Raw genomic sequence first — 50,603 nt, forward strand, 5'->3', positions numbered from 1 at the left:
TGCACGTGATTCGCGAGCACGCGCAACTGCGCGATCGCGTGCGCGTAATGCAAACGCTTGATGCACGCATAGGCCTCGGTGATCGCCTCGCCCGACATGCGCGCGACGATCATCACGTCATGCGCCTGCCTGGCGAGCGGCGACAGATGCCCTTCGTCGTCGAGCTGCGCGTCGATCAGCACGATATCGGCCGAGCCGCCGAGCAGCACACCGAGTTCGGCCTCCGTATGCCCCTCGCGGTTGTTGCGCGAGGCGGACAGCACCGAAAAACCGAGCGCGTGACGCGCGGCGGCGAAATCGACCGGGCTCTCGCCGCGCATCACCGCCGCGAAGTTGCCCGCGCCGCGCAAGCCGCCAAGCATCGCGCTCACCGACTTCTCACCGACGCATTCGTCGATCACCAGCACGTCCTTGCCTTGCTGTGCGAGCGCCGCGGCGAGGTTGACCGCCACGGTCGTATTACCGACGCCCGACGACGCCCCCGCCAACGCGATCACGCGCGCGCCGCCGCGCCCGAGCAGCCGCCGCAACCCTTCGGCTTGATCCGAAACGAACTTATCCAAAGCGAACCTCGTGCAGCTCGGCCGTCGAACGTGCGGACAGCGAGGACAGCAAAGCGGGGATGTCGTCGTCGTGCGGCACGAACGGCGAGTTGTCGCGCGGAATGCAGAAGGTGCTCTTGATCAGGAATTTCTTCGTCGCGACGTAAAGGTTCTCCGGCACCTTCTGTCCGGTCGATACGTAATGCACCGGCAGCTTGTAGCGGATCACCGTATCGAGCACGCCGCCGAGGTTGGTCGCTTCGTCGAGCTTGGTCAGAATGCAGCCGGCGAGCGGCTGCTGGTCCGACGCGCGCTGATACGCCTGCACGACTTCGTTCAACGTGTCGCCGTGGCTCGTCGCGTTGAGCAGCAACAGACGCTGCACCGGCTGGCCGGCGCGGCTTAGCATCGCGATCTGGTCGGACACGAGCCGGTCGCGCTGGCTCATACCGATCGTATCGATCAGCACGATGTGCTTGTTGCGCAACTCCGAGAGCGCCAGCTGCAGATCGGCGCTGTCCTTCACCGCATGCACCGAAACGCCGAGAATCTTGCCGAAGATGCGCAGCTGTTCATGACCGCCGATGCGGTAGCTGTCGGTCGTCAGCAGCGCCACCTTGCTCGCGCCGAAGCGCATTACGCAGCGCGCTGCGAGCTTCGCGGTGGTCGTCGTCTTGCCGACGCCGGTCGGCCCCATCAGCGCGAATACGCCGCCGCGCTCCATCAGCGCGTCTTCGTCCTCCATCACCGGCAGGTTCGACTCGAGCACCGAGCGCACCCAGTCCATGCCGCCGTCCATCGTGTCGACATCTTCGGGCAGGTTGTCGACCAGCATCTGCACGAGCTGCGCGGAAAAGCCGGCGGCGAACAGGTGCTTGGTGAGCGCGGCGCGTGCGGGACTGCGGCGCTGTCGATCGCCCCACAGCAGACCCGCGAAGTGCTCTTCCATCATGTCGCGCATCGACGACAGCTCGTTCATCACGGTGTCCTTGACGACCTGCTCCATGCGCCCCTTGATCGCTTCGGCGACGGCGGACGGCGTGCGGCTTTCGTCAGTAGCGGACGGCACGGGCGCGATCTTCTGAGCGGCGCGGCGCGCAGCGGCTTCGGCGGCTTCGCGCGCCCAGTCGGGCGTGTCGATCACCGGCGGCACGGCGGCCGGCCGCGCGTCGACTGCGCTGCCGAGGCCTTTGGCGGTCGCGACGGCGGGCGTCATCGCGGCGGGACGCGCGCTGTATTGGCCGCTCTGTTGCTGCTGCTCGGCCGCGAGGCGGCGCGCGTGATCGATGAGCCACGGATTCGACTCGGCCATCGTGCGCGGCGCGGCGGCTTCGCTCGATGCGTTAGCCGGCGGTACCGGCACGCCGGCAGCTTTCAGCAAATCCGCGCGGATGTCTTTCGACAGGCGCGCGGCCGCGGCGCGGGCGCTCGCGCCGGAAGGCGCGGCGGCAGCGGCGGGCGTGGCCGGTGCGTTGAACGATGTGGCCGCGCTGGACGCCGACTGGCTCACGGCGGGCGCTGCTTGATTCGCGGACATGCTGAGCGCCTGGCTGAGCGCCGAATTGAGCGCCGTCCTGTTCACCGAGCCGGCCATGAAATCCGCAGCCGCATTCGCCGGCTCGATCGCCGGCGTCGCTTCACCACCCGCTTCCGGGCTCGCGCCGAACACCGACGAAAACACGTCCGGCATTGCGCTCGCGTATGGATTCGTCGGCGCCGCGAACAAGCCGCGCGGGGCCAGCGTCGATGCCGCACCGGAGCCCGTGCCGAGCGCCGCGGCCTGCGCGCCTTCGCGCGCTTTCGGCGTGATCGCGGCGAGATCGCTATCGGCGAGCGCGACGATTTCGACGCTGCCGTCGTCCATCGTGCGATTCGACAGCACGACCGCATCGGGGCCAAGTGCTTCGCGAACGAGACGCAGCGCGTCGCGACTGGTAGCACCGACAAATTTACGAATGTTCAAGCTGGACCCCCGATGAGGTATACGGACTGACGGACCGGCAATACACCGCTTCCCATTGCGATCAATTATTGCGAAAGGCGTCGGGCGACGATCGATGGATAAAGACCGTTAAAGGTGGGTAATTCGCGCGATGGACACACGGCAGACGCATCGTTCGACGAGCCTGGGAGAGCCGTGCAAACGCAAACCGGCGCCCCATTGGAGCGCCGGTTCGTTGTATCGACAGCCGCGAGCGAGCGACCTTCGTCAGCCGTGCGCGCCGATCAGATTGACCACCTTGACGTTGCGCGTATCGGGCACTTCCGCATACGAGAGCACCTTCAGCTGCGGCAGGCTGCGGCGCAGGAAGCGCGCGAGCATCGGCCGCAGTGCGTGCTGCACCAGCAGCACCGGAGCGAGGCCAAGGTTCTGCTGACGCGTCATCGCTTTCTGCGTTTCGGTGAGCAGCGTGTTCGCGAGACCCGGTTCGAGGCCCGGGTTCGGTCCGGTCGATAGCGCCTGCGACAGCACCCGTTCGAGGTTCGCGTCGAGGCCCATCACCTGCATGTCGGCGGTCCCGGGGAACCACTGCTGCGTGATCGCGCGGCCCAGCGCGAGCCGCACCGCGGCGGTGAGGTCGTGCGGGTCGGTGAGCTTGGTCGCGTGTTCGGCGAGCGCTTCGAGGATCGTGCGCATGTCGCGAATCGGCACGCCTTCTTCGAGCAGGTTCTGCAGCACCTTTTGCAGCGTGGTGAGCGGCAGCATCTTCGGCACCAGATCGTCGACGAGCGACGCCGTGTCCTTCTGCATCCGCTCGACAAGCGACTGCACCTCGCGGCGGCCGAGCAGCTCCGACGCGTGCGTGACGACGAGGTGATTCAGGTGCGTCGCGACCACCGTGCTCGAATCGACGACCGTGTAGCCGTATACCTGCGCCTGTTCGCGCAGATTCGTGTCGATCCAGATGGCGGGCAGGCCGAACGCCGGGTCCTGGGTCGGCGTGCCCGGCAGCGCGGCCGATACCTGGCCCGGGTTGATCGCGAGCCACTGGCCCGGATACGCCTCGCCCGAGCCGACCTCGACGCCCTTCAACGCGATCCGATAGCCGTTCGGCCGCAATTCGAGGTTGTCGCGGATATGAATGACCGGCGGCAAAAAGCCGATTTCCTGCGCGAACTTCTTGCGGATGCTCTTGATCCGCTTGAGCAGTTCGCCGTCCGAGTTCTTGTCGACGAGCGGAATCAGCCGGTAGCCGACTTCGAGGCCGAGCGTGTCGATCATCGTCACGTCGTCCCAGCTCGCCTCGGCGTTTTCGACCGGCGCCAGCGCGGCCGGCGCGACGTCGACGAGCGCCGGTGCGTTCTTGCGCTCCTCGGTGCGCTTCTTCATCGTGCGGCCGAGCTGGATCAGGCCGCCGCCGAGAATCAGGAACGCGAAGTGCGGCATGCCCGGGATCAGTCCCATCAGCACGAGAATGCAGCCGGTGATCATCAGCACGCGCGGGTTCGTGAACAGCTGGCCGGTCAGTTGCGTGCCGATGTCCTCGTTGGTCGCGACGCGCGAAACGATCACGCCGGCCGCCGTCGAAATCACCAGCGACGGAATCTGCGCGACGAGGCCGTCGCCGATCGTCAGCAGCGTGTAGTTCTTGCCCGCCGCGGCAAAACTCATGTCGTGCTGGACCATCCCGACGATCAGCCCGCCGATGATGTTGATCACCATGATCAGGAGGCCGGCGACCGCATCGCCTCGCACGAACTTGCTCGCGCCGTCCATCGAGCCGTAGAACTCGGCTTCCTGAGAGATCTCCTTGCGCCGCGTGCGAGCCTGCTCTTCGTTGATGAGGCCGGCGTTCAGATCGGCGTCGATCGCCATCTGCTTGCCGGGCATCGCGTCGAGCGTGAAGCGCGCGGACACTTCGGCGATCCGCCCCGCGCCCTTCGTGATCACCATGAAGTTGATCACCATCAGGATCACGAACACGACGATACCAACCGCGAAGTTGCCGCCCACGAGGAAGTGGCCGAACGACTCGATCACCTGACCGGCCGCATCGGGACCGGTATGGCCTTCGAGCAGCACGACCCGCGTCGAGGCGACGTTCAGCGACAGCCGCAGCAGCGTCGAGAACAGCAGCACGCTCGGGAACGCGGCGAAGTCGAGCGGCTTCATCGTGTACATGCTGACGAGCAGCACCATCACCGACAGCGCGATGTTGAACGTGAACAGCAGATCCAGCAGGAACGGCGGCAACGGCAGAATCATCATGCCGAGGATCATGCAGATCAGCACCGGCCCGGCGAGGGCGCGCAGGTTGGTGCTGCTCAGCGCATCCGGGCGTCGGGCGAGGAAACCGGCGCGAGCGTTCATGCGGAGGCTCCGTTGTTGTCGTCGCTAGTGGCGTCGTTGGCGTTGTCGTCGGCCGGGTTCAGCGTGTTGGCGGCTTCCTCGGCGGCGTCCTCGTCCGCTACGCCGCCCTTGTCGAGTTCGGGCGGCACGTCGAGTTCGGTCGGCGCGACCGGCACGTCGCCGCCTTCGGCCTTGAAGCGGCGCAACTGATAGACCCACGCGAGCACTTCCGCGACCGCGCCATAGAGCGGCCCCGGAATCTCGCGATTCAGATCGACGTTGTGATAGAGCGCACGCGCGAGCGGCGGCGCTTCGAGCAGCGGCACGTTGTTTTCGGTGGCGATCTCGCGAATCCGCGCGGCCACGAGGTTCACGCCCTTCGCGACCACCTTCGGCGCGCGCATCTCGCCGTCCGTATATTGCAGCGCGACCGCGAAGTGGGTCGGGTTGGTCACGACCACGTCGGCCTTCGGCACTTGCGCCATCATGCGGCGCCGCGCGATCGCGCGCTGCTGCTGGCGAATCTTGCCCTTGATGTGCGGATCGCCTTCGCTCTCGCGATGCTCACGCTTCACTTCTTCCTTCGTCATGCGCAGCTTCTTGTGGAACGACCACAGCTGGTACGGCACGTCGAGCGCGGCCACCGCGAACATGCCGGCCACCGTCATGCCGCAGCACACCGCGATCAGATGCACGGAGTTGGCGAGCGCGAGATTGAGCGGCTGCGTTGCGAGCGCGAGGAATTGCTCGTGGCGATTCCAGATCGCCGTGCCGCCGATCAACCCCACCACCAGCGTCTTCGCGAGCGACATGCCGAGCTGGATCGGTCCGTTGATCGAAAATATGCGGCCGAGGCCCTCGATCGGGTTCAGCCGGTTGAACTTGGGCTCGAACCCTTTCGCGGACAGTTGCCAGCCGCCCAGCGCCATCGGTGCGAGCAGCGCGGCAAGTCCGGTGACGCCGAGTATCGGCACGAGCGCGTAGAGTCCTTCGCGACCCGCTGAGCCCGCGCCGATCAGCATGCGGCTGGTGTCGAACGCGCTCGCGTGGTTGAAGGTGAGCGACGCACGCAGCATGTTCTGCAAATGCTCGCCGATGCTGCCCGACATGCCCCATACGCCGTAGAACCCGGCCGCGAGCAGCGCGAAGGTCGACAGCTCCCGCGAACGCACGATCTGCCCCTCCTCGCGCGCCTTCTGCAGGCGCCGAGGGGTGGCGGATTCGGTTTTTTCGAGGTCGCTGTCCTCTGCCACAAAGCTCTCCAGTCGGCCGAGGCACGGCGCCTCTTTCCAGTGAGAGCGATTATTCCTGCTCGACGCAAGCGCCGATCGGCGGATAAGGGCGGAGAAACGGGGGTATTTCGACGGATGAGCGGACGGCTCGCGCGTCTGTCACGCAAGCCGTCCGGCATTGGATCGACGTGTCGCGTCAGAAGGCGACGTAAGGGGGCGCGCCGCTCGCGGTCTGATCGAGGTGGTAGTACACGTAGCGGCCGAAGAAAAACGGCAGACCGAGGTCGAAGCTGGTGTTGCCGCCGATCTGGCCGGCGAGCGTGTTGAACGCGTAGTTGCCGCCGTTGGCGAACAGCGTCTGCGCGTTCACGATGCCGATGCTCGCGACCGCCGACACGTTGTTCTTCCCGACCAGCGTGACCGTGCGGGTCTGCGCCGACGACGGGCAATAGAAGCCCGCGAACTGGCTGCCGCACAGCGTGAGCGTGCTATCGCCGAAGAAATAGGCGTTCGAGCCGGAATCGAGGAACGCCTGGACGGTCGTGCCGTTGAAGGTGCTGTTGTTGAGGTCGCCGTATGGGTCGGTCGTGAACACCTGCGCAGCGGCAAGCGGGTTGTTCCCCTGCGTGCCGATGCCGAACACCAGCGTGCCGGTCGCCGATGCCTGCCCGGTGTTCGACACCGGTGCCATCTGTACGATCACGCCGTTGTTGTCGAGCGGGAAGTTCGCGACCGGATTGGCGATCTGTTGCGGAATCGGCACCGCGGTGCGCGTGCACGACGTGCCGTTCGGACAGGCGAAGTAGTTGCTGTAGGTCGCCGCGGTCGTCGTGTTCGCGCAGGTTGCGCCGCAATCGGTCAGCGCGGTGCCGATGCCGAGGATGCCGTTCGCGCCCAGATCGGCGGCCGTGTTTTCGGCCGGGCCGCTGCCGCAGCCGCTTGGTACCGTGCTCGCGGCCTTGTCGCCGATGATCTGCAGCGGGATGCTGCCGGTCGTCGTTTCGCCGCCGAGCGTCACGATCGCGGTGCGCACCGAGCCCCACGTGTAACCGTCCGCGAACGTCGCGCACTCGGCGAGCTGCGCGCCGTTGCTGCCGATCGTGCTGACCGGCAGCGCGCCGAGCAGCGTCGAATTGAGCACTGAACTGACCACGCGCAGGCCAAACGAGCCGGTGTCGACCTGGATATTGTCGATGGTCTGACAGTTGCTGGTCGAGCCCGGCGCGCAGATCCTCACGCTGACGGTCGGGATGTTGATGACACCCGAAACGCCCCGGCCGACCGTGATCGGCACCGTGTTCGACGCATTCGCGGAGATCGGCTGCTGGGTCGGGCTGGCCGGCAGCGAACCGCCGTTCAGTCCGTTCGAGGTGTTGCCGCCATTGTTGGAGCTGGAGTTGTTGTCGCTACCGCCGCCTCCGCCTCCGCAGGCGACGAGCGTCGCCGTGAGCAGCACGGCAAGCGCGGCCTGCATCCAGCTTTTGATGTTCGCTGTCGTGAGCATGGTTCGCATCGTGGTCCTCGCCGTTACTGGATGTCGGAACCGCTGACGCCGGCCGGCAGCGCGGAGGGCAGCCACGCGACGCCGCTGAACGCGCCCATGTGGCCGCCCGAACGCACCACCAGCCCGCTCTCGTCGACGGCGACCGGCCCCCGCGCATTGCCGCGCGCGGCCCGCACGGCCTTCACGCCGGCCACGTACTGCGGGAAATAACTGCCGAGCAGATCACTGAGATCGGGCATTTGCGGACCATGCCACGAAATCCCGAATACCGCGCCACTCGTGCTCAGGTATTCGCGCACCACGGTGCCGTTGCCGAACGTGGTCTCGCGTACCGTGTAGGAAGCGGGTGTGGAAGATGTGGAAGACGCCGCGCTCGATTCAGAACGCATGACACTTTGCGATGTGCCGCTGGCGGGCTGCACCACGCGGGAGGACACCGACGCGTCGGACGGCGGGGTAAGCGGCGCGCTGCCCAGCGCCGCATGGGCGGACTGCGCGGCCGTCAGGGCCAATAACGAACATGGCAATACGAGCGCCGTGACTCCGGCGCGACCAATACGACTCCACATGAGAAGCTCCTCCCGAGCCGCGGCACGCTTCGCCGACTGCGCGAAGCGGCCGCTTATAGGCAGATGATACGGCACCGCCGCGGCCGCAACGCTGAGGGATGGCCTCACCGGGCGACTGCCCGGCGTTGCGCGGGCCGGGTGCCGTACCGCTTTGACCTCGTAGTATGCCTGCGGATTCTTTCAGCCGGCGCAAGGCGCGCCCACGCGCGCGACTTGCCGACTATTACTAGCAGCAAAACGTACGGAAGATGGGTAGCCGGTACTCATTGAATGCGTGTTTGGCGCAAATCGCGGAGAAACCACCAGCCCGGCGCGCTTGCCGGGCCGAGACACTTGCTCAGAAACCGAGGCTCGCGAGCAGATCGTCGACCTGCGATTGATCCTGCACCACATCCGTCTTGCCTTCCGGATTGATCTGCGGACCGTTGAGCAGATGCTCCGGGCTGCCCGTCGACGACACCTCCGCCTTGAGAGCCGCGGCGTTCGCCGCGAACTGCTCGCGCCGCTCGAGCGCGATGTTCTCGACCAGCACGCCGAGCAACTGCTGCTCGATCAGATAGACGACGTCGGTGATCTTCTTGATCACCTGGCCGGTCAGATCCTGGAAGTCCTGCGCGAGCATGATCTCCATTAGCTGCGAGTTGGTCGCGCCGGTCGCCTCGGGCACGCCGCGCAGGAAGGTGCGCGTGTCGTTCATCAGCGCGCGCACTTCCTCGCGCTCGATCGGCGCGGCGTACCACTGCTCCCAGCGCGCGTCGAGCGCGCCGGCGTCCTGCTGCAACTGCTCCTGGATCGGCTTCGCGACGTCGATCGCCGACAGCACGCGCTCGGCGGCCTGCTCGGTCATATTGGCGATGTACTTCAGGCGATCGCGCGCGTCGGGCACGGCTTCGGCCGCGCGCTCGACGTGCTTGTCGAGCCCGAGTTCGCGCATCGAATCGCGCAGCGTGCGCGTCAGTTGTCCGATGCGGGCAAGGATGCGGTCCGACGCGAAGTCGCCGCTGTCGTTCCCAGCTTCGGCGCCAGGCGTTTGGGTCGGCGGCGTCACGTCAGCTCCCGGCTTTCGCCATTTTCTCGAGGATCTTGTTGAGCTTCTCGTCGAGCGTCGCGGCCGTGAACGGCTTGACGACGTAACCGCTCGCGCCGGCCTGCGCCGCCGCGATGATGTTTTCCTTCTTCGACTCGGCCGTCACCATCAACACCGGCAGGTGCGCGAGGCTCGCGTCGGCGCGGATTTCCTTCAGCATCGCGAGACCGTCGAGGTTCGGCATGTTCCAGTCGGAGATCACGAACTCGTAGCTGCCGCTGCGCAGACGCGCGAGACCGGCCGCGCCGTCTTCCGCCTCGTCGACGTTCGAGTAGCCCAGTTCCTTCAGCAGGTTGCGGACGATCCGGCGCATCGTCGGAAAATCGTCAACCACCAGAATCTTCATTCCCTTGTCCATTTCTTTCCCTTTGCTTGATCCATGTTGCGGCGCTCGGCCGCGTCATTCCATCCGGCACGCATCATACCCGCTGAACGCGGTCACCCATCGACGACAAACGCGCCATCACGCGCCGGCTCATGTCCGGCAGCGCGGCGATTTCGTCGGCCGCGCCGAGCGCGATCGCCTCGCGCGGCATGCCGAACACGATGCAACTCGCCTCGTCCTGCGCCAGCGTGTAGGCACCGGCCTTTTTCATCTCCAGCAGCCCGGCCGCGCCGTCGCGCCCCATGCCGGTCAGGATCACGCCAACGGCGTTCTTGCCCGCATGCTGCGCGGCCGAACGGAACAGTACATCGACCGACGGACGATGCCGGTTCACCGGCGGGTCGTCGGACAGATGCGCAATATAGTTCGCACCGCTCCTCGCGAGCAACAGATGCGCATGGCCCGGCGCGATGTACGCGTGCCCCGGCAGCACACGCTCGCCGTGCTCCGCTTCTTTAACGGTAATCCGGCACAAACCATTGAGGCGTTGCGCGAAAGATTTCGTAAAGCCCGGCGGCATGTGCTGCGCGATCAGCACCGCGGGCGCGTCGGGCGGCAGCGGCACCAGCACTTCGCGGATCGCTTCGGTGCCGCCCGTCGAGGCGCCGACGATAACCAGCTTCTCGGTACTCAGCAGCGGGTTGTTGAAGAGCGGCGCGGCGCCGGCCGGCGCCTGCGCGGTCTGGGTGGCCGCATGCTGCGCCGGCGCCGCCTGGCGTACGCGCGCGCGGGCTGCCGCGCGAACCTTGTCGGCGAGCTTTTCCGCGTAGTCGAGCATGCCGTCGCGAATGCCGACCTTCGGCTTGGTCACGAAATCGACCGCGCCGAGTTCGAGCGCGCGCAGCGTGATTTCGTTGCCGCGCTCGGTCAGCGACGACACCATCACGACCGGCATCGGCCGCAGACGCATCAGCTTCTCGAGAAAGTCGAGGCCGTCCATGCGCGGCATTTCGACGTCGAGCGTCAACACGTCCGGGTTGTGCTGCTTGATGAGCTCGCGCGCGACGAGCGGATCGGGTGCCGTCGCCACCACCGTCATGTCCGGCTGGCTATTGATGATTTCGGTCATCAGGCTGCGGATCAGCGCCGAATCGTCGACGCACAATACCTTGATCTTTTGCACAGCGCTCACGCCTCCTCTGTGGTTCTGGCGTTGTTGGAATGAGTCGGGCGCGGGCTCGCGCCGAACAATTCGATTCTCGGCCGCGCGGCGGCGGCGGCCGGCTTCGCGAACAGCTCGACCCGCTTGCGCGCGGCGGCGAGCCGCTCCGCGCGTGCTTCGGCGCTTTGCCGCACGAGCGCCTGCTCGCGCTCGGCGACGCCCGCTTCCTGTTGCAAGCGCAATTTCTTCACCATCACCTGACCGGTGCGCGGCATGAACGCGACCTTGCGCGGGTGCGAGCCCTGCAGGTCCTCGGCGACGATGCGGATCTTTTCGGTGGCCAGATAGCGGCGCACGAACTCGGAGTTGCGATCGCCGATGTTCATCGTCGTCATGCCCGCGAGCACCGCGCCGCCGCCAAACACCTTGGCCTCGAAGCGCTCGCGCCGCCCGCCCGCCTTGATCAGTTCGTTGATCAGCACTTCCATCGCGTACGCGCCGTAGCGCATCGAGTCCGACGCGGCCTGCGCGACGTCGGCGCCGTCGTCGGGCAGCATGAAGTGATTCATGCCGCCGATGCCCGCGGTGCGGTCCTGGATGCAGGCCGCGACGCACGAGCCGAGCACGGTCACGAGCACCATGTCTTCGCTAGTCGTATAGAACTCGTTGGGCAACAGCTTCACGCCGGGGCGCTGGAAGTGGTTGTCGTAGTACAGGTTCGAAGCGATCGGCAGCGTGCTGCTCATGCGGCCACCCCGCTCGATTGATGCGCGTCATGCGCGTTGGCGCGCGACGGCGCGCGCGCGCCGCCCGCGTCACGCGTCAGTTCGTAGACGGTCTGGCCGCGCAACCGGAACGCTTGCGTCACGTACGTGAAGTTTTCCGAATGGCCGGCGAACAACAGGCCGCCCGGTTTCATCAGCGGCTCGAAGCGCGACAGCACCTGCGCCTGCGTCGGTTTGTCGAAATAGATCATCACGTTGCGGCAGAAGATCGCGTCGAACTGCGTGCGCAACTGGTAATCGCGATTGGTCAGGTTCAGTTGCTCGAAGCGCACGAGCGCGCGCACTTCGGGACGCACCTTGACCATCCCCGCATGCGCGCCCGTGCCCTTCAGGAAGAAGCGCTTCAACCGCTCGGGCGACAGGTGCTTGACCTGGTCGAACTGGTAGACGCCGGCCTCGGCCTTCGCGAGCACCTGGGTGTCGATGTCGGTCGCGAGCACCGACGCCTGGCGCGCGCCGCTGTCACCGAGCGCTTCGATCAGCGTCATCGCGATCGAGTACGGCTCCTCGCCCGTCGATGCCGCCGAGCACCACACGGACACCGGTTGCGCACGGCGCGGCACGAACTCGGCGAGGATCGGAAAGTGATGGGCTTCGCGGAAAAACGCCGTGAGGTTGGTGGTCAGGGCATTGGTGAACGCTTCCCACTCGGCCGGATCGTTTTCCGCTTCGAGCAGATCGAGATACTGCCGGAACGTATCGATGCCGCGCGCCCGCAAGCGGCGCGCGAGGCGGCTATACGCCATGTCGCGCTTGTGGTCCGACAGCGAGATGCCCGCCCCGCGATGAATCAGCTCGCGGATGCGGGCGAAATCGGCCGCCGTAAATTCGAAATCGCGGCCCGTCTCGACGGACCTGGCCGGCTCTGTGCGGTCAGGTGCTGCCCGCGCGGGGCGTTGTGTTGCGCGCGTTGCCATCATGAAAATTCCTGTCTGCGATATGAGCCGTCACGCTCGCCGCCCAGCCGGACTGCCTGAGAGGTAGGAATTGTCGTCGCGGGGTCGCGCCCTCCCGCGAGTACCATCGACATATGGCCGGCTCGCGACACGCGTGCTGCGCGTGCTTCGATGCTTCGCCCATCCGCGGGCGCGATGCCGGTTGACCACATGTCACTCTGCCGTTGCCTAAAATGTTTCCCAGTCCGCGTCCGAGCTCGCCTTCGCCGTGCCCGGCGGAGCGGCGCGCGTGGGCGTGTCGGTCGTGACGCGAGCCGCGGCTGCGGCCGGCCGGGGCTTCAATGTCGGTTCGACGCGTGCGGCCGCGTCGTGCTGAGTGGGGGGCGCCGCGCTCGCCGCGGTTGCCTTCGATTCCTTGCTCGCGCCCACCGGGTTCACCGGAGTCGCCGCGCTCGCCGCTTGCGGTGCAGCCCTGGCGAGCCGCGCGGGCGTCTGCGCACGCGTCGCCGGAGCGCTCTGACGCGCCGGTGTGCCGGTTACCTTCCAGCCACCCAGCACCGCCTGCAACTGCCGCGTCTGATCTTCGAGCGACGCCGCCGCGGCCGCCGCCTGCTCGACCAGCGCCGCGTTCTGCTGCGTGACCGAATCCATCTGCACGACCGCGCGGTTGACCTGCTCGATGCCGCCCGACTGCTCTTCCGACGCCGCGCTGATCTCGCCCATGATGTCGGTCACGCGACGCACCGCCTGCACGATTTCGTCCATCGTCGTGCCCGCGCGGCCGACCAGCTCGGAGCCGCTCTTGACCTTGTCGGCCGAATCGCCGATCAGCTCCTTGATCTCCTTCGCGGCGCTCGCGCTGCGCTGCGCGAGGCTGCGCACTTCGCCCGCGACGACCGCGAAACCGCGGCCCTGTTCGCCGGCGCGTGCGGCTTCGACCGCCGCGTTCAGCGCGAGGATGTTGGTCTGGAACGCGATGCCCTCGATCACGCCGATGATGTCGACGACCTTGTTCGAACTGGTCGCGATTTGCTGCATCGTCGTGACGACCTGGCTCACCACGTCGCCGCCGCGCGTCGCGATGTCCGACGCGTTGACGGCGAGCTGGCTCGCCTGGCGCGCGTTCTCGGTGTTCTGCCGCACGGTGCCGGTCAGCTGATCCATGCTCGATGCGGTTTCCTGCAGCGACGCCGCTTGCTGCTCGGTGCGCTGCGACAGATCGGTGTTGCCCATCGCGATTTCGCGCGCGCCGGTGTCGATCGATTCGGTGCCGCTGCGGACCGCGCGCACCATCGTCGCGAGGCTTTCCTGCATCCGCTTGATGCCCGCGAACAGACGGCCGATTTCATTGTTGCTGAACACCTCGACGGGGGTGGACAGGTCGCCCCCAGCGATCCGCTCGAAACAGGCGGTCGCGTCGTTCAGCGGCTGCACGATGAGCCCGCGCAGCGCGAAACGGATGCCGACCACCACCAGCAGCGCGAACGCCGTGGTCACGCAAATCAGCATGATCATCAGCGACGCGCTCGACTGCGCGCTCGTTTCCTGATCGGCCACGCTCTGCCGCAACGCCTGAATCACCGCGGCGGCGGCCGCGTCGTAGGCGATGAACATCGGGCTGATCTTCGTGTCCGCGACCGCGTGATACGCGTCGAGATCGTTCGCGTTCAACGCGGCGAATTCGACGTCGACGCCGTCGTGCATCACCGTCGTACGCTTCGCGAGCACATCGTCGAGCAAGGCCTGCTCGACGCGGTGCTTCGGCGCGTCGAGATACGCCTGCCAGCTCTGCTTGCTCTTGCCGAGCAGCTCCTGCGCGCGATCGAGCGCCTTCTTCGCCTCGTCCGCGTTACCGGCGGCCGTCAGCGTGTTGAAGCGCTCGATCGCGATGCGCGAACGCAACAGATACGCCGACGCATCGTCGAGCGCATGAATCGCGACCAGTTCGCCGCGTGCGATGCGATCGAGCGAGCCGCTCGCGCGATTCAGCGCGGTCAGCCCGAGCGCGCCGACTACTACGGTCAGCGCCGCCAGAAGAATCCCCACCATCGTCAGCGACGTGCGGATCGACCACCTGCTCAGCATTTTGATGCTCCTTGTGCCGGGTTCCGTTACTGCCTGCGCTCAGACGCCGAGCGTTTCGGTCAGCGACATCTCGGAGCTGGTCATCAGCTTCTCGATGTCCATCAGGATCAGCATGCGGCCGTCGACCGTGCCGAGACCGGTCAGGTATTCGGTCGTCAGCGTCGCGCCGAATTCCGGTGCCGGCATGATCTGATCGACCGCGAGCGTCAGCACGTCCGACACGCCGTCCACGACCATGCCGACCACGCGATGCGCGACGTTCAGGATGATCACGACGGTCTGATGGTCGTACTCGACGCGGCCGAGATGGAACTTGATCCGCATGTCGACGATCGGCACGATGATGCCGCGCAGGTTGATCACGCCCTTGATGAACTCGGGCGCATTGGCGATGCGCGTCACGTTGTCGTAGCCGCGGATTTCCTGCACCTTCAGGATGTCGATGCCGTACTCTTCCGCGCCGAGCGTGAAGACGAGGAATTCCTGACCGCCGGCGTCCGCCTGCGCGTCGCGGCGGCCATTCGTACCGCTCGCGTTTGCGACGCTCGAATTGATGGATTGGACTTCTGCCACGTTAGCCCCCAAACGGTTGGGATGAATTGAGTTGAAGTTGTGTTGCGATGTCTGTCAGTGCCGCGTTTGCTGCGTGCGTTAGGCGAGGCTCATCGCCTGCGCATGCCCATGCGCATGACGCGATTCGCGGTTCAGCGCCGCGACGTCCACGATCAGCGCGACGCTGCCGTCGCCCAGAATGGTCGCCGCGGAAATGCCGTGCACCTTGCGGTAGTTCGTTTCCAGATTCTTCACGACCACCTGCTGCTGGCCGACGAGTTCATCGATCAGCATCGCGAAGCGCCGTCCCTCGGTCTGCATGATCGTGACGATGCCCTGGGTCGGCTCCTGCTTCGCATCCGACACGTTGAACACCTCGTGCAGCGCGACGAGCGGCAGGTATTCGCCGCGCACGCGCACCACGCGCTCGCCGTTGGCGACCGTGTAAATGTCTTCGGCTCGCGGTTGCAGCGACTCCATCACGAAGTTCAGCGGCAGGATGAAGATCTCGTTGCCGACCTTCACCGACATGCCGTCGAGGATCGCGAGCGTGAGCGGCAGCACGATCCGCGTGGTGCTGCCCTTGCCCGCGTGCGACGTGATCTCGACGTGACCGCCCATCGACTGGATGTTGCGCTTCACCACGTCCATGCCGACGCCGCGGCCGGACACGTCGGTGACCTGCTCGGCGGTCGAGAAGCCCGGCAGGAAGATCAGGTTCCAGACTTCCTCGTCGCTCATCGTGTCGCTGACCTGCATGCCCTGCTTGGCCGCCTTCGCGAGGATCTTGTCGCGGCGCAGGCCCGCGCCGTCGTCGCTGACCTCGATGACGATGTTGCCGCCGTGGTGCGCCGCCGACAGCACCAGCTGACCGGTCGAATCCTTGCCCGCCGCGCGCCGCGCCTCGACGGTCTCGATGCCGTGGTCGAGACTGTTGCGCACGAGGTGCGTCAACGGGTCGATGATCCGTTCGATAAGGCTCTTGTCGAGTTCGGTCGCCTGACCGAAGGTGACGAGTTCGACCTCCTTGCCGAGTTTCGCCGCGAGATCGCGCACCAGACGCGGGAAGCGGCTGAACACGTAATCCATCGGCATCATGCGGATCGACATCACCGCTTCCTGCAGATCGCGCGCGTTGCGCTCGAGTTGCGCCATGCCGTTGAAGAGCCGGTCGTGCAGCGCCGGATCGAACGTGCTGGTGGTCTCCGCGAGCATCGCCTGCGTGATCACCAGCTCGCCGACCAGATTGATCAGCTGATCGACCTTCTCGACGCCGACGCGAATCGAGCTGCCTTCGGCGCCGGCCGCCGCGGCGGCCGGACGGGGCGCCTTGCGGTCCTGATCGGCGGACGCGGCCGAAGCCGGTTTGGCCGCCGCCTGAGCCGCCGCGGGTGCCGCAGGCGGCGGCTCGATGCTGTCCGCCTGACCGGGTGCGCTTGCGGGCGCAGCGGTGAGGGCCGCCGGGGTCGACGATGCTGCGGGCTCGGTGTGAAGGACCGGCTGCGCCTGCGCTTGCGCCGCGGGAGCGGCGGGCGCGACCTGCGCGGATTGCGCAGATTGCGCCGGTGTCGGAACGGCAGCGTCGGGCGTTCCAGGTTCGCCCTGCTGCGCGTCGTCCGCCGGCGCGGTGCCACGGCCGATCGTGATCTGACTTTCGTCGATCACGAAGCAGCACACGGCGATGATGTCGTCGGAGGATACGTCGCTCAAGAGCCACAGCGTCAGATCGCTGCCGCTCTTGACCTGCCCGACGATGTTGCCCAGGTTGCCCAGCTCTTCGGTGAGCAGCTCCTGGTCTTTCTCTCCCACGCCCCGTAGCGTAATTTTCAGATGTGGGCCGGCGCTGTCGGCCGTGCCCGCGGCTTGTCCGGTCTGTGCCGGTTCGCCGTCGATCCATTCGCCCGCCGCCTGCACCGCCTGTTCGACGACGTGCTCGGGCGGGGTGCCGCCTTGCTGCTGTACCGCGGTTGCTTGTGTTGTTGTTTGGGTTGCCGTCGCCTGCGCTGCTGCAGGCGCGGGGGCGCTCACGGCCGGCGCGGTTTCGGCGCTCGCCGCCGCTGCCGGCGCGCCGCCCATGCGGCTTTCCGCGTGCAGCTGCTCCAGCTTCGCGCAGATCGCGCGCGCCACCGCCGCATCGGGCTCGGCGCTCGCGCGATAGTCGGCGAGCTGGCCGGACAGCACGTCCTTGGTTTCGAGGAACGTGTCGATCATGTCCTTGCGCAGCACCAGCTCGTTGTTGCGCGCGCGATCGAGCAGCGACTCGAGAATGTGCGTGGTCTCGGTGAGCGCGGTGAAACCGAACGTTGCCGCGCCGCCCTTGATCGAATGCGCGGCGCGAAAGATCGCCGCGAGGTCTTCGGGGTCCGGGTGGGCCACGTCGAGATTGAGCAGCAATTGCTCCATCTGCGCGAGCAGTTCGTCCGCTTCGTCGAAGAACGTCTGATAGAACTGTGTGATGTCGAGTGTCATGCCTGGTTCACCGCGAGAGTGCCTGTCTGGCTTGAGTCGCCGTAGAGGCGCGTCGAGAGCTATCTGTACTGTGTCTAAAGGTGTTGATGACGCGGATCAAGCCGGGTCCGGTTCGGCCAGCGCCGCCACCAGCTCGGTCAGCATGTCCGGGTCGAGCGGCTTTTCGATCCAGCCGGTCGCGCCCGCCGCGCGCGCCGCCTCTTTGAAGGGTTCGCCCGATTCCGTCGTGAGGACGAGGATGGGCGTCGCCTGATAGGCTGGATTTCCGCGCAGCGCGGTGATCAGATCGAGACCGGTCTTGCCGGGCATGTGCTGGTCGGTCAACACGAGATCGAACGCCATCGCGAGCGCGTTTTCGAGCCCTTCGTTGCCGTCCGCCGCGAGCGTGACTTCATAGCCGGCGCCCGTCAGCGTCGCGGCGAGGATCTGCCGCATCGATGCCGAATCGTCGATTGCCAGGATGTGCCTGATCATGAAAACCTCGCTGCGCTTAACACTGGGCCGCCGGGCGGTGCGCGCCGGTCGGGCGCGGGCCGCGGCCCGGCGGCCGCGGTCTGTTACTGGGCCGGTGGCGCCGCCGCCGGCAACTTCGGTGCAGCCGTCACCGGCTGCGCAAGTCTTTGCAGCAGCGGCTTCGAGCCGGCTGCGTCGTCCGACAGGGTCGTCGTCGTGGAGTCGTCGTGATCGAGCGCCTCCTCGGACTTCCTGTTCAACACGATGATGCTGATGCGACGGTTTTCCGGATCGAGCGGGTCCGCCTTGTTCAGGTTCTGCGTCGACGCGAGACCGAGCACGCGCATTACCTTCGCTTCGTCCATGCCGCCCGCGACCAGCTCGCGCCGCGATGCGTTGGCGCGGTCGGCCGACAGCTCCCAGTTGCTATAGCCCTTCTCACCGCCCGCGTACGGCACGGCGTCGGTATGGCCCTGCACGATGATGCGGTTCGGCACGTCGTTCAGCGTGTGGCCGATCTCGCGCAGGATGTCGCGCATGTACGGCTCGACGACGTCGCGTGCGGTCGCGAACATCGGCCGCTTCTGCGAGTCGACGATCTCGATGCGCAGACCGGTCAGCGTCGAGTCGATGCGGATCTGCTGCTTGAACTGGCGCAGCACCGGGTTCGCCTCGATCGCGGCCATCAGCTTGACCTGCAGGTCGTGCAGGCGCACCTGTTCCTGGCGTTCGAGCGCGCCCGTCAGCTGCTTCACGGAGTCGTCGTCGTTGTGCGACGCGGTGCGCTCGGCGCGGCTGCTGCTGCCGTCGGTCGAGCGGGTCACGCCCTGCGCGTCGGTCGAGATGTCGCGACCGCCGCCCTTCAGGATGCTCGAGTCTTCGGCGCTGCGATCGCCGCCCCACAGCGTGATCTTCAACGGCTGGTTGAAGTAGTCGGCGATACCTTTCAGCTGCACGGTGGAGGCCGAACTCAGCAGCCACATCAGCAGGAAGAACGCCATCATCGCGGTCATGAAGTCCGCGTACGCGAGCTTCCACGCGCCGCCGTGATGACCGGACTTTTTCGGCGCGCTGCGCTTGACGACGATTGCGCGGTCTTTGTCCTTGCTGCTCATCGGTTCGGTTCCCGTCGCCTGCTTATTTCGCCTTGACGCGGCGCACGTGCTCTTCGAGCTCGGCGAACGACGGGCGCTCGGTCGAGAACAGCACCTTGCGGCCGAACTCGACCGCGATCGCCGGCGCGTAGCCGTTCAGGCTCGCGAGGATCGTCACCTTGATGCACTGGAACATCTTGGTCGACTCGGTCACGCGCTGCTCGGCGACGCTGGCGAGCGGCCCGATCAGCCCGTACGAAAGCAGAATGCCGAGGAACGTGCCGACGAGCGCCTGCGCGATCATTTCACCGAGCACCGCGGGCGGCTTGTCGGCCGAGGCCATCGTGTGCACGACGCCCATCACCGCGGCGACGATACCGAACGCCGGCATCGCGTCGCCGACCTTGGTCAGCGCGTGCGCGGGCGCCTCGCCTTCCTGGTGGTGCGTCTCGATCTCCTCGTCCATCAGGCTTTCGATCTCGAACGCATTCATGTTGCCGCCGACCATCAGCCGCAGGTAGTCGGTCAGGAACTCGATGATGTGCTTGTCGGCGAGGATCTTCGGGTACTGCGTGAAGATCGGGCTCTTCGACGGGTCGTCGATGTCGGCTTCGAGCGTCAGCGTGCCTTCCTTGCGCGCTTTCGCGAGCAGCACGTACAGGAGCCCCATCAGCTCCATGTAGACGTCCTTGTTGTACTTCGCGCCCTTGAACAGGGTCGGAATGACGCGCAGGGTCGCCCGGATCGTCTTCATCCCGTTACCGAGAATGAATGCGCCGACTCCGGCGCCGACGATCATCAGCACCTCGACGGGTTGCAGCAGCGCGCCGAGATGGCCGCCTTCGAGCGCGTAACCGCCGAAAACGGACAACAGCGTCACGAGTGTTCCCACGAAAATCAGCACTGCCGAGCCCTCACAAAAAAGCGACGGTTACCGTCGTTAGTCAGGTTTACGGCACCGGGGCGGAAAACTTTGGGGAAAAAGACGGCGCTCGAGTCCGGTGTAAACCAGAGGCTTGCGCTGCCTCAACGCGTGCTGCTCAGACTTCGGCGGTGACGAGGGTATCGAGCGTGGGGGCGGGGCAGCGGGCCTCGTGAGCTCGCGCGTCGGTCACTTGCGGCACCTCGGCCGGGACTCCGGCGACGGCGATTTGCCGCTCGGCCCGCGTTTGCGCCGCCTTCTTCGTCTTGCCCGCGCGCGACGGCGGCTGACACAGCCCGCACACGAACCCGTGCTGCGGATCGTGCGCGTGCGCGACGAAGTGGCCGCCGCAGCGGCGGCAGGCGCTCATCTGCAGCATGCCCGAGTCGAAGAAGCGCACCAGCGTCCAGGCGCGCGTGAGACTGAGCACCGGCTCGTCGTCATGCAACTGCACGTGCTCGAGATACAGCCGGTAGCTCTTCACGATCGATTCGATCGCGCGGCAGCCGCCGTGACCGGCCATGAAACGGTAGATGTTGTAGAACAGCGACGAATGAAAGTTCGGCTGCCAGGTCATGAACCAGTCGGTCGAAAACGGCAGCATGCCCTTGGGCGGCGACACCCCTTTCAATTCCTTGTACAGCTTGACGAGCCGGTCGCGCGACAGGCTGGTTTCCGCCTCCAGCAATTGCAGACGCGCGCCCAGTTCGATCAGCTCGATCGCGAGGGTGATTTCCCGGACTTCGAGTAAGACGCTCTTACTGGCCATTAGCCGATCTGCTCGACCGGCTGGCTCGCCATCAGGATCGCCGAATGAGCCTGCGCCATCGCGCTGGACTTGTCCTTGTCCGCAAGGGCGGACAGCACCGCGTGATCGTCGAAGCGGAAGCGGCACAGCATCTGGTTGGACGCCGCGAGCTTGACGGTCTGCGCCAACGACAGATTGGCGAGCACGTCGGCCAGCTGGTCCGAAATACCCATGCGGAACATGCCCATCGGCTTGTCTTCGCGCAGCAGACGCTGGGCGAGCAGCAGATAGGAAAGATTGACTTCCCTGATCTCACTGAGCATATGGCTAGTCGTGCTCATGATTTCCCCCGTTCGTATGCCCGGCTGGTCAGGCCGATTTTTGCGGAAACGTTTGCTCGAACGCGCGCGCTGAATCCGCGCGAATCCGCTCGTCTCTGGTCTTGCAAGCATTGTCTCGAAAGGGGGCACAGCCGAAAATCGGAGAGACACCCCAGCTGGATGACGGATTAATCCGTCATTTGTGTAGGAATTATTCCTACAACCCGGGTTGCGGCGAGGCACGAGTTGGGCCGAATTGATGCGCGGGGCGGGACTGACGATGCGTGCTGGGAATTTATACGGCTGCGGCGTGTACCGGATGGTGAGTTTTCAGAACTGCACCGCCGCACCGTAAAACGGTGGAAAAGAATTATAAGACGTTTTCAGCCGGCTGCAATCTGGCTCGGTTAGAGATCTTTCCCAGCTCATCCGACCCTCGGGTCCGCCGCTTGCTACGGTGCATTTCGCCTGTCGAGCTTGATTGAGTCGGTGGAATTACGCTTCCCGATTATGGGGACTTTTTTGCGGCTCGACCTTGCGCGGCAGCTGTAACGGTCGATGTTTCGCGCTGTAACAACATTAAGCGTTTGAAAAATAACTCGAATTACCGCGGTCGATCCCGATAATGAAGGCTAAGGGATTACCCGATAGCTATTTCGGAGCACCCTCGGGCGGGGCAAACCGCGCCCAACCGTCCGGTTAGGCAGACGTACCACGCGCCATTCAGCCGTGGTGCGAAGCCCCGGTAAGTATCAAAAATCCGCATGGGATCCGGGTCGGCGCCACAGCGCTAACTTTGATCGACACAGGAGAAAACGCATGCGAATCGCACAAGTCGCGCCGCTCTACGAAGCTGTCCCACCGAAACTCTATGGCGGCACCGAACGTGTCGTGTCGTATCTGACCGAAGCGCTGGTCGAGCTCGGCCATGACGTCACGCTGTTCGCGAGCGGCGACTCGGTCACGTCCGCCAATCTCGAGGCATGCTGGCCGCGCGCGCTGCGCCTCGATCCGACGATTCGCGATGCATTGGCGCCGCACGTGCTGATGATGGAAAAGGTCCGCAAGATCGCGCACGAGTTCGACGTGCTGCACTTCCATCTCGACTACCTGCCGTTCCCCCTGTTCACGACGATGGACACGCCGTTCGTGACCACGCTGCACGGTCGTCTCGACCTGCCGGAATTACAGCCGGTGTTCGACGCGTTCTCGCATGTGCCGGTCGTGTCGATTTCGGATTCGCAGCGTCTGCCGCTGCAGCAGGCCAACTGGCTCAACACGATCTATCACGGTCTGCCGGACCAGTTGCTGACGCCGCAGCCGCACAAGAAGCCCGAATATCTCGCGTTCCTCGGCCGCATCTGCCCGGAAAAACGCGTCGATACAGCTATCAGGATCGCCGCGCAAAGCGGTCTGCCGCTGAAGATCGCCGCCAAGGTGGACAAGGTCGACATGGAGTACTTCAAGCGCGAGATCGAGCCGCTGCTGTCGATGGCGCATGTCGAGTTCGTCGGCGAGATCAACGAGGCGCAGAAACCCGAGTTTCTGTCGGGCGCGAAGGCGCTGCTGTTCCCGATCGACTGGTCCGAGCCGTTCGGCCTCGTGATGATCGAGTCGATGGCCTGCGGCACGCCGGTTATCGCGTTCAACCGCGGCTCCGTGCCTGAGGTGATCGACCACGGCGTGACCGGCTATATCGTCGAGGACGTGCAAGGCGCGGTAGCGGCTCTGCAGCGTCTCGACGAGCTGTCGCGCGTCGAAATCCGCGCCCAGTTCGAACGCCGCTTCAGTTCGAAAACGATGGCGCAGAACTATATCGACGGCTATTCCGCCTTGATTGAAACGTCGCGGCGCCCGGTATTGCGCCAGGTCGCGGTCGGCTAGGCGCGCCTGAAAACGGCCGGCGCTTTTACGGCTGGCCGTTTTCGGCCCGCATTGAAGCGGCGCTGTGAACCTTCGCTTATAACGCCGCAATAGCGGCGAGTCCGGCATCGGAATCGTTTGCGCGAGCGAAAAACGAAGTCTTTTGGCTGCCGGACGCGAAAAAGCCGCCCTGTATGGGCGGCTTTTTTAATACAGGGATGGTTGCGCTTCCACGGTGGACTTGCGCGCGGCGAATAAGCCAAACAGCAAAGAAACCTTCAGACCGCCTTCACCCCGTCTCACATCAGGTCGGGCGGGCGTCACGCCGAGCCAATCAGAAATCGCTCGCGATTCTTGCCGACGATCCATTTGGGCGGCTTGCCGCGCCCGCTCCATGTATTGCCCGACTTCGGGTCCTGATATTTCGCCGGCAGCGGCGTCTTCTTGGGCGGGCGGCCGCGCTTGGCGGCGACCGCGAAACCGAGATCCTGCGCGGTCAGACCGTATTCGGCGATCTTTTGGCGGATGTCGGCGACGACATTGTCGATTTCCGTGCGTCGCGCTTCTTCTGCCTGTGCCTGCAATTTGGCAATCTGCGCCTTGAGGTCTGCATATTGAGACATTCGGTTCTCCCCTTTTCTAGAACTCATTCGACCGCAGACTAGCTGCAATTATAAAAATTCGCAATGGCGACTAATACCGGTTTAGCGAATTTTCCTCTGATAATTATTAAAGAGTGTGAATTGTAAAACCTGCGCTTTATCTCGTAATAGTTTATAAATTCTGTGCGGATTGACAATCTTTGACACTCGATTTGGCGCTGTCTGCCTAGAATTGCGCGCTCAAGGTACGTACTCGCCCTTTTCGATGCGTGCTTCTGAAGTACCCATTCTTTTTAGGATCACCAAACATGCAGTTGTCAAAGCGCCTCGTTGCCGAATTGCTCGGCACCTTTTGGCTCGTGCTCGGAGGCTGCGGCAGCGCGGTCCTCGCCGCCAACTTCGCCGGGCCGGTTCACGGATTGGGCATCGGCTTCGTCGGCGTGTCGCTGGCCTTCGGCCTGACCGTGCTGACGATGGCTTTTGCGATCGGCCACATTTCGGGCTGCCACCTGAATCCGGCGGTGAGCGTCGGACTGGCCGTCGCCGGCCGATTTCCGGTGCGCGATCTTCTGCCCTATGTCGTCGCGCAGGTGGTCGGCGCGGTGCTCGGCGCATTCGTGCTGTCGCTGATCGCGTCGGGCAAGCCTGGCTTCGACCTGGTCGCGAGCGGCTTCGCGACGAACGGTTACGGCGAGCAATCGCCGGGTCACTACTCGCTCGCCGCTGCCTTCATTTGCGAAGTGGTAATGACTGGCTTCTTCCTGTTCGTGATTCTCGGCGCGACCGACCGCCGCGCGCCGGCCGGCTTCGCGCCCATCGCGATCGGCCTGTGCCTGACGCTGATCCATCTGGTCTCGATTCCTGTCACCAACACGTCGGTCAATCCGGCGCGCTCGACGGGCCCGGCGCTATTCGTCGGCGGCGTGGCGATCGATCAGCTGTGGCTGTTCTGGGTTGCGCCGATCATCGGCGCGGTGATCGCAGGTGTCGTCTATCCGCTGATCGCTGAGGATCGCAGCAGCGATGCGCGCAAGCTGGCGCTCGACTGACGGCCAGTTCGACGCCCCGGTCTCGCGATCGTCGCGTAGTCGGCATGAATGGGCGCCTCGGCGCCCATTATTCATTGCGCTCGCCAATGCGATATGAATGCCGCGCCGGCCGCGTGCCGGTGGGCACCGCTGCTAGAATCGGGCGACTTCCCAACCTCGCACAGGTGCTTTCGATGAACCGTTTCCGCGGATTCCTGCATGGCGTCGCACTGTCGCTCGGCGGCGTGTGCGTCAGCACGATGGCGTTGCCGGCCGCGTCCGCGGCGACGAACATGACGACCGTCGTTGCGACCGCGGTCCCCGTTGTTGCCGCGGCGGGCGGCAATATCGAAACCCTCGTATTCGTTCGACACGGCGAGAAACCCGCGCAGGGGTACGGCCAGCTAGACTGCCAGGGGCTCAACCGCGCGCTCGCGTTGCCGGCCGTGATCGCCGCCAAATTCGGCAAACCCGATGCGATCTACGCGCCCGACCCCGCCCAGCAAAAAGACGACGGCGGTCATCCGTACTATTACGTGCGCCCGCTCGCGACGATCGAACCGACCGCGATTCAATTCCAGATGCCGGTCCAAACACCGTACGGTTTTGCGCAGATCGACCAGCTCGGCAACGCGCTCGTCGACCCGGCCAATCGCGGCAAGCTGATCGTCGTTGCCTGGGAGCACAAGCTGATCGAGAAGCTGTTGCGGCAGATGTTGAGCGCGCATGGCGGTCGCGCGGCCGACGTGCCGAAATGGCAAAGCGACGACTTCGACAGCATTTACATCGTCCGACTCGACTGGCAGAACGGCACGCCGCGCGCGAGCTTCAAACACGATCGCGAAGGGCTCGACGGGCGGGCAACCGATTGCCCTTGCGCGGCCTTGCCGGGAGTGTCGACATCTTCGGCAGGGGCGGCCTCTTCCGCAACTTCGGCCGCTTCGGCGCCCGCGGCGGATTAATTGAGCAATACAGATGTAAGCCGTGTTTACGTGCGCTGGCGCGGCAAGCGGCGAGCGTGCGCGACCAGCCGCCTGCCGGCTTGAATTGATCCGCCGCAAAGCCCCGTGCGGCGCGGCTGCAAGCGAAGTAAGGTATTTGCGCGCAACGTCCGCGCGAGCGTTTTTTCTAGCTTCGATGACTTCGACGATGCTTGCAGTCCGTAACATCTGGTCGCAGTCCAGCCCACCTCGAGTGCGTACATTGGCCCTGTGCGACAAACCTACGTCGCCTCACAGGAGAGACCAACATGAAACGCATCGTCACTCACTTGCTGGTTGCTGCCGGACTCGCGGCGGGCGCATGCGGCGTCGCGCAAGCGCATACGGATCTGAGCGTCGGCCTATCGCTCGGTGCCCCGGTTTATGCCGCGCCCGCGCGCGTCTACGCGGCGCCGGAGCCGGTGTACTACGGCGGCTGGGATCATCGCTACCCGCGCGGCGACTACTACCGCGACTATCACCGCGATGACCGGGGCTGGGGTCACGACAACCGTCGCTGGGGTCATGACAATCGAGGCGAGCACCGCGGCTGGCGGGATTGACGAGCGCTAGCGGAGCGCACGCTGCGCGCTTCGCGAGCAACTGTTGCGGCCCGCATCCACGCGAGTGGATGCGGGCCGCTTTCAATCGCAGTGACTACGGTTCAAGATGCCAGTTCGTCGTTGAGCGCAAACAGTTTGCGCAGATGATGCGCAACACCCGCCTCGAAATTGTTGCCGATGCGCGGCACATGCGGCAGACGGGTGATCAGATCGGGATTGGCGTTGTTCATCATGAATGGATGGCCGGCCGTCTCGAGCAGATCGATATCGTTCATGTTGTCGCCGAACGCGACGCAGTGCGACGCGTCGACACCGAGACGCTCGAGCACGATCTGCAGGGCGCGCCCCTTCGACACATTCGCGGTCATCACTTCGAGACAATCCGGCAATGAATACGTCACGTACAGTCGTTCGCCGAAGTCGCGTTCCAGATTGGCGGCCACCTGCGCGAGATCGGCGGGATCGCCGATATACAGCGCCTTGGCAATGTCGACGCCATCGTGCTTCGGCAGGTGGGTCACTTCGTACGTGAAGCCGGAATCCTGGTGAAATTCCAGCAGATGGGGCGCGTCGCGGTCGATGAGCCACGCCTCGTCTGCAAACAGACTGACGATCACTCGACCATGCGCGCCGACAATTTCGGGCTGCACGAGACGCTGGACGATCGCCGGCGGCAAATCGTCGGCGTGGATCACCGTGTTGTCAGGCGCGTGAATGCGCGCGCCGTTCGACGTGATCAGATACGGATTGATGCCGAGCAGATCGCGGATGCCCGCGACGTCGCAGTAATGCCGCCCGGTGGCGATCACGAACTGCAGCCCGTCGCTTTCGAGCTTGCGCACCGTGGCGACCGTGAACGGGTCTACCTGGTGATCAGCGTTGAGCAGTGTGCCGTCGAGATCCGTGGCGATGACTTTATACATGATGAGTCCGGCGGCTGAACCGTCGAGGCAGCGTCAAAGCGGGTATTTTACAGGTCTCCTCGAGCCAGCCGCTGCGCCTCGCGCCGCGCCAGTTGCAAGCTGCCATGCGCCGAATCCGCCCGCGGCTCGCGCAGGCGCGCCTGATACGCCTGCGGCACGTACTCGCGCAACGGCATACCAAGGCCTCCGCATAACGCGACCGGCAGCGCGCCCGTCGCGTCCAGCGCGGCGATCATCTTGCCGACTTCGACGCCGGCCTCGCCGAGCAGCCGCGCCGCGAACGGATGTGCGCGGTGTTCGATCGCGATCGGCGCGAGCCGCGCGTAGGCAGTCTGATTGGCCGTGCACAGCCACACGACGAGACTGTCGCGATCCCGCGCGCCGGTATGCGCTAGCAGCGCTTGCGTGAGATCGTCGACGGCAACGCGGCCATCCAGCGCCTGTTGCGCGTGCACGATCAGCCGGAGGCCGAGCCACGCGCCGCTCGCTTCGTCGCCCGATGGAAAGCCGTAGCCGCTGGCCATGCGGAATTCGCCGTCGCTCGCGAGCGAAGCCGCGACGCTGCCGGTGCCGAGTGCGACGATCACGCCGGGCGCGCCGTCGTGCGCGCCGAGCAGGGTCGTGTAGGCGTCGGTTTCGACGGCCAGTCCGGCGAGCCGCGGCGCCTGCTGGTGAAACTCGGCGAGCCAGTCGCGATTGTTGACGCCCGCCAGTCCGCAACCGAGCACGCAGCGCGACCAGTCCAGCGCGACTCCGGCTCGCTCGAACGCTTCGCCGCAGGCGGCCTGAATGGACTGCCATGCGCGCGGGATGCCGAGCCCAAGGCCCGATGGGCCGCTTGCCGCTTGCGCCAGTTCGCGGCCCTGCGCGTCGCCGAGCACGACGCGCGTGCCGGTGCCGCCGCCGTCGACGCCGATCAGAAAGAAGTCGTGGTTCATCGAATCGAATCAGTTCCGTGGGTGAAAAACGCTTAGCGTGGCAGGTCAGTTTGAATCGCGCAATTAGCCGATTGGCCAGCTTGCGGCGTACACCGCTTCCGCTATGCTGGCGAACGACATGACCACGCGGGAGCGCGACAGTGACACAACGATGCAACTGGGTATCGAGCGAAGCGCTCGCACGGTACCACGACACCGAATGGGGTGTGCCCTCGCGCGACGACCAGCACCTGTTCGAGATGCTCGTGCTCGAAGGCGCGCAGGCCGGTTTGTCATGGTCGACGATCCTCAACAAGCGCATCGGCTACCGCCGTGCATTCGCCGACTTCGACATCGACAAGGTCGCGGCCTTCACGCCGAAGCACGTGGATGCGCTCGTCGCCGATGAAAGCATCGTTCGACATCGCGGCAAAATCGAGGCGGCCATCCTGAACGCGCGCGCTGTGCAGCAGATTCAGGCCGAACATGGCTCGCTCGCGAACTTCGTGTGGTCATTCGTCGACGACACGCCGATTCAGAACGAATGGGCTTCGTATAAGCATGCACCTGCGTCGACGGAAGTATCGGACGCGCTAAGCAAGGCGCTCAAGCGCTACGGCTGCAAATTTGTCGGTTCGACGATCTGCTACGCATTCATGCAGGCGGTCGGCATGGTCAACGATCATGAGACGACCTGCATGTGTCGTGAGCGATGCGTGTCGCTGGGCAAGAAGGGGCGTGGTCGGAAGGCGAGGTGACGCCACGGCGTCCGCGGGAGGCGCAAACGCGTGAATTGGCGCCCTTTCATGCGCGTAGTCGGCCCTTCGTCGGACGACGCACGGCGGATACTCGTCGCCATGCGCTCACGCGATGCGCGCTTAACAACAAATAACTACCGCCTCGGACGCGGGAGACCAACCATGAAAACACTTAGCTTCCTGACCCACCAGGACATTTACGATCAGTCCGTCACGCATCTGTTCGAACAGAAACGCGCTGCATTGCTACTGAGGGGCGGCGGCGCCTACCGCGGCTATTGCGGCGGCTGCCCGGTCGGCAACCTCCCGCTTACATGGATGTCGGCTTGGCCGCGCTGAAAAAAGCGCTGCTTCGCGCCCGCATCAACGTATACGACCCGGTGACCATCGCTTTGCTCAGTTGCCTGCAAAACGTGCACGACGTGTTCGGCACATGGGAGTGGCACGACCGGCTGGGCTCGATCGCGCGCGAGTTCGGGCTGTCGGCCGGGCGGCTGAGGAACGCGGCGTAACGGCTGCACGCAGGGGCAAAATCCGACGCCGCAAAAGCAAAACGGCGATGTGGCTTCTTTCGAAGCTCACACCGCCGTTCGGCGTATCTAAAAAGCGTGTTTAGTGCAGCTTTTTCGGCAGCATCTGGCTACGCAGACGCTTGTGCAGGCGCTTAACAGCTGCTGCCTTCTTGCGCTTGCGAGCCGTGGTCGGCTTTTCGTACGACTGGCGTTCACGCAGTTCAGCGATCAGGCCATTCTTTTCGATTGCGCGACGAAAGCGGCGAATTGCCACTTCGAACGGCTCGTTTTCCTTCAGAAGAATCGTCGTCATGTAATTCCTAACTCAATCACTAGATACGGGTTTAATTGCATGGCGGTAACCGCTCAGGTCACCACTCACGCGCCGGCCCTCCGGTCGCTCCGATTCATGGCCAGTAACAGGCAAACGCGAGGCTGATAAACAACCCCGGCCAAACCACGAATGAAGCGAGAGGCAAAGCGGCCACGGAGGCCGGAAAAGAGAGGTGGGGAGTTCTCACCGCGGAACGCGGACAGACGTAATGCAAAAGCCGCGTCTGTTGCCGTTTCGCCAACCTTTCATCAACGAAGAACACTGACGAAACAGGCAAAGATCTCAATTCACTCCCGATCATATCAGGAAACTCTCCATCCTACCAGGGGTTTACCGATTGCGCCAGGCTATTCCCTGGCGCGGATCGCCCCCCGCGTTGGCGGCCGAGGTGTTCGCCTTATCAGGCGCTCGCTTCGTCCAGCTCACGAATATCGTCGGCGGCGAGGGACAGCTGGACGGCCGCGACCAGGCTCTTCAACTGCTGGACCGAGGTTGCGCTCGCAATAGGGGCCGTAACGCTCGGGCGCGCGATCAGCCATGCAAGCGCGATCGCGGCCGGCGTGCTGCCGTGCCGTTGCGCGACGCGGTCGAGCGCGCCGAGAATCCGCAAGCCGCGCCCGTTCAGGTATCTTTCGACCCTGCTCCCGCGCGCCTTGCCGGCCAGATCGGCCTCGCTGCGGTATTTGCCTGACAGGAACCCGCTCGCGAGGCTGTAATAGACGACCACGCCGAGATGATTCGCGAGCGCCACCGGCTCGCTGTCGCTCTCGTATTGCGCGCGGTCGTACAGGTTGTATTCGGGCTGCAGCAACTGATACCCGGGCAGCCCGTGCTCGCGCGATACCGCGAGCGCTTCCTCGACGCGCGCGCCACTATAGTTAGACGCGCCGATCACGCGCACCTTGCCCGCCTCGATCAGCTTCTGATACGCACCGAGCGTTTCGGCGAGCGGCGTCGCGGTGTCGTCGTCGTGGGAGAAATAGACGTCGATGTAATCGGTTTGCAGGCGGCGCAGCGAGTCTTCGACCGCCGCCTGGATATTTGCGGCCGATAGCCCCTTGCGCTGCGGATGCTTCGACACCTTGGTCGCAAGCACGATCCGCTCGCGCTTGCCGCTCTGACGGAACCACTTGCCGAGGATCGTCTCCGACTCGCCGCCCTGGTTGCCGGGCACCCAGGCCGAGTAGACATCGGCGGTGTCGATGAAATTGAGTCCGGCTTCAACGAAAGCGTCGAGGATCGAGAAAGAGGTGGCTTCATCGGCCGTCCAGCCGAATACGTTGCCGCCGAACATGAGCGGGGCGACCTGCAACGAGGAAGTGCCGATCCTGCGTAGTTCCATGATGGCTCCAGGTATGAGTGGGCGAACGCAATGCGGGAAATGGCCGGGCAAACCCGGGACCGTTGAGCATACGCCGCCTCGCACTACGTTGCAGCCCCGGGCACGAAGGCTACGCCGCACGCCTCGCGCTTGAACGCGGTCGATACGTGGCGCAAAAGATGGCGCAATAGTTTGCGCACGTCTCAAGTTTATTCAGAACAACCACCGGCGCGATGATCTATAGGGTCAGGACAACTCGGCCAATACGACGACGCAAACGACCGGCACGTACACAGACGTCTCGGTAATTGTGGCCGGCTCCGTCTTGAGCGTCCCGATCTCGAGTACGCCCGAAGGACGGCGAGGCGTTCAGCGTGACGCCCGCCGATAGTCTGTCGCCTAAACTATCGCTCTACCCCACGAGCCCGCAACAAAGCTTTAGTTGACCGACCAGGCGCAATGGTCACTTCAGGAACGTCGACCATGCCTGGTGTTTGCGGTAGTACTGATCCTCCGCAGCATCCAGTCCGTTGTCCTTGTACCAGGGCAGATGCCTGCACGTGTACCGTCCACCGAAACGCACCGCAGCCAGATGAGTTTCGCGGCGGAAGTACCGCTTGTTGTAGACCGCAAAGGTCGTATCGATCGGCGCGCGAAAGATCGGGTCACCGTTGGCGCTCGCCGCGATCTGCTGTTGCCAGAAGCGTGCTTCCCAGTCGATCAGCCCATAGTTCTTCACGCCGTCCGACTGCATGATGGAGAGTGCTTTCTCGTCCATCAGCGCGGGTTGCGAGATGTCGAGAGCAAAGCCGGCCTTGCCGATTTTCAAAGCTTCCGTGGCGTCTATCAGGTCGAACAGGAAAGTATCGGGCAACTCGGGATTCAGTTCGAGATCGGGATCGGTAATGCAGAAAATGTCCGGCAGCCGGTGATAGATGACGTCTGAAAGCGTGAACGCGCGCGGCCCGACATTGTGGTCGAGCCGTGCGACGCTCACCGTATCCTGGATGCTGGCGAGGTAGTCGAGCATACCGGGGGCGCTCGATGCGTTGTCCACGACGATGAGATTGCGCAATCCTCTGCCTTGGAGCTGCGACACCATCCGGCGCAGATATGTGACGTTGTTAAAGGTCGGGATCAGAACCGGCACGTTGGCGATCAGGGCGCCGACTGGATGCCGGTATTGCCGGCTATCCGCCCTGAGCGCTGCCAGCTCGCTCGCTGGCTCAGCCCGGTTGACCGGCGCGATGCGCTCAAGATCGCTCACGTATTGTGAGACTCGGCTCAGTTCCTGGCGGATATTCCTGTCGTTCGGCAGCAGGGTATCGGCCATGCGCAAAGGCTCCAGTGCCTCAAAGGGTTTCCCTTGCTGCCGCAGCGACGTCGCCAGCATGTGCCATGCCTTGCCGATTTCTGGCAAGAGCGTGGTGAACTGGCGGGCTACACCTTCGGCCTCGGCAAACTGCTGCTTGTCGAGCAGGAGCGTGAGCGTATCGACGAATTCACCGGCCAGCGTGGCGCGCTGCTCGGGCGACAGGCCTGCTGGGCTGTCCCCGGCGGTGTGCGCATTGCTGACATGGGCCAGAACCTCGAAATGCTCAGGCTCAAGTCCATCGCACCACCGCTGCCACATGGTGCGAAACGCGCGCGAGGCGGCGTTGGAGATCGCGCCGGCGTCGATCACGACCGACTGTCTACAGTACTCGCGCAGTTCGCCGCGCACTACCGCGAGCGCTTCGGGGTCGGCGGCCAGCGCGGCGCACTTGCGCACGAAGTCGTCCTTGTCCTGCGCAACGAAGGCTGAGTCGAGCCCGAGGTGCGAGAGCCACCCCGTGCTGCCGCGGCTCGCCATCGAAACGCCGGGCAGGGTCATGGTGGGCACGCCCATCCACAACGCTTGCATGGTCGTGGTCGAATTGCCGAAGGGCAATGTGTCGAGACAGACGTCGATCAGATTGTGCTGCTGCAGGTAAGTCGAGACATTCCCGCGCTGCAGAAAACTGATACGGCTCAAGTCGATCCCTTCGCTCGCGAACAGCCCGGTCAGCTTGTCCATCTGCTCCCGTGCCGTAATCGCGCCGATGACCATGCGCGAATCCGGTACCTCGCGCAGCACGCGTGCCCAGAGCGCCACGACTTCAGGCCCGATCTTGACGATGCGGCTGAAGCTGCCGAACGTGATGAAGCCGTTTTTCAGGGCAGGTAACTCGTTGACGTCCGGCGCTTGCGGGTGCGGCTTGAACGGCGCGAGCGCCGGCAGGAACACGAGCTTTTCCGAGAACTGGCGCTCGAATTGTTCGAGCGGCGTGACAAAACGGTCCGACAGGTAATAGTCGACGGCGTCCAGCCCCGTCGTGGCCGGATTGCCGATCCAGCTCGCCTGGACCGGCGCCGGCTTGTGCGCGAAGGCCACGAGCCGGTTGCGGCCGGTATGGCCGGACAGGTCGATGAGGATATCGATGCCGTCGTCGCGGATCTTCTGCACGACTGCGTCGTCGCTCATGCCGAAGATTTCGCTCCACGTCTGCGCATGCACACGAATCTGCTCGGTGAAGCCGTCGGTCACCGCGTAGTTCGAATAGATGTGCAGTGACAGACTCGAATCGAGCGCCAGATGCTCTAGCACCGACAGGAAGAAATACGCAACCGGGTGACCGAGCAGATCGCCGGAAACAAAACCGACTCGCAGGCGCCGCGACGGATCGCGGTCATTGGTGTGCCGGGGCCGACGCGCACGCAGCGGCGCTTCGTGGCGCGCTGCAAACTCGCGGAACTCCGCGAATGCGCTGAGCGCATCGAGGTCCGGCTTGTGCATCAGGTTGAACAGCAGGTTGCTGTGGGTTATCGCCTGCATCGGTGCCAGTTCGAGCGCACGGCGGAAGGCGGTTTCGGCTTCGTCGTACAGACCATGCTTGAGTAGCGAGAGGGCAAACGCGTCGCACTCGATGGCGTCGTTCGGCGCCAGTTCCACGGCACGGCGGAGATGGACGATCCCCTCGGCGTACCGGCCCATCTCCTCTAAGGCGGTACCCAGGTTGCGATGTAGCACGGCGCTTTCGGGATATTTTTCGAGCGCCTGCCGGCAATGCGCTTCGGCTTGCTGATACTGGCGGGTGGTAATCAGCCCGTTAGCCAGCATCGTCTGGGCGGCAATGAAGTTGGGCAGCAGGCGGGCGGCGTGCTCGGCTGCCTCGACGGACTCGTTGTAGCGGCCCGTGCGTTGCAGGACACGCCCAAGTTCGTACCAGCATTCGCCATGCGACGGATATTGATGCGTCAGGCGGCGGGACACATTCAGCGCCGCTTCGAATTTCCCGCTGTTCAAGAGATGCTGGAGCTGGCGCATCTCCTTGAGGCTTGCGCGGCGCGTATCGAGCTTCACGCGCTCGTCCGGATCGGATGCCGCAGGGGGGCGCGAGTCGCTCCCGCTCGCATCAGTCTGGGGAGCGGGAGCGGTCGCAGCCTCGGGCTCCGGCGTGGCCGGGAGCGGCGCTTCTTCCCCATTGATGCGCGCGTGCAGCATCTGGACGGCCGCCTCGGGCAGGCCTTGATGCCGCGCGAGGTCGAGCACGACGCGCGCCGCCTCGGTCTGCTGGCTGGCGACTAGGGCGTTGAGGTAGTAGACCCAGATCTGCCCATTTTTCGGCATCTGCCCAAGCGCCGCCTCGAAATGCGGCACTGCTTCGGAGGGCCGCCCCGTTTGCACGAGCAGCACGCCGAGGTGGTAGTGCGCGTCGGGGTGATCGCTCGCGGCCTCCAGGACGGAGGCATAGCGCGCGGCCGCCTCGTCATATTCCTGCTGGCGATGATGTTCGATCGCGCTCTGCATGGTGAGCGCGATGTCGTGATTCTGCTGCAATTTGGCAGCAGGTGTGGCGGTGCAGAGGAAGGCGGTCATGACGAAGGCGCGCGTACGCGTCAAGAACTCGGAACGTTCGAATTATGGGCGGCGGCCAATTACGCCGATCGTCCGAGCTAGCGCCAAAACGGCCGCCAATTTGCCTTCGATGAACTCTCCGGGCAAGGAAACGGAAAAGAAAAAGCCCGCGCAAGGCGGGCCAGAGTACGCCATTGCGCTGCGAAGGACGCAATGAACCGTTGCTCCTGCTTCAGTACCGCGCCATGCTCAAATACTGCCCGGCGTTGCGGCTCGCCTGCATGCTCGCCTGATACTCGGCGCCCAGCACCTGCTGCGCGGCCTGCGCGGCCTCGACGATGCGGCTGTCGATCTCGTGGATCTCCTTGAGCCGCACGATGACCTCCTGCGGCTGGGGCGCGCCGAGCGCCGTCAGGAGGGGCGAGCGCTCGTCCGCGAGCTGCGCGGCCCGCTCCCACTCGCCAACAGCGACCGCCAGTTCGAGGTCTTTCGTTATCTGCCAGATGCGCTCGATCGGGGCGACGTTCTGCATGGCTCGCTCCTCGTCGCGCTCAGCTCTTGTTCGTGGCGAGCGCGCCTGCGCTGTTGGTGCCACCGAACAGTTGCGTGAGGTATTGCGAGTTGTTGTTCATCGTTGCCATCAGTGTGTTGAGCGCTGTGAACTGCGCGGTATACATACTGGTGAGCTGAGCCTGCCACGCTGTAAGCGTCGTCTGCTGGTTCGAGAGGCTAGTCAGGTCGGCGTTGATCGCGTCCGTACGGTTTTGAATGATGCCGCCGGACGAGGTGTAGTTTGTGATGCTGTCGTCCAGTTGCGCGGCGATGCCGTTGGTCGAATTGAACAGCGAGGCTACAACCGACTGGTTGTTCTGCAACGCATTGCTGAGCGTCGTGTCGTCCACCGACAGCGTGCCGTCCGCCTGGAGCGTAACGCCGATCGCGGCAAGCGTCGTCTGCGAGGTGCCGCTGCCCACGCCGCCGCTCACGATCTTGGCGAGCTGGTTCTGGATCGTGCTCAACGTGGAATCGCCGATTAGCACGCCCTGCGACGTCGAGTTCGCGTTGTACGCCGTCAGCGCCCCCATCGTCGTGACGAGCGTGTTGTAGAGGCTGACGAAATTGTTGATCGCCGAGGACTCCGCGCTGGTGTTCTGCGCGATCGTGAGCGTCTGCGTGGTGCCGACCGCCGCTGCCGTGAGGTTCAGCGTCACGCCGGACACGGCCGTCGTCACGGAGTTCGAGGAGCTGGTTACGCCCACGCCGCCGAGCGTGAAGTACGCATCCTGGGCGGCCTGCGTCTGGGTCCAGCCTGTGCCGGTAATGGTCGACTGGCTGGGGTTGTAGGTCTCCGGGTTGCCGTTGCTATCGAGAACCGGGTTGCCACTGCTATCCAGAACTTGAGCGGTGAGGTCGCTCGCGCTGGAGATCGCCTTGCCGTTGGTGGTCGTCACCGCGAGCTTGTTCAGGTCGTCGGTCGAGCTCGAATCGTTGATCGCGATGCTGATGCCGCTCGACGCGCCGGTCGAGGTCGATTGCAGCACGAGATGCGCGCCGTCCGCGCCAGTCACCACGGTCGCGACCACGCCGGGATTGTCGTTGGCCGAATTGATCGCCGATGCAATGCCGGCAATCGTGCTGTTCGAGCTATTCAGGGAAATCGTGCTGGTGTTGCCGTTGACCGTCAGGGCCATCGTGGCCGCACCGGAAGCCAGGTTTTTGGTCGAGCTGTAGCCCGCCGAGGTGAGCACTTGCGACGTGGCGACCTGCGCCACATTGAGCGAGTACGAACCTGCCACCGCGCCCGTGCTGGCTGTGGCGGTAACGCCGCTGCCGCTCAAGGTGGACGAGAACGAGTTGAGCGTCGCACCGTCGCTGAGCGGCTCGGCGGCGGCCTGCAACGCGGACAGTGCCGCGGAGAGCGTGCCGTAGGCCGAGATCAGCGTGTTGTCCGCAGTCTGCTCGGCAGCGATGGTCGCAGCCTGGCCGGCAGACTTCGAATTGACGAGCGCGGTGACGAGCGAACTTGTGTCCATCGACGAATTGGTCGAGCCGCTAATGATCGACTGGGCGGCTGCCTGCACCGTGGCGTTGGCGTCGGCTGTCGTGGTGGCGACTGCACTCGCGATCGCGCTGGTGGTGGATCCGGTTACGGTGGTCGATCCGGTTACGGTGGACATGAGGAGGCTCCGTGCGTCGGCAATGCCGGTTAAAGCGATTTAACAAGCGGGGTAACGCGGGAAAAGACAATCGGGAGGCAAGCCTCCCGACGGGTTTGCGTCCGGCGCGCATCGAGCCGCGCGCCGGCTGCCTGCAGCGGGAAGCGCCTTACTGGAGGAGCTTCAGGATCTGCTGCGGCTGCGAGTTCGCTTGTGCCAGCACCGAGATACCGGCTTGTTGCAGAACCTGTGCCTTGCTCAGGTTAGCCGTTTCTTGTGCGAAGTCGGCGTCCTGGATCGACGATTGTGCGGTCGACAGGTCGGTCGACTGAGCTTGCTGCGTCGTGCCGATTGCGCTGAAGCGGTTTTGTGCCGCGCCGAGCGTTGCTTGCAGGTTGTTGACAGCGTTCAGCGCGTTGTCGATGGTCAGCATTGCTGCCGAAGCGCCGTCCTTGGTCGAGATGTCGATCTGCGAAACCGTGTTCGACTGGCTCAGCTTGTCGATGGTCGCGCCCATTGCGTCTGTAGTCTTGCCCGCAGCATCGAGATTCGGGTTATCGCCGGCCACTTGATTCGCGGTCGCGATAGCGCCCGTTACCGCTTCGACTTCGGTCGCCATAGTTGCGCCGGTGTCGCCAGTCAGCGTGGTGTTGCCGTTGCTGTCCGTACCAACAGTACCGCTGGTGAAGACTGCGCTAGCAACAGCGTTAGTCAAGGCCTTACCGTTCTGGTCCGTGAGCGTGAAGCCGCCCTTACCGTCGGCAATCACGTTGATCTGCGAGACAGTAGCGTTCTCGCTGCCGTTCGTATTAAGCGTCCACGTCTGCGAAGCATCACCTGCTGCAGCCGGAAGCGCGGCGCCACCGGTCACTTCGGCCGCGGGGGCATTCGCGAAGGCCGTGATCGTCGAAGCATCGGTGATGGCGTTACCGTTTTGGTCCGTGTACGAGACCGAATTCGTAGCGTTGTCCCACGAAGCCGTGACCGACGTGATACCCGCAGCCGCCGCAGCAGCGCCCGTGCTATCCAGCGAGACCGAGAACGAGCCGAGCGTGTTGCCCGCTGCCGGAACGCCGCCGCCAATCGAAGCAGCGGACATCGACTGCGAGAGATTCAGCGAGATCGACTGACCGACGTTTGCGCCGACCTGGAACGACACGTTGCCCAACGAGCCGTCGAGGACGTTCATGCCGTTGTACGTCGTTTGCGACGCGATACGGTTGATTTCCGAGACTTGCTGGTTCACTTCCTGTTGAAGTGCAGCACGGTCGTTGTCGGTCATCGAACCGTTAGCTGCTTGCGTAGCAAGCTGGCGGATACGCTGGAGCGACGAAGTCAGCGACGACAGACCCGACGATGCCGTTTGCACCATCGACGTACCGTCGTTCGAGTTCGACACACCCTGGTTCAGACCGTTGATCTGGGTCTGCATGATGTTCGAGATCGCAAGACCTGCTGCGTCGTCTGCTGCGCTGTTGATGCGCTTGCCCGACGACAGCCGCGTGATCGCTTGCGACAGTGCGCTACCCGAGCCGGTCAGGTTTTGTTGCGCGACGAGCGAGTTGGTGTTGGTGTTGATTCCGAGCATTGAGATTCTCCTGATGGGGCTATCGGCCCAGTAACGGCAGCGGGTTCGTTGGCCTGCCGCCTTGTTTGTGATTACGACCCCACCTGGAAAAACTTTAGCTACCTTGTTGATGCGACCCTCTGGGCTGACGCCCTTGCCTCGCCCGCGTGCAGTGGGGAGGCGCTTTTCAAGATGGGGGACGCCAGGCTTCGTCCTTCGGCGGCTTAAGGCTCGCAGGCGTCGAAGCCACTTCGCGTCGCAATGCTGATTGAGCATCCGATCGCCCTTGATCTGCACCCGGCCTTACGGCTTCGAAAGACAAAGCCCGCGCAGCACGTCATCGGTCGAATTGAACCGAGCTGCCAGCTCAATTCGGGCCGCCGCCGCGCGTGCGCATGCCTTAAGCTGCGAATCCACAGCCCCTCTACGACGACCGTGACCGCTACGAGCCCACTTGCCCCCACGCGCCAGCACATTCTGAGCGAAGCCACTGCCCTCGGCGCCACCGGGCAGTTCGCCGACGCACTGGCGCTGCTTGCACCGCTCGTCGGCGCGAAGGCCACGCCCGAGGACGCGGAGCACGCCGATGCGCTCAACCTCGCGGCCATGTGCGCCACGGGTGTGGGCCAGCCCGCGCGGGCGCAAGCTCTATGGTTGCGCTGCATTCAAGCGAAGCCGGATTTCGCCGACGCGTATCTGGGGCTCGGAGCGATGCTCGCGACCCTCAATCAGCTTGCCGAAGCGGAAGCAGTTTACGGGCGGCTTGCCGCGATACGCCCCGATGACGCCGATGTCCATAGCAATCGCGGGATCGTGCTGCACCGTCTCGGACGGCATGACGCGGCCCAGGCCGCGTACCGGGTGGCGCTCGCACTTCGCCCGGACCACGTCGACGCGAACTACAACCTCGGCATCGTGCTTCATGAACAGCGCCGCCTCGACGAAGCGGAGGCGGCCTATCGCACAGCGCTCGCCGTGAATCCGCAATTTGCCAAGGCGAACAACAACCTCGGCAATCTGTTGCGCGAACGCGGCCGGATCGAAGAGGCTGAAGAAGCGTATCGGCAGGCGCTGCTCGCGCACCCGCAATATCCCGAGGCACTGAACAACCTGGGGGCGCTTTACAGGGCGCTCGGCCGGCTCCGGGAAGCCGAGCTGGCTTGCCGCCTCGCGCTTCAGATCCGCCCCGCCTACGCGGACGCGCTCAACAATCTCGGCTGTGTGCTCACCGAACTCAAGCGCCTGCCCGAGGCGGAGAGCGCCTACCGGCAGGCGCTCGCGTTGCGCCCCGCCTTCGCCGAGGCGCACTACAACCTCGGCTGCGTCCTGCACGCACTGGACAAACTGATCGATGCCGAATGCGCGTATCGCGAGGCGCTTCGGCTCGCGCCGAACCGCGTCGGAGCGGCCAATAACCTGGGTTGCACGCTGCTTGCGCAAGCGCGCCTGCCCGAGGCTCTCGCGGCGTTTCGCCACGCGCTCACGTTGCGCGCCGACATCGCCGAAACACACTTCAACATCGGCAGCATCGTGAGAGAGCTCGGCGACCCGGAGCAAGCCGAAGCCGCCTACCGCCGCGCGCTCGCGCTGCGCCCCGACTACGGCGACGCGAAGTTCCGTCTCGCCACGCTGCTCATCGGCATGGGCCGCTTCGAAGAAGGCTTTCTCCTCTACGAATGCCGCTACGAGATGGCTGGGTTCGCGCATCACGCCACGCAGTCGATGCTGAGGTGTCCGCGCTGGCGAGGCGAGCCGCTCGCCGGCAAATCACTCCTCGTTTGGCAGGAGGATGGACTCGGCGACATGCTGCAGTTCGGGCGTTATCTGCGCCTGTTGAAGGCTCAGGGCGCCGCGCACGTCGCGTTTGCCTGTATGGCACCGCTACAACGCCTGTTCGCCGATGTCGATGGAGTCGACGCGGTGCTCAGTCATGACGAAGCCTCCGCGCGCGCCGGCGATTTCGATTGCTGGATCAGCGCCCTCAGCGCACCGCTGTATCTGGGCACGACGCTCGACACGATTCCGCCTCCCCTGCGCATCACCCTGGCCCCGTCGCGCGTCGAGCATTGGGGCGCGCGCCTTGCTGTGCTGGGCGCGGGACACCGGGTGGGTCTCGTCTGGAAGGGCAACCCGAAACACCACAACGACGTGCACCGTTCGCTACCGTTGCTCAACACACTGGCGCCGCTCTGGAGCCTGCCGGGCGTGAAGTTCGTGAGCCTGCAAAAGGGCGCGGGGGAAGACGAAGCGCTGTCATTCCCTGCGAGCCTCCCGATCCTGCCTCTCGGCGCAGATCTCGAAGACTTCACCGACACGGCTGCGGTCATCTCGCAACTCGATCTGCTGATCTGTGTGGACACTTCGACAGCACATCTGGCAGCCTCGCTCGGCAAACCATGCTGGGTGCTCTTGCCGGCACGCGACGTGGACTGGCGGTGGATGCACGGCCGTGACGACTCGCCGTGGTATCCCAATACGGTTCGCCTGTTCAGGCGAGGGCTGGATGAACCGTGGCCCGCAGTCGCGGAGCGCGTGCGACAGGCCTGCGCTGCGTGGTTCGGCGCGTGACATCAACGCCGCGCCTGCGCTGAAGTGAGGCTAGTCACACATGCTGCGAAACACCACGGCAGCGATCATAGGCGCGCAGAGCACGAGCAGCACCAAGGCATCGAGGCGAACCAGGCGGTGTCGCAGATGGGCCAGATGACGCAGCGGAACGCGGCGGCGGCCAGTTCGTTGCACGACCATGCCGGTCAACTGGTTCTGCAGGCCTCGGATTTCAGGGTGGCTTGAAGCGGCTTCCGGGTTCGCGCAGAAAGTTTTCCGGTCGTCGGCGTTGCTGGGGCGTGATGAGACCGGCAACTGATGCTGGAAGCACGCCATGTTGGAGCGCAAGACGTTGGTCCTGACGCCACGACAAAAAACTAAAGGCCCCAGGCTTTCGCCAAAGGGCCTTGTTTTATCGGGTTTTCTGCGAACCCGGCATCATGTCTAATCCTGGTGCGCCCGGCTGGGATCGAACCAGCAACCCCTGCCTTCGGAGGGCCGGAAGCGTCGTTCGCGGCGATCCAATGAAGTCTAGAAATTCATGCAAGCTACTGATTTTTAAAGAAAGTTATTTCATTGACGTCCGGCAAGGTGCATCATAGAATTTCCGTACCGTTTACGTACGGAATGCCATGAGCGAATCAATCCAATCGAAGACTTCACGTGACAAACTTCAACCGCGCCGCGAGCCCTACTTCTCTAGGCTCCAGACCGGCCTGTACGTCGGCTATCGCAAGCTAGTGCAAGGCGAAGGCAGTTGGATAGCGCGTCGACGGAACGACGAAGGCAAGCAGGAGTATCAGAAGCTTGAAGGGTGCAGCAACTACGACGAGGCAGTGAAAGCGACCCTCGAATGGGCCGAAGCGATCGATTCAGGTGTTAGATCGAAGAGCATGGCTGTCAAAGAGGCGTGCGAGCACTACGTAAAGCACCTTGCACTCCACAAGGGAGAAAAAAGCAAAGGAGACGCAGAGGGTCGTTTCAAGCGCCTCGTGTACGGAACGAAAATCGGAAAGGTCGAGCTATCGAAGCTTCGCACATCGGACCTCAACTCATGGCTTCTGGCTCAGATCGCACTCGATGAAGACGAGGCTGAGGACGAGGATGACTTGCGGCGTGCGAAGGACAGCGCAAATCGCAACCTCGCCTCGTTGAAGGCGGCGCTAAATCTTGCGTTGCGTGACCGCCTGGTTGCGACGGACGCGGGTTGGAAAACGGTCACGAAATTTAGAGACGTAGGCCGCAGGCGACAATCCTTCCTGCCGACCGATCAACGGAAGGCATTAGTCAACGCGTGCCACTCCGACATACGGCAGCTTGTGCTGGCCATGCTGCTCACAGGGGCACGCCCGGGTGAGCTAGCCAACGTGTGCGTGAAGCACTTTGACCGGGAACAAGGCACGCTCGCCCTCCAAGGAAAGACGGGCCACCGGATCGTTTCGCTCTCGTCGTCCGCAATTGCTTTCTTCGATGCGCACTCGAAGGACAAGATAGCAAATGCCCCGATGCTCACAACAGAGTTCGGTCAACGCTGGAACAAGGATTCGTGGAAGAAGCCATTCAAGGCAGCCGTGGCCGCCGCGAACCTTCCCTCCTCAGTCGTCATGTACTCGCTCCGGCATACCGCAATTAGCGAAATGATCGCGAACGGTATAGATAGCTTCGAGGTCGCCAGAATGGCAGGCACCTCTACCGAGATGATCGACAAGCACTATGGTCATCTTCGGCACGACAAAATGCGCGCAAAGCTCGACGCAATCGCTATGCTGTAGCCGTCATATCGTGAGCGCGAGCAAAGGTCAGTGCCCTCGGAAGAAGACCACAGGCCGAGACCCAGGGCGTCTGTGATAGGCTCTTCGGCGATTCGTGGTGTCGGCTGATTGTTTCAATCTCAAAAGGCAATATGGACAAGAAAAAATTGCGGCCTGTGACCGTGAAGAGCGTTTGGCCTTGGGCCTCCGACGGTGTGCCGCTGATGATCCCGCTCTGCGCATTGATGCTCAGGCCGACCGGGAGCCGTGGTGAGATCGAATACTGGGAGATTTCACCACCGGTGGACTGCCGCGTGTTATCCACGATCGGCTCACTGACGGTATACACCGGAGCCGGGTCCGAATAGGTCAGGCTCGGACAATGGCAAATATCGCAAGCTAAATGTCCACTTGCTAGACGCGGGATGGCACGGACTGGCCCTGTGCGCTTCTTTACCAGCGCGTCGAGCTTCTGCGTTTCTGCCCAGCAAATTCGAGGATCTGTTCGCGTGCGGTGACGGCCGCTTCTGCGGCTTCGCGAGCGAGCGTGGACGAGCGGTCGGCCGTGGGTCGCGCTTGTGGACGTACCGCAGAGGGATCGAAGGGCCGTCGTTGCTGCGGCTGTTCGATCGGCTGTGCGCGGCGGGCCTGCGCTTCAGCCGTGGCGGCCTTCTGTGCGGCTTGTTCGATGTCTTTCTGAAGCTCGCTTCGGGTCTCCAAGAGGAGATTGGATCCTGCAATGCGTACAATTACTTGAATTGCGTGGCTCACTGTACATCTGAACCATTCCTTTCCCTCGTTCAGGTCGGCAAGGGCTAGATGAACACGCTGTTCGACCTCGTAGGGCTGAAACACCAGTGCGTCAAATTGAACCTCGTAGGGATGCGGTGCGCCCGTGCCTCCCAAGTCCTCAGCACGTGTGGCCGGATCTTTTGTGGAAAATCCAATTTTTATCAGACCTGGCATAGCCTTGTTGGTAATGACGTAAACCCAGCCTCTGCCTCGGATTGTTTTCATAGTTCTTCGAGTAGCATTCCAGTAAATGCTGTCTGTGAACGTGCCTGCGTCTTCGCGGACCGTGTCTTCCAACCACTTCGAATTTCTCTTTGCCGCCTGAAGACCCTGCGCGCTCCGAGCTGACGTCATAATGCAACGGTCGGAAGCGATTCGAAGGTGCGCTAGTGCACGGTTGGAACGGCTAACGGCTCGGTCTGGACAAGCGGATGACCGGTGTTCATGCGCCAAGCGATGGGCGTCGGGAGGGTGGGGGATCCCATACAGGCGATTGCCGATAAAGCGGGAGTTTTCCGGTTGTGATGCTGGCAGAGCCGCAATCACCTTGATGATTCCGAGTGGCAACACTGGCCATGAGCTGCCTCCGATCTGTTGCTGGCGACGGATGACTGTTCTCGGTGACGACAGGCGCTTGTCGACCCACTCCGGCCAGTGAATCCTGCACCATCGAATAGACAACTTCGCCTTGTACAGCGGTCATCCGCGAGAAGCTTCTAGCGAGCCCATCTATTTGATCGTTTAGAATAGAAGCCCGACACACATTGGGCGTGAGGTGCGGTCGCTGAGCGAATTAGGGGTTGCACCGTCGAATCAGGCGTACTGCTTGGTCAGTAACCGGCGGCCTGCTAGGCTGGCACGTTGTCAACTGGACCTCGACTGCGCTCGCCGCAACAATCCCTCCGCTTCTAAATCGGAGACCCTAGTCTGAGTACCCACCTATGACCAAAACTGGCACGCCCCCGCTCGCTTTTACTGGTCGAGCGCCTGAGAACACTGCGGCGAGAATCGCCAGACGGCCGGCCAGGACGCGCATAGCTTTGTCCCAAGCTGAGCAGTTCAAGTCCATTCCTCGGGGAAAACTATTTGTGCTGGCGGCATTTCTGAGGGTTCGCGAGTCACATCGAGTGGCTTATGCCGTGTGCGAGATGATCCCGCCAGCCATTCCGGTCAAAGCGCCGATCTCCTTACTGCAGAGGATATTATTCCCCGTAACGGCGTGTTCTGCAGGACGCGTCCACCTCGAAAGCCATTTTAGGAACTTGCTGGACCTGAGGCGAAGCAAGCTTGCGCTGTGCTGTGCTGACGCGGTTGCGTAATCGGCTGCGAGCGTGTGTAGTTAGGGGTTGTGCCAGATTAGTCTACGGTGCGAATGAGTAGATCTGAATAAATTAGGTCGGTATTGCAGATATGACAATGTTGTACTTCAAAGAACACAAATTGCGATTCATTCGCATCCCAAAGAACGCGTGTTCAACGGTAATCAATAGCTTGGGCTTTACCGAGGTCGGAGGCAGAAATCCACATCGAATCGGTGATCCGTTTGTTGAAGAAGCCTCTGATGCGGGTGACTGGCCGTGTTTGGCGGTTTTGCGGGATCCTTATGAACGGGTGGTTTCCGCATATCTGAATAAGTTCACGGAACTCGAAGAACTGTGCGTGCATGAACTGATTGAATATATCTGGCGTGCTCAGCGAGGAAAAGTTCGCCCGTCGTCGACTTCGTCCATCACGTTCCGGGAGTTCGTAACTCACCTTTGCGTGTTTCCTGATGAACAACTGGATCCGCACTGGCGTAGTCAATCTTCCTTTTTGAGGGAAGCGAAACCTACAAATTACCTGTGGATGGATGCCTTGGCCGAACAATGGGCGAGCAACCCCCTCCTGAAGGATATCGCCCTCAAGACATATGCACCGCACGCGACGAAGTCGGCTCTGCATGTCGGTGAGAACGTTCTGGATGTGAATGGCGAAGCATTTCTCGGTTTTAAAGAGATTTGCGGATGTTTTCCTTCTTCAAGTCAATTTCGTGATGATGAGTTAGTGAATCTCATTGAAAGACGATTTGAGGATGATTATAAATTAATTGACTTGGTTTTTAAAAAAGATTGACTGCGGTAAGATGGGAAAGCGCGTCGCCTAAGGCCAAAGTGGCGACGGTTAATAAAATATTCCGGTGGATTCAAAAAAATGCGAGCGTTAATTACTGGCGGCTTCGGCTTCATTGGTTCACATTTGGCTCTTCATCTAATCCAGAAAGGCTGGAATGTCACAGTGGTCGATCTGGAAGGAGCCACGCCGTGCATCCCCCTGCCGATGGACAAGCTCACGGTCGTCAGTGGTAAATATTACGATCCAGAAGTGCTCGTGCAATGCTGCAACGATATCGACGTCTGTTTCCATCTTGCATCGACGGTCGGTCCAGCGGTGTCGAATGAAAAGATTGCCTTCGACATTGAAACCAATTTGATTGGAACGGTTTCGCTGCTGGATAGTCTTTCTCCAAAGCAGGTTCGCCGATTCGTGTACATCTCTTCCGGCGGCACGGTCTACGGCAACGTGCAGGCTGTTCCGATTGCAGAGAGCCAGCCTGGGTCGCCAACCTGCTCATATGGAATCGTAAAGAAGGCGGTCGAGGACTACCTTCATCTTTACAGCAAAATTAAGGGGATTCGTTATAACGTAGTTCGCCTTGCTAATCCTTACGGGATCGGTCAGCGATTAAATTATAATCAAGGTGCGATTGCGAATTTTATCGGTAAGATAATTAACAACGTTCCAATTGAAATATGGGGAGATGGCTCGGTTGTTCGGGACTATATCTATATCGACGATGTGGTGCGCGCAGTAATCGCGACAGCAGAGAGTAGCGTTGAAAACGAGATATTTAATATTGGTTCCGGTTCTGGATTGTCGCTCAACGGTATAGTAACGATATTACGTCAGGATTTCGGTTTGTCGTCTGAGGTAAAGTATCTCGGATCGCGAAACGTGGATGTTCCAGTCAATATTCTTGATATTGGAAAGGCTAGGGAGAAGCTTGGCTGGCACCCGCAGATAGATATTAAAGCGGGGATCGAGGCCACGCTAGCCTGGGCGCGCGAACAACGAGCGTGCCAAGCAATATGTTGTTAAAGTCAAATGCAGAACTGGTCGAGTGCCGATTCGAGAGTCGCCTTAAATGAAAATATCATTTTATATAAATTATTTCAATTCGGCTTATATGGTGAAAAGCCGGATCATGAAACCGATACAGACTGGCTGCGCTTTATCCAAGCACGATCTGCCCATGCTGAAGGACAACACGGGAGATAACATCTCCGTAAAAAACGCATCGTATTGCGAGCTGACTGGGCAGTATTGGGTTTGGAAAAATGAAAAAGATTCAGATTATGTAGGCTTTGCCCATTATCGACGCCTGTTCGATTTTTTCCCCGAAAGGACAGACCGAGTAGTTGATTCCAGTGGGCTAGTGATCGAGGATCGTATTTCACCTGACGCGTTGGCCCGATATGGCCTGACGGATTTGGCTATCGAACAGTGCGTTGCGGGCTTCGATATTATTGTACCTGAGCCGTGGAACGTCACAGCATTCGGTGCGAAGTCAATTCACGACCAGTACAAGGGTGCAGCCCATCACCACATCAAGGATCTCGATTTGGCTGGTGAGATAATCTACGAAAAATGCCCGGAATATTACCCTCACTTTCAAAAAGTAATGAAATCTGAGGCGGGATTTTTCACAAACATGTTTATTTTCCGGCGAGAGATATTCGAAGAATACTCAGCCTGGCTGTTTCCGCTGCTTGGAGAACTAGAAAGTCGAATTGACGTATCTAGTTATGGTGCGGCTGAGCGTCGCGTTATCGGCTATATAGCCGAGCGCATGGTCGGTGTTTTTGTCTCCAAGAAACTGGCTGACGCTAGCGATCTTAAGGTTAGATACCTGCGGCGCTTGTTTTTCAGAGATACGTCAGTGTCGGCTTCGTGTCCGCCGCTTCCAGTGACGGATCTCAAGCCCGTTTCCGTCGTCGCCGCGACGGATTCGCACTACGTGGCGCATATGGCAGCCCTTGTGGCTTCGGTTTTCTCAAATGCAGATCGGAATCGTTTTATAGATTTTATGATCCTGGACGGCGGGATGACCGAACTGGACCGGCGCGGGTTGCGTATTCTCGAGAGTCTTCATCCTCACGCCAAGATCTCATTTATCGACATGTCGATGCATTTTCTCGACATCGACCCGCACATGTATTTCACGCGGGCAACGTTTTACCGTCTGGCGTTGCCAGAGATCCTTTACAACCGGGACAAAGTACTGTTTCTTGACACGGATGCGGTGGTCTTGAAAGACGTTTCGACTGTGTTCGATACTGAAATCACTGATAAGGCCGCCGCCGCTGTCAAAGATGTGATCATGGCGTCGTTCGTCACGATGGGTGTTCGTTCGATGGCGGAAACGGGTGGCCATCCGACGGCCAAGTATCTGGCGGACGTTGTCGGTATGAAGTCACGCTACGACGAATATTTCCAGGCTGGGCTCATCTTGTTCAATCTGGCTCGTCTGAGAGACAACAAATTGTGCGACAAGATGATCGCCGACTTGCGCAGAAACCGTTACTGGTTTTTGGACCAGGATATTTTGAACAAATATCTGGTTGGTGAGGTGACGTTCCTCGACCCAATATGGAATAGCGTAAGCCTGCCACCTGGGCACGCTACGACGCTCCCGGCCGATGTTTACGACGCGTATCTCGAGTCGCGGAAGGACCCCGCAATGCTCCACTACGCGGGCGCGATCAAACCGTGGAACGATCCGCAGTCCGAGTTTGCGCAGTATTACTGGTTTTATTTGCGAATGACACTTTGGTACGAACAGCGGTTACTGAAACTCAACCCGTCGGCCCCCAGTGTTCTGCGCGGCGTGACTCTCAAACACAGCGTCGCCTCAGCAGTCTGGAGACGTTTGCCGAAATTTGTCAAGCGTGCAGTTTTCCCGCTGGCAACGAGACTCGATCGACGATTATAGGAACTGAACATGGAAAAAATTATTGTTGTTGGCGCCGGATTGTCCGGCGCGGTAATTGCACGCCAACTCGCCGAAAGTGGAGTAATGGTCACGGTCGTGGAATCACGCGACCACGTAGCGGGAAATTGTCATACCGAGCGGGACGAGCAAACCGGGGTTCTTGTGCATATGCATGGCCCTCACATCTTCCATACCGATAACGAACTGGTTTGGAGTTATGTCAACCGCTTTGCCAAGTTCATGCCTTACGTGTGCAGGGTCAAAGCGACGACGGGCGGCAAGGTTTATGGCCTTCCCATCAACCTGCATACGATCAATCAGTTCTTCGGCAAGACGTTCGATCCGAAAGAAGCCAAGCAGTTTATCGAGTCCCAGTCAGATCAATCTATTGACGAAATCCGCAGTTTCGAGGATCAGGCGTTGCACTTTCTTGGGAAAGACTTGTATCACGCGTTCTTCCGAGGATATCCGCTCAAGCAGTGGGGCCTGCCTCCGAGCAAGCTTCCGGCGTCGGTACTGAAGCGTTTGCCCGTCCGGTTCAATTACGACGACAACTACTTCAATCACCAGTACCAAGGCATTCCTGAGGAAGGGTACACCGTCATGGCGGAGCGAATCCTCGACCATGAGAATATCGAGGTTCGACTGAACGAGAATTTCGATCGGGAATCTGCCGGCCAGTATGCTCATGTATTTTTTAGCGGCTCGCTGGATAGCTGGTTCGGTCATGAACTTGGCCGTCTTGCATACCGGACTTTGCGATTCGAATCAATTTACGACACGGGTGACTACCAAGGGTGCGCAGTAATGAGCTATCCGGAAGAGGACGTGCCATACACGCGCATTACCGAACATAAGCACTTTGCACCTTGGGAAACCCATGAGCAGACGGTTGTGTTCAAGGAATTCAGCAGCCTCGCCGAGCCTGGAGACACACCGTACTATCCAATCCGTCTGGTCGAGGACAAGGCGCTTTTAGGCGATTACGTCAAACTTGCCGAAGCGCAGCAGAACGTGACCTTCGTTGGCCGACTGGGTACATACCGCTATCTGGATATGGACGTGACGATTGCAGAAGCCCTCAAGACGGCCGATGTGTTTCTTAAGGCAATCGCAGAGAAAAGGCGGATGCCGGCGTTTGTCGTCTCTCCTCTTTAAATTGTAGTCAGCCGAATTTGACTCGACAGACAGTGTCGGTTCATTTTGTCATTCCTGACTTGATGGCTGTCGTTTGGGGGCGAGGAGAAGGTCAAGCCCAAAGCCGCGGTGCGGTGCGCCAAAGGCGCAGGCTTGAGGTTCCACTTGCCCCGGAGAATCATTCCCATGGTCGGGCCGACCAGACGATATCTCCGCTGACATTGTCTGGCCGGTCGAGTATCGGTATATCGCCGCCAGTTGTTTCACCCTTGTGATCGTTTGTGTCACACAGAACGCACCTTTCCGAGTTGATAGCCCGACGCGTGGATGGGGGGCGGCAGCTGTCTGGTGTGAAGCCGACGTTTGAACGTCACTTTGCGCTCGCGGACGAACGGCAGTAGATGGCCGTTCTGAGACGCCCCGCAGCGTGCTGAAGCAGGAAGCCTAGCCGGCATCCCATGAGCCGGAACAACCCAAGCTTTGCAACCGGTTGCAAAATCGGGCGGTGGCCACTTCAGCCAATCCCTTGCTTATCCGAACGGGCGCGTAGGCGCATGACAGTTTGGCGGCTCGTGTTCAATTCACGGGCAATGGCTGAAACGGACTGCCCCTCCGCAAGCCGTGCGCGCGCCAACGCCTCTGGCCTGTCGTTGAGCGCACGGGGACGACCCAGCACCTTGCCGGCGTCTCTCGCGCACGCAATTCCTGCCGCCGTCCGCTCCAACAGTAGGTCGCGCTCGAACTCTGCTACAGCAGACAGTACCGACATCGCCATCTCCCCGCAGAACTCATCCCGACCCGCAACTACGGCCGGTTGTTAGCGGCGGTGTAAAAGCGCCACCAGATGGCGGCGCAAGGTTGAATAAATGCGCCAACAACAGGGGGCGGTTACGGCCCGCTGTTGTTGGGT

The 50,603-nt window shown here is 62.5% G+C and carries 44 protein-coding genes and 1 pseudogene (1 of these 45 running past the window's edge); 13 read left to right on the plus strand and 32 right to left on the minus strand.

Annotation, left to right across the window (positions count from 1 at the left end):
- From HDG34_RS31705 to flhD, 19 genes are all read right to left on the minus strand, one after another.
- On the minus strand, window positions 1-563 hold the 5' portion of the coding sequence (locus tag HDG34_RS31705; protein ID WP_184065958.1) for an AAA family ATPase. 307 nt of this gene lie to the left of the window's left edge; 563 of the gene's 870 nt are visible here — the first part of the coding sequence; it begins with the start codon at window positions 561-563; the stop codon falls past the left edge of the window.
- Window positions 556-2,505, minus strand: coding sequence for a flagellar biosynthesis protein FlhF (gene flhF / locus HDG34_RS31710; RefSeq protein WP_184065961.1), 1,950 nt, complete (start codon window positions 2,503-2,505; stop codon window positions 556-558). The genes HDG34_RS31705 and flhF overlap by 8 nt, the downstream gene beginning before the upstream one ends.
- A gap of 246 nt (window positions 2,506-2,751) precedes the next feature.
- Window positions 2,752-4,854, minus strand: a complete 2,103-nt coding sequence (flhA, locus tag HDG34_RS31715; protein WP_184065964.1) for a flagellar biosynthesis protein FlhA — start codon at window positions 4,852-4,854, stop codon at window positions 2,752-2,754.
- Complete coding sequence (gene flhB / locus HDG34_RS31720; protein ID WP_184065966.1) at window positions 4,851-6,086, minus strand: flagellar biosynthesis protein FlhB; 1,236 nt, start codon at window positions 6,084-6,086, stop codon at window positions 4,851-4,853. Before flhB ends, flhA begins: the two co-directional genes overlap by 4 nt.
- Window positions 6,087-6,261: 175 nt before the next feature.
- A complete protein-coding gene (locus HDG34_RS31725; protein ID WP_184065969.1) occupies window positions 6,262-7,578 on the minus strand; it encodes a DUF3443 domain-containing protein in 1,317 nt (438 codons plus the stop codon).
- 14 nt (window positions 7,579-7,592) lie between these two features.
- A complete protein-coding gene (locus tag HDG34_RS31730; RefSeq protein ID WP_184065972.1) occupies window positions 7,593-8,138 on the minus strand; it encodes a DUF2844 domain-containing protein in 546 nt (181 codons plus the stop codon).
- A 337-nt stretch (window positions 8,139-8,475) separates the two neighbouring features.
- Window positions 8,476-9,186, minus strand: a complete 711-nt coding sequence (gene cheZ, locus HDG34_RS31735; protein ID WP_184065974.1) for a protein phosphatase CheZ — start codon at window positions 9,184-9,186, stop codon at window positions 8,476-8,478.
- Window position 9,187: 1 nt separating this feature from the next.
- Window positions 9,188-9,583: a chemotaxis response regulator CheY gene (cheY, locus tag HDG34_RS31740; RefSeq protein WP_018418782.1), complete on the minus strand. Its 396-nt coding sequence runs from the start codon at window positions 9,581-9,583 to the stop codon at window positions 9,188-9,190.
- Between the two features lie 61 nt (window positions 9,584-9,644).
- Window positions 9,645-10,733 (minus strand): chemotaxis response regulator protein-glutamate methylesterase, encoded by a 1,089-nt coding sequence (locus HDG34_RS31745; RefSeq protein WP_184066053.1) that lies wholly within the window; start codon window positions 10,731-10,733, stop codon window positions 9,645-9,647.
- A gap of 5 nt (window positions 10,734-10,738) precedes the next feature.
- A complete protein-coding gene (gene cheD, locus HDG34_RS31750; protein WP_018418784.1) occupies window positions 10,739-11,458 on the minus strand; it encodes a chemoreceptor glutamine deamidase CheD in 720 nt (239 codons plus the stop codon).
- On the minus strand, window positions 11,455-12,417 hold the full coding sequence (locus tag HDG34_RS31755; RefSeq protein ID WP_184065977.1) for a CheR family methyltransferase: 963 nt from the start codon (window positions 12,415-12,417) through the stop codon (window positions 11,455-11,457). Before HDG34_RS31755 ends, cheD begins: the two co-directional genes overlap by 4 nt.
- Before the next feature lie 204 nt (window positions 12,418-12,621).
- Window positions 12,622-14,478, minus strand: coding sequence for a methyl-accepting chemotaxis protein (locus HDG34_RS31760; RefSeq protein ID WP_184065980.1), 1,857 nt, complete (start codon window positions 14,476-14,478; stop codon window positions 12,622-12,624).
- Window positions 14,479-14,517: 39 nt separating this feature from the next.
- Window positions 14,518-15,051, minus strand: coding sequence for a chemotaxis protein CheW (locus HDG34_RS31765; protein WP_090802480.1), 534 nt, complete (start codon window positions 15,049-15,051; stop codon window positions 14,518-14,520).
- A 78-nt stretch (window positions 15,052-15,129) separates the two neighbouring features.
- The gene (gene cheA / locus HDG34_RS31770) at window positions 15,130-17,499 is read right to left on the minus strand and encodes a chemotaxis protein CheA (protein ID WP_184065983.1); all 2,370 of its coding nucleotides are present in this window, start codon (window positions 17,497-17,499) and stop codon (window positions 15,130-15,132) included.
- Between the two features lie 96 nt (window positions 17,500-17,595).
- A complete protein-coding gene (locus HDG34_RS31775; protein ID WP_018418789.1) occupies window positions 17,596-17,973 on the minus strand; it encodes a response regulator in 378 nt (125 codons plus the stop codon).
- A gap of 83 nt (window positions 17,974-18,056) precedes the next feature.
- Window positions 18,057-19,067, minus strand: a complete 1,011-nt coding sequence (gene motB, locus HDG34_RS31780) for a flagellar motor protein MotB (protein ID WP_090802477.1) — start codon at window positions 19,065-19,067, stop codon at window positions 18,057-18,059.
- A gap of 22 nt (window positions 19,068-19,089) precedes the next feature.
- Window positions 19,090-19,950: a flagellar motor stator protein MotA gene (motA, locus tag HDG34_RS31785; protein WP_090802475.1), complete on the minus strand. Its 861-nt coding sequence runs from the start codon at window positions 19,948-19,950 to the stop codon at window positions 19,090-19,092.
- A gap of 136 nt (window positions 19,951-20,086) precedes the next feature.
- Complete coding sequence (gene flhC / locus HDG34_RS31790) at window positions 20,087-20,737, minus strand: flagellar transcriptional regulator FlhC (RefSeq protein ID WP_184065986.1); 651 nt, start codon at window positions 20,735-20,737, stop codon at window positions 20,087-20,089.
- Window positions 20,737-21,057 carry a flagellar transcriptional regulator FlhD gene (flhD, locus tag HDG34_RS31795; RefSeq protein WP_090802472.1) on the minus strand — a complete coding sequence of 107 codons (321 nt, stop codon included), beginning with the start codon at window positions 21,055-21,057 and terminating at the stop codon, window positions 20,737-20,739. The genes flhC and flhD overlap by 1 nt, the downstream gene beginning before the upstream one ends.
- Before the next feature lie 798 nt (window positions 21,058-21,855).
- Between flhD and HDG34_RS31800 the strand changes: the two genes are divergently transcribed.
- On the plus strand, window positions 21,856-22,920 hold the full coding sequence (locus HDG34_RS31800; RefSeq protein ID WP_184065989.1) for a glycosyltransferase family 4 protein: 1,065 nt from the start codon (window positions 21,856-21,858) through the stop codon (window positions 22,918-22,920).
- Window positions 22,921-23,219: 299 nt separating this feature from the next.
- Here HDG34_RS31800 and HDG34_RS31805 read toward each other — a convergent pair whose 3' ends face one another.
- A complete protein-coding gene (locus tag HDG34_RS31805) occupies window positions 23,220-23,522 on the minus strand; it encodes an H-NS family nucleoid-associated regulatory protein (RefSeq protein WP_013090908.1) in 303 nt (100 codons plus the stop codon).
- Between the two features lie 287 nt (window positions 23,523-23,809).
- Between HDG34_RS31805 and aqpZ the strand changes: the two genes are divergently transcribed.
- The 3 genes from aqpZ (at window position 23,810) to HDG34_RS31820 (ending at window position 26,072) form a co-directional block, all read left to right on the plus strand.
- Window positions 23,810-24,550 carry an aquaporin Z gene (gene aqpZ / locus HDG34_RS31810; RefSeq protein WP_184065992.1) on the plus strand — a complete coding sequence of 247 codons (741 nt, stop codon included), beginning with the start codon at window positions 23,810-23,812 and terminating at the stop codon, window positions 24,548-24,550.
- Between the two features lie 173 nt (window positions 24,551-24,723).
- Complete coding sequence (locus HDG34_RS31815) at window positions 24,724-25,491, plus strand: histidine phosphatase family protein (RefSeq protein WP_184065995.1); 768 nt, start codon at window positions 24,724-24,726, stop codon at window positions 25,489-25,491.
- A 287-nt stretch (window positions 25,492-25,778) separates the two neighbouring features.
- The gene (locus HDG34_RS31820; RefSeq protein WP_018418797.1) at window positions 25,779-26,072 is read left to right on the plus strand and encodes a PXPV repeat protein; all 294 of its coding nucleotides are present in this window, start codon (window positions 25,779-25,781) and stop codon (window positions 26,070-26,072) included.
- Between the two features lie 101 nt (window positions 26,073-26,173).
- On the opposite strand, the gene HDG34_RS31825 is transcribed toward HDG34_RS31820, so the two are convergent.
- Both HDG34_RS31825 and HDG34_RS31830 read right to left on the minus strand, forming a co-directional pair.
- Window positions 26,174-26,995, minus strand: a complete 822-nt coding sequence (locus HDG34_RS31825) for a Cof-type HAD-IIB family hydrolase (RefSeq protein ID WP_184065998.1) — start codon at window positions 26,993-26,995, stop codon at window positions 26,174-26,176.
- A gap of 47 nt (window positions 26,996-27,042) precedes the next feature.
- A complete protein-coding gene (locus HDG34_RS31830) occupies window positions 27,043-27,933 on the minus strand; it encodes a BadF/BadG/BcrA/BcrD ATPase family protein (protein ID WP_184066000.1) in 891 nt (296 codons plus the stop codon).
- A 140-nt stretch (window positions 27,934-28,073) separates the two neighbouring features.
- On the opposite strand from HDG34_RS31830, the gene HDG34_RS31835 reads away from it, so the two are divergent.
- Together HDG34_RS31835 and HDG34_RS31840 are read left to right on the plus strand one after the other, a co-directional pair.
- Window positions 28,074-28,670 carry a DNA-3-methyladenine glycosylase I gene (locus HDG34_RS31835; protein WP_184066003.1) on the plus strand — a complete coding sequence of 199 codons (597 nt, stop codon included), beginning with the start codon at window positions 28,074-28,076 and terminating at the stop codon, window positions 28,668-28,670.
- 162 nt (window positions 28,671-28,832) lie between these two features.
- Window positions 28,833-29,182: pseudogene (locus HDG34_RS31840) on the plus strand (hypothetical protein).
- Window positions 29,183-29,282: 100 nt separating this feature from the next.
- Here HDG34_RS31840 and rpsU read toward each other — a convergent pair.
- The 3 genes from rpsU to HDG34_RS31855 form a co-directional block, all read right to left on the minus strand.
- Window positions 29,283-29,495: a 30S ribosomal protein S21 gene (rpsU, locus tag HDG34_RS31845; RefSeq protein ID WP_006050883.1), complete on the minus strand. Its 213-nt coding sequence runs from the start codon at window positions 29,493-29,495 to the stop codon at window positions 29,283-29,285.
- A gap of 421 nt (window positions 29,496-29,916) precedes the next feature.
- Window positions 29,917-30,858, minus strand: coding sequence for an aldo/keto reductase (locus HDG34_RS31850; RefSeq protein ID WP_184066006.1), 942 nt, complete (start codon window positions 30,856-30,858; stop codon window positions 29,917-29,919).
- A gap of 442 nt (window positions 30,859-31,300) precedes the next feature.
- Complete coding sequence (locus tag HDG34_RS31855) at window positions 31,301-34,735, minus strand: tetratricopeptide repeat protein (RefSeq protein ID WP_184066009.1); 3,435 nt, start codon at window positions 34,733-34,735, stop codon at window positions 31,301-31,303.
- Between HDG34_RS31855 and HDG34_RS31860 the strand changes: the two genes are divergently transcribed.
- Entirely contained in the window at window positions 34,734-34,931 is a 198-nt protein-coding gene (locus HDG34_RS31860) for a hypothetical protein (protein WP_184066011.1), read from the plus strand. The two genes, HDG34_RS31855 and HDG34_RS31860, sit on opposite strands and share 2 nt — an antisense overlap.
- Before the next feature lie 15 nt (window positions 34,932-34,946).
- On the opposite strand, the gene HDG34_RS31865 is transcribed toward HDG34_RS31860, so the two are convergent.
- The 3 genes from HDG34_RS31865 to HDG34_RS31875 all read right to left on the minus strand — a co-directional run bounded on the left by HDG34_RS31865 (window position 34,947) and on the right by HDG34_RS31875 (window position 38,458).
- Window positions 34,947-35,246 (minus strand): flagellar protein FliT, encoded by a 300-nt coding sequence (locus HDG34_RS31865; protein WP_184051749.1) that lies wholly within the window; start codon window positions 35,244-35,246, stop codon window positions 34,947-34,949.
- 19 nt (window positions 35,247-35,265) lie between these two features.
- Window positions 35,266-36,891 carry a flagellar filament capping protein FliD gene (fliD, locus tag HDG34_RS31870; protein WP_184066021.1) on the minus strand — a complete coding sequence of 542 codons (1,626 nt, stop codon included), beginning with the start codon at window positions 36,889-36,891 and terminating at the stop codon, window positions 35,266-35,268.
- 148 nt (window positions 36,892-37,039) lie between these two features.
- Window positions 37,040-38,458: a flagellin gene (locus tag HDG34_RS31875; protein ID WP_184066022.1), complete on the minus strand. Its 1,419-nt coding sequence runs from the start codon at window positions 38,456-38,458 to the stop codon at window positions 37,040-37,042.
- Window positions 38,459-38,872: 414 nt separating this feature from the next.
- Here HDG34_RS31875 and HDG34_RS31880 point away from each other — a divergent pair, with 414 nt between their 5' ends.
- Window positions 38,873-41,005 carry a tetratricopeptide repeat protein gene (locus tag HDG34_RS31880; RefSeq protein ID WP_311734892.1) on the plus strand — a complete coding sequence of 711 codons (2,133 nt, stop codon included), beginning with the start codon at window positions 38,873-38,875 and terminating at the stop codon, window positions 41,003-41,005.
- A 30-nt stretch (window positions 41,006-41,035) separates the two neighbouring features.
- On the opposite strand, the gene HDG34_RS31885 is transcribed toward HDG34_RS31880, so the two are convergent.
- Window positions 41,036-41,332 carry a hypothetical protein gene (locus tag HDG34_RS31885; protein ID WP_184066024.1) on the minus strand — a complete coding sequence of 99 codons (297 nt, stop codon included), beginning with the start codon at window positions 41,330-41,332 and terminating at the stop codon, window positions 41,036-41,038.
- A 284-nt stretch (window positions 41,333-41,616) separates the two neighbouring features.
- Here HDG34_RS31885 and HDG34_RS31890 point away from each other — a divergent pair, with 284 nt between their 5' ends.
- Window positions 41,617-42,756 carry a tyrosine-type recombinase/integrase gene (locus HDG34_RS31890; protein ID WP_184066025.1) on the plus strand — a complete coding sequence of 380 codons (1,140 nt, stop codon included), beginning with the start codon at window positions 41,617-41,619 and terminating at the stop codon, window positions 42,754-42,756.
- Here the strand turns inward: HDG34_RS31890 and HDG34_RS31895 are convergent.
- The gene (locus tag HDG34_RS31895; RefSeq protein WP_311735650.1) at window positions 42,746-43,084 is read right to left on the minus strand and encodes an Ig domain-containing protein; all 339 of its coding nucleotides are present in this window, start codon (window positions 43,082-43,084) and stop codon (window positions 42,746-42,748) included. The genes HDG34_RS31890 and HDG34_RS31895 overlap by 11 nt on opposite strands.
- Before the next feature lie 104 nt (window positions 43,085-43,188).
- The gene (locus HDG34_RS31900; RefSeq protein ID WP_184066026.1) at window positions 43,189-43,752 is read right to left on the minus strand and encodes a GIY-YIG nuclease family protein; all 564 of its coding nucleotides are present in this window, start codon (window positions 43,750-43,752) and stop codon (window positions 43,189-43,191) included.
- 1,191 nt (window positions 43,753-44,943) lie between these two features.
- On the opposite strand from HDG34_RS31900, the gene HDG34_RS31905 reads away from it, so the two are divergent.
- The 4 genes from HDG34_RS31905 (at window position 44,944) to glf (ending at window position 49,714) form a co-directional block, all read left to right on the plus strand.
- Window positions 44,944-45,639, plus strand: a complete 696-nt coding sequence (locus HDG34_RS31905) for a sulfotransferase family 2 domain-containing protein (protein ID WP_184066027.1) — start codon at window positions 44,944-44,946, stop codon at window positions 45,637-45,639.
- A gap of 78 nt (window positions 45,640-45,717) precedes the next feature.
- Window positions 45,718-46,662 (plus strand): NAD-dependent epimerase/dehydratase family protein, encoded by a 945-nt coding sequence (locus HDG34_RS31910; protein WP_184066034.1) that lies wholly within the window; start codon window positions 45,718-45,720, stop codon window positions 46,660-46,662.
- Window positions 46,663-46,708: 46 nt separating this feature from the next.
- Window positions 46,709-48,556, plus strand: a complete 1,848-nt coding sequence (locus tag HDG34_RS31915) for a DUF4422 domain-containing protein (RefSeq protein ID WP_184066036.1) — start codon at window positions 46,709-46,711, stop codon at window positions 48,554-48,556.
- Between the two features lie 9 nt (window positions 48,557-48,565).
- The gene (gene glf / locus HDG34_RS31920; protein WP_311734891.1) at window positions 48,566-49,714 is read left to right on the plus strand and encodes a UDP-galactopyranose mutase; all 1,149 of its coding nucleotides are present in this window, start codon (window positions 48,566-48,568) and stop codon (window positions 49,712-49,714) included.
- Between the two features lie 493 nt (window positions 49,715-50,207).
- Here glf and HDG34_RS40275 read toward each other — a convergent pair whose 3' ends face one another.
- Complete coding sequence (locus HDG34_RS40275; protein WP_184066038.1) at window positions 50,208-50,468, minus strand: helix-turn-helix domain-containing protein; 261 nt, start codon at window positions 50,466-50,468, stop codon at window positions 50,208-50,210.
- Between the last annotated feature and the right edge of the window lie 135 nt (window positions 50,469-50,603).

It is taken from the genome of Paraburkholderia sp. HC6.4b (assembly GCF_014200875.1).
Lineage (GTDB): Bacteria > Pseudomonadota > Gammaproteobacteria > Burkholderiales > Burkholderiaceae > Paraburkholderia > Paraburkholderia tuberum.

Bases quoted from the DNA above. Each gene is read 5' to 3' on its own strand.
- HDG34_RS31875 (WP_184066022.1), bottom strand. From the start codon at position 38,458: ATGCTCGGAATCAACACCAACACCAACTCGCTCGTCGCGCAACAAAAC.
- HDG34_RS31910 (WP_184066034.1), top strand. From the start codon at position 45,718: ATGCGAGCGTTAATTACTGGCGGCTTCGGCTTCATTGGTTCACATTTG.
- HDG34_RS31755 (WP_184065977.1), bottom strand. From the start codon at position 12,417: ATGATGGCAACGCGCGCAACACAACGCCCCGCGCGGGCAGCACCTGAC.
- cheD (WP_018418784.1), bottom strand. From the start codon at position 11,458: ATGAGCAGCACGCTGCCGATCGCTTCGAACCTGTACTACGACAACCAC.
- flhA (WP_184065964.1), bottom strand. From the start codon at position 4,854: ATGAACGCTCGCGCCGGTTTCCTCGCCCGACGCCCGGATGCGCTGAGC.
- HDG34_RS31760 (WP_184065980.1), bottom strand. From the start codon at position 14,478: ATGCTGAGCAGGTGGTCGATCCGCACGTCGCTGACGATGGTGGGGATT.
- HDG34_RS31775 (WP_018418789.1), bottom strand. From the start codon at position 17,973: ATGATCAGGCACATCCTGGCAATCGACGATTCGGCATCGATGCGGCAG.
- glf (WP_311734891.1), top strand. From the start codon at position 48,566: ATGGAAAAAATTATTGTTGTTGGCGCCGGATTGTCCGGCGCGGTAATT.
- HDG34_RS31730 (WP_184065972.1), bottom strand. From the start codon at position 8,138: ATGTGGAGTCGTATTGGTCGCGCCGGAGTCACGGCGCTCGTATTGCCA.
- HDG34_RS31825 (WP_184065998.1), bottom strand. From the start codon at position 26,995: ATGTATAAAGTCATCGCCACGGATCTCGACGGCACACTGCTCAACGCT.
- cheA (WP_184065983.1), bottom strand. From the start codon at position 17,499: ATGACACTCGACATCACACAGTTCTATCAGACGTTCTTCGACGAAGCG.
- fliD (WP_184066021.1), bottom strand. From the start codon at position 36,891: ATGTCCACCGTAACCGGATCGACCACCGTAACCGGATCCACCACCAGC.
- HDG34_RS31815 (WP_184065995.1), top strand. From the start codon at position 24,724: ATGAACCGTTTCCGCGGATTCCTGCATGGCGTCGCACTGTCGCTCGGC.
- HDG34_RS31855 (WP_184066009.1), bottom strand. From the start codon at position 34,735: ATGACCGCCTTCCTCTGCACCGCCACACCTGCTGCCAAATTGCAGCAG.
- aqpZ (WP_184065992.1), top strand. From the start codon at position 23,810: ATGCAGTTGTCAAAGCGCCTCGTTGCCGAATTGCTCGGCACCTTTTGG.
- HDG34_RS31900 (WP_184066026.1), bottom strand. From the start codon at position 43,752: ATGAAAACAATCCGAGGCAGAGGCTGGGTTTACGTCATTACCAACAAG.
- HDG34_RS31820 (WP_018418797.1), top strand. From the start codon at position 25,779: ATGAAACGCATCGTCACTCACTTGCTGGTTGCTGCCGGACTCGCGGCG.
- cheY (WP_018418782.1), bottom strand. From the start codon at position 9,583: ATGGACAAGGGAATGAAGATTCTGGTGGTTGACGATTTTCCGACGATG.
- flhC (WP_184065986.1), bottom strand. From the start codon at position 20,737: ATGGCCAGTAAGAGCGTCTTACTCGAAGTCCGGGAAATCACCCTCGCG.
- HDG34_RS31850 (WP_184066006.1), bottom strand. From the start codon at position 30,858: ATGGAACTACGCAGGATCGGCACTTCCTCGTTGCAGGTCGCCCCGCTC.
- HDG34_RS31830 (WP_184066000.1), bottom strand. From the start codon at position 27,933: ATGAACCACGACTTCTTTCTGATCGGCGTCGACGGCGGCGGCACCGGC.
- flhD (WP_090802472.1), bottom strand. From the start codon at position 21,057: ATGAGCACGACTAGCCATATGCTCAGTGAGATCAGGGAAGTCAATCTT.
- HDG34_RS31865 (WP_184051749.1), bottom strand. From the start codon at position 35,246: ATGCAGAACGTCGCCCCGATCGAGCGCATCTGGCAGATAACGAAAGAC.
- HDG34_RS31905 (WP_184066027.1), top strand. From the start codon at position 44,944: ATGTTGTACTTCAAAGAACACAAATTGCGATTCATTCGCATCCCAAAG.
- HDG34_RS40275 (WP_184066038.1), bottom strand. From the start codon at position 50,468: ATGGCGATGTCGGTACTGTCTGCTGTAGCAGAGTTCGAGCGCGACCTA.
- HDG34_RS31860 (WP_184066011.1), top strand. From the start codon at position 34,734: ATGACGAAGGCGCGCGTACGCGTCAAGAACTCGGAACGTTCGAATTAT.
- HDG34_RS31725 (WP_184065969.1), bottom strand. From the start codon at position 7,578: ATGCGAACCATGCTCACGACAGCGAACATCAAAAGCTGGATGCAGGCC.
- HDG34_RS31915 (WP_184066036.1), top strand. From the start codon at position 46,709: ATGAAAATATCATTTTATATAAATTATTTCAATTCGGCTTATATGGTG.
- HDG34_RS31890 (WP_184066025.1), top strand. From the start codon at position 41,617: ATGAGCGAATCAATCCAATCGAAGACTTCACGTGACAAACTTCAACCG.
- HDG34_RS31805 (WP_013090908.1), bottom strand. From the start codon at position 23,522: ATGTCTCAATATGCAGACCTCAAGGCGCAGATTGCCAAATTGCAGGCA.
- motB (WP_090802477.1), bottom strand. From the start codon at position 19,067: ATGAGCAGCAAGGACAAAGACCGCGCAATCGTCGTCAAGCGCAGCGCG.
- rpsU (WP_006050883.1), bottom strand. From the start codon at position 29,495: ATGACGACGATTCTTCTGAAGGAAAACGAGCCGTTCGAAGTGGCAATT.
- HDG34_RS31800 (WP_184065989.1), top strand. From the start codon at position 21,856: ATGCGAATCGCACAAGTCGCGCCGCTCTACGAAGCTGTCCCACCGAAA.